The 55,797-nt window shown below is 70.6% G+C and carries 50 protein-coding genes, 1 tRNA gene and 2 pseudogenes (1 of these 53 only partly in view); 28 read left to right on the top strand and 25 right to left on the bottom strand.

Going from position 1 to position 55,797, the window contains the following annotated elements; all coding sequences use genetic code 11:
* A protein-coding gene (locus EXE52_RS12875) for a universal stress protein (protein ID WP_049929361.1) crosses the window boundary here: on the top strand, positions 1-384 show its 3' portion. It extends 159 nt beyond the left edge of the window; 384 of the gene's 543 nt are visible here — the last part of the coding sequence; the start codon falls outside the window, past its left edge; the stop codon is at positions 382-384.
* 44 nt (positions 385-428) lie between these two features.
* On the opposite strand, the gene EXE52_RS12870 is transcribed toward EXE52_RS12875, so the two are convergent.
* A complete protein-coding gene (locus EXE52_RS12870; RefSeq protein ID WP_086215570.1) occupies positions 429-1,418 on the bottom strand; it encodes a biotin--[acetyl-CoA-carboxylase] ligase in 990 nt (329 codons plus the stop codon).
* A 77-nt stretch (positions 1,419-1,495) separates the two neighbouring features.
* On the opposite strand from EXE52_RS12870, the gene EXE52_RS12865 reads away from it, so the two are divergent.
* Together EXE52_RS12865 and EXE52_RS12860 are read left to right on the top strand one after the other, a co-directional pair.
* Positions 1,496-1,879, top strand: coding sequence for a 2Fe-2S iron-sulfur cluster-binding protein (locus tag EXE52_RS12865; protein WP_049929359.1), 384 nt, complete (start codon positions 1,496-1,498; stop codon positions 1,877-1,879).
* Between the two features lie 138 nt (positions 1,880-2,017).
* The gene (locus EXE52_RS12860; protein ID WP_049929357.1) at positions 2,018-2,581 is read left to right on the top strand and encodes a hypothetical protein; all 564 of its coding nucleotides are present in this window, start codon (positions 2,018-2,020) and stop codon (positions 2,579-2,581) included.
* Between the two features lie 60 nt (positions 2,582-2,641).
* Here EXE52_RS12860 and EXE52_RS12855 read toward each other — a convergent pair whose 3' ends face one another.
* On the bottom strand, positions 2,642-3,577 hold the full coding sequence (locus EXE52_RS12855) for a DMT family transporter (protein WP_049929356.1): 936 nt from the start codon (positions 3,575-3,577) through the stop codon (positions 2,642-2,644).
* Between the two features lie 183 nt (positions 3,578-3,760).
* Between EXE52_RS12855 and EXE52_RS12850 the strand changes: the two genes are divergently transcribed.
* Positions 3,761-4,243, top strand: coding sequence for an Lrp/AsnC family transcriptional regulator (locus tag EXE52_RS12850; protein ID WP_049929354.1), 483 nt, complete (start codon positions 3,761-3,763; stop codon positions 4,241-4,243).
* Positions 4,244-4,250: 7 nt separating this feature from the next.
* Here EXE52_RS12850 and EXE52_RS12845 read toward each other — a convergent pair whose 3' ends face one another.
* The 3 genes from EXE52_RS12845 to EXE52_RS12835 all read right to left on the bottom strand — a co-directional run bounded on the left by EXE52_RS12845 (position 4,251) and on the right by EXE52_RS12835 (position 7,382).
* A complete protein-coding gene (locus EXE52_RS12845) occupies positions 4,251-4,775 on the bottom strand; it encodes a phosphate-starvation-inducible PsiE family protein (RefSeq protein WP_049929353.1) in 525 nt (174 codons plus the stop codon).
* A 78-nt stretch (positions 4,776-4,853) separates the two neighbouring features.
* Entirely contained in the window at positions 4,854-6,737 is a 1,884-nt protein-coding gene (gene gatE, locus EXE52_RS12840) for a Glu-tRNA(Gln) amidotransferase subunit GatE (RefSeq protein WP_049929352.1), read from the bottom strand.
* 560 nt (positions 6,738-7,297) lie between these two features.
* Positions 7,298-7,382, bottom strand: a tRNA-Leu gene (locus EXE52_RS12835).
* Between the two features lie 184 nt (positions 7,383-7,566).
* On the opposite strand from EXE52_RS12835, the gene EXE52_RS12830 reads away from it, so the two are divergent.
* Positions 7,567-8,127, top strand: a complete 561-nt coding sequence (locus EXE52_RS12830; protein WP_089307553.1) for a DUF420 domain-containing protein — start codon at positions 7,567-7,569, stop codon at positions 8,125-8,127.
* Between the two features lie 20 nt (positions 8,128-8,147).
* Here the strand turns inward: EXE52_RS12830 and EXE52_RS12825 are convergent, their stop codons facing one another.
* The 6 genes from EXE52_RS12825 to EXE52_RS12800 all read right to left on the bottom strand — a co-directional run bounded on the left by EXE52_RS12825 (position 8,148) and on the right by EXE52_RS12800 (position 16,551).
* Positions 8,148-8,852 (bottom strand): halocyanin domain-containing protein, encoded by a 705-nt coding sequence (locus tag EXE52_RS12825; protein ID WP_089307552.1) that lies wholly within the window; start codon positions 8,850-8,852, stop codon positions 8,148-8,150.
* A gap of 99 nt (positions 8,853-8,951) precedes the next feature.
* The gene (gene purF / locus EXE52_RS12820; RefSeq protein WP_049929348.1) at positions 8,952-10,451 is read right to left on the bottom strand and encodes an amidophosphoribosyltransferase; all 1,500 of its coding nucleotides are present in this window, start codon (positions 10,449-10,451) and stop codon (positions 8,952-8,954) included.
* A 115-nt stretch (positions 10,452-10,566) separates the two neighbouring features.
* On the bottom strand, positions 10,567-10,959 hold the full coding sequence (locus EXE52_RS12815) for a DUF5820 family protein (protein ID WP_089307551.1): 393 nt from the start codon (positions 10,957-10,959) through the stop codon (positions 10,567-10,569).
* Positions 10,960-11,034: 75 nt separating this feature from the next.
* A complete protein-coding gene (gene rqcH, locus EXE52_RS12810) occupies positions 11,035-13,221 on the bottom strand; it encodes a ribosome rescue protein RqcH (protein WP_089307550.1) in 2,187 nt (728 codons plus the stop codon).
* 74 nt (positions 13,222-13,295) lie between these two features.
* On the bottom strand, positions 13,296-14,624 hold the full coding sequence (locus EXE52_RS12805) for a S8 family serine peptidase (RefSeq protein WP_089307549.1): 1,329 nt from the start codon (positions 14,622-14,624) through the stop codon (positions 13,296-13,298).
* Positions 14,625-14,820: 196 nt separating this feature from the next.
* The gene (locus EXE52_RS12800) at positions 14,821-16,551 is read right to left on the bottom strand and encodes a tRNA uridine(34) 5-carboxymethylaminomethyl modification radical SAM/GNAT enzyme Elp3 (RefSeq protein ID WP_089307548.1); all 1,731 of its coding nucleotides are present in this window, start codon (positions 16,549-16,551) and stop codon (positions 14,821-14,823) included.
* 126 nt (positions 16,552-16,677) lie between these two features.
* On the opposite strand from EXE52_RS12800, the gene thiC reads away from it, so the two are divergent.
* The 4 genes from thiC (at position 16,678) to EXE52_RS12780 (ending at position 20,624) form a co-directional block, all read left to right on the top strand.
* A complete protein-coding gene (gene thiC / locus EXE52_RS12795; RefSeq protein WP_089307547.1) occupies positions 16,678-18,114 on the top strand; it encodes a phosphomethylpyrimidine synthase ThiC in 1,437 nt (478 codons plus the stop codon).
* A gap of 105 nt (positions 18,115-18,219) precedes the next feature.
* Positions 18,220-19,734 (top strand): DUF790 family protein, encoded by a 1,515-nt coding sequence (locus EXE52_RS12790; RefSeq protein WP_089307546.1) that lies wholly within the window; start codon positions 18,220-18,222, stop codon positions 19,732-19,734.
* Positions 19,735-19,818: 84 nt separating this feature from the next.
* The gene (locus tag EXE52_RS12785; RefSeq protein ID WP_049929340.1) at positions 19,819-20,352 is read left to right on the top strand and encodes a DoxX family protein; all 534 of its coding nucleotides are present in this window, start codon (positions 19,819-19,821) and stop codon (positions 20,350-20,352) included.
* Between the two features lie 14 nt (positions 20,353-20,366).
* Positions 20,367-20,624: a hypothetical protein gene (locus EXE52_RS12780; protein WP_233125157.1), complete on the top strand. Its 258-nt coding sequence runs from the start codon at positions 20,367-20,369 to the stop codon at positions 20,622-20,624.
* Between the two features lie 77 nt (positions 20,625-20,701).
* Here EXE52_RS12780 and EXE52_RS12775 read toward each other — a convergent pair whose 3' ends face one another.
* Together EXE52_RS12775 and EXE52_RS12770 are read right to left on the bottom strand one after the other, a co-directional pair.
* On the bottom strand, positions 20,702-21,253 hold the full coding sequence (locus EXE52_RS12775) for a hypothetical protein (protein ID WP_049929338.1): 552 nt from the start codon (positions 21,251-21,253) through the stop codon (positions 20,702-20,704).
* Positions 21,250-22,212, bottom strand: a complete 963-nt coding sequence (locus EXE52_RS12770) for an RsmB/NOP family class I SAM-dependent RNA methyltransferase (protein WP_049929337.1) — start codon at positions 22,210-22,212, stop codon at positions 21,250-21,252. Before EXE52_RS12770 ends, EXE52_RS12775 begins: the two co-directional genes overlap by 4 nt.
* Positions 22,213-22,309: 97 nt before the next feature.
* Here EXE52_RS12770 and EXE52_RS12765 point away from each other — a divergent pair, with 97 nt between their 5' ends.
* Complete coding sequence (locus tag EXE52_RS12765) at positions 22,310-23,050, top strand: proteasome assembly chaperone family protein (protein ID WP_086219131.1); 741 nt, start codon at positions 22,310-22,312, stop codon at positions 23,048-23,050.
* 6 nt (positions 23,051-23,056) lie between these two features.
* Here the strand turns inward: EXE52_RS12765 and EXE52_RS12760 are convergent, their stop codons facing one another.
* Positions 23,057-24,427, bottom strand: a complete 1,371-nt coding sequence (locus tag EXE52_RS12760; protein ID WP_049929335.1) for an isochorismate synthase MenF — start codon at positions 24,425-24,427, stop codon at positions 23,057-23,059.
* A gap of 106 nt (positions 24,428-24,533) precedes the next feature.
* Positions 24,534-25,148 (bottom strand): sulfite oxidase-like oxidoreductase, encoded by a 615-nt coding sequence (locus tag EXE52_RS12755; protein ID WP_049929334.1) that lies wholly within the window; start codon positions 25,146-25,148, stop codon positions 24,534-24,536.
* A gap of 254 nt (positions 25,149-25,402) precedes the next feature.
* On the opposite strand from EXE52_RS12755, the gene EXE52_RS12750 reads away from it, so the two are divergent.
* From EXE52_RS12750 to EXE52_RS12740, 3 genes are all read left to right on the top strand, one after another.
* Positions 25,403-25,618, top strand: a complete 216-nt coding sequence (locus EXE52_RS12750; protein WP_049929331.1) for a cell surface protein — start codon at positions 25,403-25,405, stop codon at positions 25,616-25,618.
* A 94-nt stretch (positions 25,619-25,712) separates the two neighbouring features.
* Entirely contained in the window at positions 25,713-25,991 is a 279-nt protein-coding gene (locus tag EXE52_RS12745) for a UPF0058 family protein (RefSeq protein ID WP_008442749.1), read from the top strand.
* A gap of 104 nt (positions 25,992-26,095) precedes the next feature.
* On the top strand, positions 26,096-28,015 hold the full coding sequence (locus EXE52_RS12740) for a rhomboid family intramembrane serine protease (protein WP_089307545.1): 1,920 nt from the start codon (positions 26,096-26,098) through the stop codon (positions 28,013-28,015).
* Between the two features lie 37 nt (positions 28,016-28,052).
* Here EXE52_RS12740 and EXE52_RS12735 read toward each other — a convergent pair whose 3' ends face one another.
* Positions 28,053-28,676, bottom strand: a complete 624-nt coding sequence (locus EXE52_RS12735) for an METTL5 family protein (protein ID WP_049929329.1) — start codon at positions 28,674-28,676, stop codon at positions 28,053-28,055.
* Between the two features lie 3 nt (positions 28,677-28,679).
* Positions 28,680-29,078 (bottom strand): hypothetical protein, encoded by a 399-nt coding sequence (locus tag EXE52_RS12730; protein ID WP_086219128.1) that lies wholly within the window; start codon positions 29,076-29,078, stop codon positions 28,680-28,682.
* A gap of 335 nt (positions 29,079-29,413) precedes the next feature.
* Between EXE52_RS12730 and EXE52_RS12725 the strand changes: the two genes are divergently transcribed.
* The 4 genes from EXE52_RS12725 (at position 29,414) to EXE52_RS12710 (ending at position 34,292) form a co-directional block, all read left to right on the top strand.
* Complete coding sequence (locus tag EXE52_RS12725; RefSeq protein WP_006113981.1) at positions 29,414-30,367, top strand: transcription initiation factor IIB family protein; 954 nt, start codon at positions 29,414-29,416, stop codon at positions 30,365-30,367.
* Between the two features lie 96 nt (positions 30,368-30,463).
* Positions 30,464-30,898, top strand: a complete 435-nt coding sequence (locus EXE52_RS12720; RefSeq protein ID WP_049930070.1) for a universal stress protein — start codon at positions 30,464-30,466, stop codon at positions 30,896-30,898.
* A 33-nt stretch (positions 30,899-30,931) separates the two neighbouring features.
* Entirely contained in the window at positions 30,932-33,082 is a 2,151-nt protein-coding gene (locus EXE52_RS12715) for an AMP-binding protein (RefSeq protein WP_089307544.1), read from the top strand.
* Between the two features lie 61 nt (positions 33,083-33,143).
* The gene (locus EXE52_RS12710) at positions 33,144-34,292 is read left to right on the top strand and encodes an acyl-CoA dehydrogenase family protein (protein WP_049929326.1); all 1,149 of its coding nucleotides are present in this window, start codon (positions 33,144-33,146) and stop codon (positions 34,290-34,292) included.
* Between the two features lie 7 nt (positions 34,293-34,299).
* On the opposite strand, the gene EXE52_RS12705 is transcribed toward EXE52_RS12710, so the two are convergent.
* Complete coding sequence (locus EXE52_RS12705; protein WP_049929325.1) at positions 34,300-34,974, bottom strand: MBL fold metallo-hydrolase; 675 nt, start codon at positions 34,972-34,974, stop codon at positions 34,300-34,302.
* 147 nt (positions 34,975-35,121) lie between these two features.
* On the opposite strand from EXE52_RS12705, the gene EXE52_RS12700 reads away from it, so the two are divergent.
* Both EXE52_RS12700 and EXE52_RS12695 read left to right on the top strand, forming a co-directional pair.
* Positions 35,122-36,978 carry a DNA mismatch repair protein gene (locus EXE52_RS12700; RefSeq protein ID WP_089307543.1) on the top strand — a complete coding sequence of 619 codons (1,857 nt, stop codon included), beginning with the start codon at positions 35,122-35,124 and terminating at the stop codon, positions 36,976-36,978.
* The gene (locus tag EXE52_RS12695) at positions 36,971-37,426 is read left to right on the top strand and encodes a hypothetical protein (RefSeq protein WP_049929323.1); all 456 of its coding nucleotides are present in this window, start codon (positions 36,971-36,973) and stop codon (positions 37,424-37,426) included. Before EXE52_RS12700 ends, EXE52_RS12695 begins: the two co-directional genes overlap by 8 nt.
* Before the next feature lie 28 nt (positions 37,427-37,454).
* On the opposite strand, the gene EXE52_RS12690 is transcribed toward EXE52_RS12695, so the two are convergent.
* Positions 37,455-42,167 carry a glycoside hydrolase family 15 protein gene (locus tag EXE52_RS12690; RefSeq protein WP_199239150.1) on the bottom strand — a complete coding sequence of 1,571 codons (4,713 nt, stop codon included), beginning with the start codon at positions 42,165-42,167 and terminating at the stop codon, positions 37,455-37,457.
* 127 nt (positions 42,168-42,294) lie between these two features.
* Between EXE52_RS12690 and malA the strand changes: the two genes are divergently transcribed.
* The 3 genes from malA to EXE52_RS12675 all read left to right on the top strand — a co-directional run bounded on the left by malA (position 42,295) and on the right by EXE52_RS12675 (position 47,072).
* The gene (malA, locus tag EXE52_RS12685; RefSeq protein ID WP_089307542.1) at positions 42,295-44,424 is read left to right on the top strand and encodes an alpha-amylase MalA; all 2,130 of its coding nucleotides are present in this window, start codon (positions 42,295-42,297) and stop codon (positions 44,422-44,424) included.
* Between the two features lie 124 nt (positions 44,425-44,548).
* On the top strand, positions 44,549-46,039 hold the full coding sequence (gene malQ / locus EXE52_RS12680) for a 4-alpha-glucanotransferase (protein WP_049929320.1): 1,491 nt from the start codon (positions 44,549-44,551) through the stop codon (positions 46,037-46,039).
* A 4-nt stretch (positions 46,040-46,043) separates the two neighbouring features.
* The gene (locus tag EXE52_RS12675; RefSeq protein ID WP_089307541.1) at positions 46,044-47,072 is read left to right on the top strand and encodes a sodium:calcium antiporter; all 1,029 of its coding nucleotides are present in this window, start codon (positions 46,044-46,046) and stop codon (positions 47,070-47,072) included.
* A gap of 60 nt (positions 47,073-47,132) precedes the next feature.
* Here EXE52_RS12675 and EXE52_RS12670 read toward each other — a convergent pair whose 3' ends face one another.
* Positions 47,133-47,345, bottom strand: a complete 213-nt coding sequence (locus tag EXE52_RS12670; protein ID WP_049929318.1) for a PLDc N-terminal domain-containing protein — start codon at positions 47,343-47,345, stop codon at positions 47,133-47,135.
* 95 nt (positions 47,346-47,440) lie between these two features.
* Here EXE52_RS12670 and EXE52_RS12665 point away from each other — a divergent pair, with 95 nt between their 5' ends.
* The 5 genes from EXE52_RS12665 to EXE52_RS12645 all read left to right on the top strand — a co-directional run bounded on the left by EXE52_RS12665 (position 47,441) and on the right by EXE52_RS12645 (position 51,339).
* A complete protein-coding gene (locus EXE52_RS12665) occupies positions 47,441-47,773 on the top strand; it encodes a hypothetical protein (protein WP_049929317.1) in 333 nt (110 codons plus the stop codon).
* Positions 47,774-47,863: 90 nt separating this feature from the next.
* On the top strand, positions 47,864-49,177 hold the full coding sequence (locus tag EXE52_RS12660) for a Zn-dependent hydrolase (protein WP_089307540.1): 1,314 nt from the start codon (positions 47,864-47,866) through the stop codon (positions 49,175-49,177).
* A 357-nt stretch (positions 49,178-49,534) separates the two neighbouring features.
* Entirely contained in the window at positions 49,535-50,581 is a 1,047-nt protein-coding gene (locus tag EXE52_RS12655; RefSeq protein WP_089307539.1) for a transcription initiation factor IIB family protein, read from the top strand.
* A gap of 101 nt (positions 50,582-50,682) precedes the next feature.
* Entirely contained in the window at positions 50,683-50,862 is a 180-nt protein-coding gene (locus EXE52_RS12650) for a hypothetical protein (RefSeq protein WP_049929314.1), read from the top strand.
* Between the two features lie 243 nt (positions 50,863-51,105).
* The gene (locus tag EXE52_RS12645) at positions 51,106-51,339 is read left to right on the top strand and encodes a UPF0058 family protein (protein WP_004598519.1); all 234 of its coding nucleotides are present in this window, start codon (positions 51,106-51,108) and stop codon (positions 51,337-51,339) included.
* Between the two features lie 96 nt (positions 51,340-51,435).
* Here EXE52_RS12645 and EXE52_RS12640 read toward each other — a convergent pair whose 3' ends face one another.
* Together EXE52_RS12640 and EXE52_RS12635 are read right to left on the bottom strand one after the other, a co-directional pair.
* Positions 51,436-51,897: a DUF555 domain-containing protein gene (locus EXE52_RS12640; protein WP_089307538.1), complete on the bottom strand. Its 462-nt coding sequence runs from the start codon at positions 51,895-51,897 to the stop codon at positions 51,436-51,438.
* A gap of 65 nt (positions 51,898-51,962) precedes the next feature.
* Entirely contained in the window at positions 51,963-52,889 is a 927-nt protein-coding gene (locus tag EXE52_RS12635) for a DNA-3-methyladenine glycosylase (protein WP_049929312.1), read from the bottom strand.
* Between the two features lie 89 nt (positions 52,890-52,978).
* Between EXE52_RS12635 and EXE52_RS12630 the strand changes: the two genes are divergently transcribed.
* Positions 52,979-53,479, top strand: coding sequence for an SRPBCC family protein (locus tag EXE52_RS12630; protein ID WP_086216557.1), 501 nt, complete (start codon positions 52,979-52,981; stop codon positions 53,477-53,479).
* Positions 53,480-53,517: 38 nt separating this feature from the next.
* On the opposite strand, the gene EXE52_RS12625 is transcribed toward EXE52_RS12630, so the two are convergent.
* The 3 genes and pseudogenes from EXE52_RS12625 to EXE52_RS12615 form a co-directional block, all read right to left on the bottom strand.
* Complete coding sequence (locus EXE52_RS12625) at positions 53,518-55,095, bottom strand: HAMP domain-containing sensor histidine kinase (RefSeq protein WP_049929310.1); 1,578 nt, start codon at positions 55,093-55,095, stop codon at positions 53,518-53,520.
* Positions 55,096-55,158: 63 nt separating this feature from the next.
* Positions 55,159-55,671 (bottom strand): annotated as a pseudogene (locus EXE52_RS12620) (DMT family transporter); the annotation flags it as partial.
* Between the two features lie 5 nt (positions 55,672-55,676).
* Positions 55,677-55,797 (bottom strand): annotated as a pseudogene (locus EXE52_RS12615) (IS630 family transposase); the annotation flags it as partial.

Genomic DNA, 55,797 nt, shown 5'->3' with positions numbered 1-55,797 from the left:
ACGTGGGAGGGGGTGGGCGACCTGCTGTACGACGACGGCGAGGCGGCGCTCGAGACGGTGTGCGAACTCGCCGCCGACCGCGGCGTCGACGTCGAGACGTCCGTCGTCGACGGCTCGCCGAGCCGCGAGATCATCACCCACGCCGAACGGACGGGCTGCGACCTCGTCGTGATGGGGACCCACGGGCGCGGCGGGATCGACCGCCTCCTCCTCGGTAGCGTCGCCGAGAAGGTGGTCCGGGGGTCGTCGGTGCCGGTGTTGACCGTCCGGATCGGCGACGACGAGGACGCGGCGACCGCGGGCGAGACCGCGACCGCGGGCGAGACGGGCGCCGCCGGGGCCGACGCGGACGGGTCCGTCTCCGACGCGACGGAGACGGGGTAGCGAGCCGCGGCGCGTCGGCTGGGAGTCAGGCCGCGTCGCGGAGGTCAGGCCGCGTCGCGGAGGTGTTCGCAGTCGCCCGCGTGGACGCGCCGCCGGCCCTCGTCGGTGTCGACCACGAGCGCACCCGGCTCCGTCACGTCGACCGCGGTGCCCTCCACGACCCCCTCGGCGGTGTCGACCCGGACGCGCCGGCCGAGCGTGCTCGCCCGCTCGCGCCACGCGGGGAGGACCTCGTCGAGCGCGCCGGGCGAGGCGGTCAGTTCCGCGTAACGTTCGAGCAACGTCGCGGCGAACCGCCGCCGGTCGATCGGGCCGCCGCGCTCCGCCGACAGCGACGTCGCGCCCGCGGGCAGCGTCTCGGGGTCGAGGTTGGCGTTGACGCCGACGCCGACGACGAGCCAGCCGACCCGGTCGGCCTCCCCCTCCATCTCCGTCAAGATCCCCGCCAGCTTCGGGCCGCCGCGGCCGGGGGCGGCGGGATCTGGCACTTCGGAGCCGCTTCCGTCACCCCCGACGAGCACGTCGTTCGGCCACTTGATCCGCGCGTCCACGCCGGCCTCGCGGGCGGCGTCAGTCGTCGCCACCGCGGCCGCGAGGGTGAAGAGCGGCGCCCGCGCGGTCGGCACGTCCGGCCGGGTGAGGACCGACAGCCAGACCCCGCCGCTCGGCGCGACCCACTCCCGGTCGAGGCGGCCGCGGCTCCCGGTCTGTTCGTCGGCGACTACGGCGACGTCGGTCTCCCCTTCCGCCGCGAGCTCCCGGGCCCGCTCGTTCGTCGACGCGATCCGGTCGTGATACTCCACGGAGTAGGGTGCGTCGAGGCCGAACGCGATCCCCGGTCCGGAGTACCCCGGCTCGTCGGGGGCGACGTACCCCGCCGCGGTCGACTTGACCGCGAACCCGTCCTCGCGGAGCCCCTCGACCGCCTTCCAGACGGCCGCCCGGGAGACGCCGAGCGACTCGGCGAGGGCGGGCCCGGAGACGGGGCCGTCGTCGGCAGCGAGGGCGTCGAGCAGCGCGCGCCGCGTGTCCATGTCGCCCGTTCCGACGCCCGGGCCGAAAGCCGTTCCGGGTCCGGGACGCTTTGTGTGCGGCGCGCGAAGGGACGCCGATGACCGAGGACGAACCCGACGAGGACGCCGGCGGACGGTCAGGGAGCGGGTCCGAGACGGTCCCGCTCGTCGTCGTCGACGGCGACGACCGCGTCGAACTCGCCGTGGAGCGCGGTCGCAACCTCCGGCGGGTCATGCTCGACGCCGGCCTGTCGCCGTACGCGTCCGCGACGCGCCGGCTCAACTGCGGGGGGCGGGGGATCTGCGCCACCTGCGGCGTCCGCGTCCGAGAGGGGCCGCCGGCCGACCAGTGGCACGACCGCCTCGCCGACCGGTTCGGCTACCCGCGGCTCTCCTGTCAGATCGCGGTCGACCGCCCGATGACGGTCGCGCTCGTCGACAAGCGCGTGTGGGGCGGGCGGCGGTCGGGCGGCGACGGGTAGCGGCCGCGACCGCGCCGGGCCACACCGCGTTTCCGGTGAAACGGCGAACGGTAGCGCGTGGCACGCGACCGCGCGCGGAAAGCGTGACGACACCGCTCGCGGCACAAAAGCCAAGTCCGCGGGCCCGAACGGTCCGGTATGCAACCCTCCAAGGAGCGCGAGTCGTCCGACGACCCGATGGACGACCTCGACGACCTCCTCGACGACGACCTCGCGGGCGGCGAGGGAGAGTCAGAGGCCGACGCCGGCGGGGCCGCGAGCGCCGAGCCGACGGCGGGGAGCGAGGCCGGCTCCGGGGACGCCGGCCGGGTCGGCGTCTCGGGGCGGTGGTTCTCGGCGAAGGCGTTCGGTCTCGCGCTCGTCGCGGTCGCGGTCGGCGTGTTCGTCGGCGGCCTGATCCCGCTCATCGGCGGGACGGTCGGGACCGCGGGCGGCGTGTTCGTCGCCGCGTTCCTGCTCGGCCTTGTGCTGTCGGCGCGCCGCTACGTCGAGACCGGGACCGCCGGCGCCGCCGCGGGCGCCGCGAGCGCGGTGACAAGCGTCCTCGGCGTCGGCTTCCTCCCGATCGGGATCGACTACCTCTCGCAGTGGGGGCTCCCGCTCGTCGCGGTCGGCGGGGGCGTCGGGCTGGTGCTCGCGCTGCTCGGCCACTACTTCGGCCGCGACCTCCGCGCGGGGCTGAGCCGAGACGTGGAGGGGTGAGTCGCCGAAATCCGCGAGGGGTGAACGACCGGAACCCGCGAGAGGCGTCTCCGTGAGCCGCTACTCTCGCAACCGGTCGACGCCGACGTAGTCGGCGATCTCGCGGCGCTCTAAGACGAGGAAGCCGGCGAGGATCGCGACGAACCCGATCAGCGCCTCGGCGTCGACGAGGTGACCGAGCAGGGCCCAGCTACCGACCGCGGCGACGACGGGCTCGGCGTAGCCGACGAGGTGGAGCTGCGACGGGCCGACCGCGTCGAGCAGCGCGAAGTACAGGAGGAACGCGACCACGCCGGAGAGCAGCGTCAGATACGCGAGCGAGGCGATCGCCGTCTGGTTCCAGGCGATCGCGGCGGGCGACTCGCCGATCGCGGCGGCCGCGACGAGCAGCTGCCCGGCTCCGATCACCATCGCCCAGCCCTGAAGCGCGGCGATCGGGAGGTCGGTGCGGAGCGGGCGCAGCAGGACGGCGCCCAGAGAGAAGGCGGCCGCGCCGGCGAACGCGAGCGCGACGCCGACGACCGCCGCGCTGCCCAGCCCGGCCGCGGCCGGGTCGGCGATCACGGCCACGCCGATGACGCCGAGCGCGAACCCGCCGATTTCGACGGGGCCGAGGCGTTCGTTCGGGAGGAGCGCGGCCGCGAAGACGGCAGTCAACACCGGCGAGAGGCTCACGACGACCGCGGCGACCGCGCCGGAGATCCGGATCTCGCCGAGGTAGAGGAACCCGTGATACGCCGCGATCACGAACGTGCCCGCGACGGCGACGCCGAGCCACTCGTCGCGGCCCCGCGGGATCCACCGGTCCGCGGCGACCGCGGCGTAGCCCAGCACGACCGCGCCGGCGACGACGTACCTGACGCCGGCGAACAACAGCGGCGGGAAGTAGTGGAGGCCGGCCTCGATCGCGACGAAGGACGTGCCCCAGAGCGTTGCGAGCAGCAGGAACGCGGCGACGACCGCTTCCGGAGTAGAGAGGAGGTTTCTGAGATTCACTGGTTATGAATTCGAAAGACGCAGACGTAGTTAAACTATTCTCTCGGATAGTGCGTTATTCGAAACGAAGAATCAGACATACGAATTAGATCCGATTCGAGCCCCGAACGGCGCCGACATCTTGGAGTATCCTCCAACCCTGTCGGTCGACATATACAACCGGTCGGGGGTCGATCCGGGGGTATGGACGAGCGCGACGTGCGGCTGTTGAAGGCGATATCCGATCTCGGTACCGGGAGCCCGGAGCGGCTCCACGAGGAGACCGGGATTCCGGTGTCGACGATCCACTACCGACTGAACAACCTCCGGGAGGACGGCGTCATCGAGAACGACCTGTACGACCTCGACCACGAGGCGCTCGGGCTCGGCGTCACCGTCATCGTCGAGGTGCTCGCGAGCTACGAGGGCCCGTACGAGGAGTTCGCGGACGAGCTGCTGGCGGTGGAGGGCGTCACGGAGGCGTTCTTCACGATGGGCGAGACGGACTTCGTCGTCCTCGCGCGACTCTCCTCGTCGGACACCGTCGAGCGGCTCATCAGCGACTTCGAGGCGATCCCCGAGGTCGAGCGCACGAACTCGACGTTCACCATCGCGGCGCTGCGCGACGAGCCGCGCGCGCCGGCGACGTACGACCTCGACACGTTGATCGAGGAGCTGACCGAGTGACGGCGGCTCACTCGGGCGTCAGCGAGGCGCCGACAGAGCGCTCGACGTACAACAGCAGCACGAGCCCGAGCATTACGGTCCCGTAGGAGACGGCGGCGAACAGCGCGTCCTGCGTCGAGGGGTACTCGGTGGTGCGGAAGATGATCACCTTCCGGACCATCGCGATGACACCGGTGTAGATCACCAGCCTGACGATCCGCCTGGTGTCGCTCTGTTCGATGTACGCGACGACCGTCTGGTACACCTCGACGATGATGAGCAGCAGGAGGCCCGTCTCGATGAAGCCGATGACCACTTCCGGGTTCGTGATCTCTCCCGTCGGGACGGACTCAACGATCTGGATCGCGAGGTCGACGACGCCGATACCGAACAGGAGCGCGAACAGCGCCGCGGCGGCGAGTTCGACGGCGTGAACGAAGCGGTTCGTCACCTCCGAGACGCGGCCGCTGACCGTCTGCGTCTCGGCCGGGTCGGGCGCGCGGTCCGACGCGGACGAATCGTCCGACTGGTCGACCACAGGCGAGTCTGCCATCAGATGACCCTCAATTCCGATAACGGACTCGCGCCACGTAAAGAGGGGGCCTAACCGGTGTGGGACGCGCGGAACGCGTTACGAGCGCTTGCCGATCTCCTCGCGAAGCACGTCGGAGACGACCTCCCCGTCGGCCTTCCCGCGGAGCGCGCCCATCGCCTCGCCCATCAGCCCGGAGAACGCCCCCATCCCCTCGGCCTCGATCTGGTCCGCATTGCGCTCGACGACCTCGACGACCGCCTCGCGGACCTCCGCCTCGCTCACGCCCGAGAGGCCCGCCGCCTCGACGGCCTCGCTCGCCGTCAGATCGGGGTCCTCGGCGAGCGTCGTCAGCACCTCGGGGACGCCCTCCTTCGCGAGGTCGCCCGACTCGACGAGGTCGAACAGCGCGAGGAAGTGGTCGTCGGTGAGGTGCTCGACGGGCGCGCCGTCGCGCCGGATCTCCGTCGTCGTCGACTCCAGCGTCGTCGCAGCGAAGGTGGGGTCGACGCCGCGGTCGACCGCCGCCTCGAACAGCGGGAACCGCTGGCCGAACGCGACCTGCTCGGCGAGCCCGGCGTCGAGGCCGAACTCGTCGGCGTACCGTTCGGCCTTCTCGTCGAGGAGTTCCGGCGTCTCCACGTCCGAGGGGTCCGGTTCCACCGGCGGCACGTCCGTCTCGGGGTACATCCGCGCGGCGCCCGGGAGCGGGCGGAGGTAGCGGGTCGTGCCGTCGTCGTTCGCGCCGCGGGTCTCCTCGGGGACGCCCTCCATCGCGGCCTCGGCGCGCTCCGCGGCCGCCTCGATCGCGAGGTCGGCGGTCTCCGGGTCGGCCGCGACGATGGCGACCGCGTCCGCCTCGCCCGCGCCGACCGCATCGCGTAGCGCGTCGACCTCCGCCTCGGTGACGCCGTACGCCGGCAGTTCGTCGGTGTGGAAGATGCCGCCCGCGCCGTGGCGCTTCGCGTGGTCCGACAGCTCCGTGCCGAGCCGGCGGTCGGGCTGGAGTTCGCGGCCAACGAGGCCGTCGAACCCGAACAGCGGGACCGCGGTGACCTTCCCGCCAGAGTCGAGCGCGCCGCGGATGACGCCCGACTCGGTGTCGGCGAAGACGTCGGTCGCGTCCGTCACGTCGCCGACGCTCGCGTCGCGTTCGCGGAGTTCGTCGCGGATTTCGAGCAGCTCCGCCTGTCGGCCCACCTCGCCGCGGACGATGTCCTCGATCCCTTGGAGGTCCTGAACGCCCTTCACCTCGACGCGCGCGCCGTCGGCGATGGAGACGTTCACGTCCTGCCGGATGGTGCCGAGCCCGCGCTTGACCGCACCCGTCGAGCGAAGCAGCATCCCGATGCGCTCGGCGGCCTGCCGCGCGCCCTCCGGGCTGCGGATGTCCGGGCCCGTCCCGATCTCGACGAGGGGGACGCCGAGCCGGTCGAGCGAGTAGACGACGCCGTCGTCCGTCTCTTCGACGCGCTTCGCGGACTCCTCTTCGAGCATGAGGTCGACGACCGACACCGACCCGGACTCCGTCTCGATCTCGCCGTCCTGCCCGAGGAGGATCGAGCGCTGGAAGCCGGAGGTGTTCGAGCCGTCGATGACGAGCTTCCGCATGACGTGCGCCTGGTCGACGACCGAGAGGTCGAGCAGGTCGGCGATCTGGAGCGCCACGGAGAGCGCCTCGCCGTCGACGCGGCGGGGCGGTTCGTCGTCCTCCTCGACGAGGCAGGTCGTGTCGTACGCGAGGTAGGTGAACTCGCGGTCGACGCGGCTCTCTTCCATCGCGGCGTCGTCCAGCTCGCCCAGTTCGCTCTTCGTCGGGTGGAGCTGTCGGGTGATCGACCGGTCGGACTCGTCGGGGTCGCGCTCGACGGTCGGGGAGTCGCAGAACAGCTTGGTCTCGGTGTCGAGCTGCTGGTGGATCTCCAGCCCGGCGACGAGCCCCAGTTCCTCGTAGTCGTACTCGGGGGTCGCGTCCGTACTCATTACGCCACACTCCGACGGCGCGCGACTAAAAGGGTGGCAGTTCGCGCGGGCGAGGCGACAATCAGCAACAAACAGCCGATGCGGTGGCGCGTGCCTGCGATCGACCGCCCCCGGCGGCCGCGAAGCCAGCACGCGCGAGGGAGTCGGTGGTCCTCCGCTTCGCTCCGGACCACCGACAGGGCGAGAGCCCCGCTCTCGCTTACAACCGGGCGTCGTCCGGTGACGAGGCTGGGGAGGCGTGAGGCGCGGTGCTGTGCTGGGCGGGACTCAAAAGGGCAGTCGCGAGGGCGGCGCAGGCGACGTAAACACCGTAGTGAGTGAGCGCAGCGAGCGAACGAGGAGCGCAGCGAGCGTGCGCCGCCCTCGCGACTGGGGCTTTGGAGGTGGTCGCCGCCGGTCCACGAGTAACGATTTATAACCGAGCGGCCGGGGCTGTGGGGCAGTTCGCGACCGCAGCATTCGGATCGTAGTCGTCACTTCTCACGTAGCATCGAAAGGAATTGTGCGTGGGTGCTGTCGTAGAGACAACACCGGCATCGGTGGGGGTGTGCCCCGAGCGATGCGTGGGACCGGATTTGAACCGGCGGACCTCTACAGGACAGCGCCCTCAACGCTGCGCCGTTGGCCTGGCTTGGCTACCCACGCTCGCGGTGTTCTGTCGCGTCTCCACGTACCCTGTCCCCAATTAAAAGCCCTTCCATTCGAGGGAGCCGTGCCGGGGTTTCGCAGACCGGCGGGCGGCGCGCCGCCGTCCCGATCCGGCGACCGCGACCGGAACGCGTCGACCGCAACCGGCACGCGTTTGGGGGTCGCGTCCCTCCGTCCTGGCATGTCCGACTGGGCCCGCGAGAACGTCTCCGTGTTGACCGCCGTCGCCTCCGGCGTCGCGCTCGCGCTCGTCTTCGGCGCGGTGGGCGGCGTGATCCCGAGTTCGCTGCTCCCGCGCGCGAGCGACGCCGTCCTCGCCGCGATCCCGCACTTCAACGCCGCCGTCTCCGCGACGGCGATCGCAACGATCCTGCTCGGCTGGCGGGCGATCTCCCGCGGGAACGTGACGCGTCATCGGAACTTCATGGTGACCTCGTTCGCGCTGTTCGCCGCGTTCCTCGGGGCGTACCTCTACCGACTGATCCACGTCGGCAGCACCGAGTTCCCCGGGCCGGAGCTCGTCTACTCGTACGTGTACCTCCCCTTCCTCGCGATCCACATCCTGCTCGCGATCGTCTGCGTCCCCTTCGTCTTCCACGCGCTGTTCCTCGCGGCGACGCGCCCGTACGCGGACCTCTATCAGACGCGGCACTCGCAGGTCGGGTTCGTCGGCGCCGTCCTCTGGCTGATCTCCTTCACGATGGGGATCGGCGTGTACCTGCTGCTGTACCACATCTACTGAGGAAAGACGCGAGAAGAGGACTACGCGTTCCGCTCTGCCTTCTTGTGTGCCGCGTAGAACAGCGGGACGAGCAGCGCGCCGGCGAAGCCGAACCCGAGCGCCAGCGTTCCGATGTCGCTCGCGGAGAGACCGCCGTCGGACCCGCCCGAGTCGCCGCTCCCGGAGCCACCGTCGCCGCCGTCGCCACCAGAGCCACCGCCGCTGCCGGAGCCGCCCTCGGCCTGCGGGTCGACGGGGTCGTCGTCGACGGACCCGACCGCCACGACGCCCTTCATTCCGACCGCCCGGTGGGGTTCACAGAGGTAATTGAACGTGTCGCCGTCGCTCGCGTCCTCGAAGGTGTACTCGAAGGTCGTGCCCTCCTCCGAGACGGGCGAGCCGCTGTCGAACGTGCCATCGTCCGCGACGACGTTGTGACCGCCGCCCTGTCCGGTCCACTCCCAGACGACGGTCGCGCCCGGGTCGATGAGGATGGCGGCGGGGCCGAAGCGGAGCCCGTTCTCGCCCGCGCCGACCGAGACGGTGACCTCGTCCTGCCCGCGGTAGTCGTGAGTACCGTCGTAGTTGCTGACGCCCTCGAGCCACCCGTCGTACTGGGCGGCGGCGGTCCCGCTTCCGGCCGCGACCCCCGCCGCGACCGCCGCTCCGGCGGCCCCGGCGCGGAAGAATCCGCGGCGGCTCATCGACGCGGCGTCGCCCTCGGCGGCGTCGGTGTTCCCTGTCATGCTCGCACCTCTGACCGTGATCGTATTTAAGCCCCCGATACGTTCCGAGCGGGCGGCCCGGCGGCGAACGTGTGCGGGGCCGGCGCCGAGTCGGAAGGGTCAGTCGTCCGCCGGCGTCGGGTCCGATACCGGCGCGTCGACATCACGGTCGGTCGCCTCGCCCTCGACATCGAAGGGGTACTCGCCGGTGACACAGCCGAGACAGAGGTCCGCGCGGCTCTCGCCGAGCGCCTCCGCGACCGCGTCGATGGAGAGGTACGAGAGCGAGTCGGCGCCCACCTCCTCGCGGATCTCCTCGGTCGAGGCGTCGGCGGCGATGAGTTCGTCGCGCGTGGCCATGTCGATGCCGAAGTAGCAGGGGGCGAGGATCGGCGGCGCGCCGATCCGGAGGTGGACCTCCTCGGCGCCGGCCTCGCGGACCAGCTCGACGAGCTGCGTCGATGTCGTCCCGCGGACGATGGAGTCGTCGATGATGGTGACCGACTTCCCCTCCACAGTCGACCGAATCGGGTTCAGCTTCAGCCGGACGGCGCGCTCGCGCTCGTCCTGCGTCGGCATGATGAACGTCCGGCCCACGTACCGGTTCTTCATCAGCCCCTCGGCGAACTCCACGCCGCCGTCGTCCGCCGGCCGCGGTTCGCCGGCGGCCGTGGTCTCGCCCGCCGCGTCCGCGTAGCCGGAGGCGAAGGCGCGCCCGGAGTCGGGGACGGGCATCACCACGTCGGACTCGACGCCGGACTCCTCCCAGAGCTTCCGGCCGAGCTTCCGGCGCACCTCGTACACGAGGCTCTCGTCGATGACGGAGTCGGGGCGCGCGAAGTAGACGTGTTCGAAGAAACAGTGGGCGGTCGCGTCGCGCTCGACCAACTGATACGTGTCGTAGCCGGTGCCGTCGGGGTCGAGGACGACGAGCTCGCCGGGTCGGACGTCGCGGATCAGCTCCCCGTCGAGCGTGTCGATGGCGGCCGACTCGCTGGCGAGGACGTAGCCGCCGTCGATCTTCCCGAGACACAGCGGGCGGTTGCCAAGCGGGTCGCGGACGCCCAGCACGGTGTCGTCGTGGGTGATCGCCAGCGAGTAGGAGCCGTGGATGCGGTTCATCGTGTGTTTGACCGCCCGCACGAGGTCCTCTTCGAGGAGGTTCCGCGCGAGGTCGTGGGCGATCACCTCGGTGTCGCCGTCGGAGGTGAACGCGTGGCCCGCGGCCGCGAGCTCCTCGCGCACTTCGTCGGCGTTGACGAGGTTCCCGTTGTGGGAGAGCCCGAGCGAGCCGGACTTGAACGACACCGAGAAGGGCTGCGCACAGCTCTTGTCAAGGCTCCCGGCGGTCGGGTAGCGGACGTGGCCGATGCCCGTGCCGCCCGACAGCGACGCGAGGTCCCCCTCCTCGAAGGCGTCGCCGACGAGGCCGCGCTCGACGTGGCTGTGCTGCTGGAACCCGTCGTGCGTGACGATGCCGGCCGACTCCTGGCCGCGGTGTTGGAGCGCGTACAGCGCGTAGTACAGCGGTCGCGCGGCCTCCCGGTCCTCGAGCGAGACGCCGACGACGCCGCACTTCTCTCGCGGTTCGTCGCCGCCGTAGTCCCCACCGGCGTTCATGTACGCGAGGGTGAGGCGGGCGGCGATAAAAATCCTCGTGTTCGTGGCGTATCGCTCCGCTAATCGTGCGATGATATACGCGATCGTGGATAAAGCTCGGCTCGCCGGCGCGTCGTTACGCCTCCTCTTCAGCACCGACGAACTCGTCGAGGCGCGCGAAGTACGCCTCGCGGGGCACCTGATACGCGTCCCGGTAATCAATCTCGCCCGCGACGAACCGTTCCGCGACATCGACCGCGCCGGCCGCACCCGCCTCGCGGCTCTCGTGCGTCTCCGCGACCGCCTCGATTTCGGGCTCCAAGAAGAGGACGACGTGCCACTCGTCAGTCGCGTACTGGCCCGAGCCGGGCCGCGCGTTGCGGGAGCCGTTCGTCAGGTAGATCGTCGGGAGACACTCGTCCGGGAGGTCGCCGCTCCCGAAGACGTCGGGGCGGTAGACGAGGATCGCCCGGCCGCTGGGCTCCTCGTTCCACACCCGCCACCCCTCCGGCAGCGATTCGAAGGTCATAGCCTCGCCTCGGTCGCGGAGGCTTGAAAACGTCGCGCTCGGGGAGAAGAATCGTTCCGCGGTCGACGGGGGGCCTCAGTCGACGATGTCCGACCCGCCTGGCGGGAGGAACTCCTGTAGCTGGTCCGCGCTCGCGACCTTCCGCACGAACGACTGGTCCGCGAACCGCTCTTTCAGATTCCGGTACGCCATCATCGCGGCGTCGTTCTGCGCGTACATCCCCGGTTCGAAGGTGAGGTGCGCGGCCGCGCGGTCGACGACGGCCGACGGCGGGCCGCCGATGGCGCGGGTGACCGGCTCGCACTGGACGCCGACGGCGATCCGGCAGGGGACGTCCTCAAAGTACGTCCGGTCGCCGCGGATCACGAAGCTCCCCTTCTCGATGTACTCGCCGCTCTCGGGGGTCTTCGACACCTGGTCGGGGTCGACCATGTACGCGTCGCCCGCGCCGCGGCCATCCTTCCAGTCAGACGAGTAGGAGACGGCGAACTGCGCGGCCTCCCGCAGGGTCTCCTCCGAGAAGTCGACCGGATCGGCCGACTCCGACGGGCCCGAGGCCTTGAGGATCGTCACCGGCCCCCCGTGCGCCTGCGTGTGGAAGAACCGATCGTGTTTACCCATGTACTTCTTCACCAACTCCTCGTTCTGGTCGGCGTTGCGCCCGCCGATGACGAGGTAGCCGGTCGAGGTGCGGAACCAGCGGAACCGCTCGAACCAGTCGTCCGGGCTGCGGATCGGGATCGAAGAGCGGGAGAGCCAGTCGGTCTCGTACGCCTCGTCGTCGTCCTCGTCGTCGCCCTCTTCCTCGCCGCCGTCGTCGGCCGCCTGCTGTTCCTCCCACTCCGCCTTCCGTTCCTTGACCGCCTCCAGCTCCTCGCGGGTGGACTCGATCGCCGCCATCGCCCCCTCCTTCTTCTCCTCGACGCGTTTCGCCTCCCGGTAGAGGCGGTCGGCGTTGACCTCGACGCCCTCGCTCGCGTCGACCTCGACGCGGACGGGGTCGCCGTCATCGTCCTCGAGTTCCACCGTTACCGTCCCCTCGCCGCCGTCGACGTCGACGACGGCCTCCGCGGCCGGAATCCCCCGCTCCGCGCCGGCGTCGAGCGTCTCCGCGATCTCGTCCCACGGCACCTCGTTCTCGCGGGCCTCCCGCACCGTCGAGATCACCTCGTCGACGAGGTCGTAGTTCGCGTACAGCAGCTCCGCGCGCTCGCGCTCCGCCTGCGCCTGTTCCTCGAACCCCTCGATCGCGCCGCGCTGCTGTTCGATGATCCGCTCCTGTTTGGCGATCTCCTCCTCGAAGTCCGGGCGGGAGGCGCTCGCGTCGGCGGGGGCCTCGCCGTCGCCGGTCTCCTCGCTCCCCAGCCGGTGGAAGTACTCGTCGACGGCGGCGTTGAAGGAGTCGAACCCCACGCTCGGCAGGTCCTCGTGCTCCGCGAGCGGGAAGGGGGTCACGTCGACCACGCGGGGGTCGGCGTCACCGGCGCCGCCGTCGCTCCCGTCGCCGTCGATCGATTCCTCGTACACTCGGGGGTCGATGTCGCCCGAGCGGAGCCGTTCGTCGATCCGGGAGAGGGCGTCGTGGAGCGCCCCGAGTTGGTCGTCCGTCGCCTCCTCGATGGGCGTCTCCTTCGGCACGCCGGCGCGGGTGCACACCTCCTCGGCGTAGAGGCCGCCGAGGTTCAACTGCGTGGCGAGGGTGCGCACCACGTCGCTGTCCGACTCGCGCATGTGCCGGTCGAACCCGCCGCGGCTCACGTCAAGGGGGTTGAGCCGCGAGGCAGGGTACTCGTACTGCGAGCCGGGCGCCACCGTCCGGGACTTCAGCCGGACCGTCGACAGCGCCCCGATCACCTCGCCCGTCTCGTCGAGCGCGGCGACGTTGCCCTGCCCGAACAGCTCGGCGACGAGCGTCGTGTTCTGGTCCTCGCGCTCAAACTCGAAGGTGAGGATGCGGTCGAACTCGTACTGCTCGACGCCCGCGAAGTCCGCGCCGGACAGCCGGTTCCGGAGCATCTTCGCGAAGTTCGGCGGGCGGCCCGGCGCGTCCGCGACGTGGTCTGGGTCGGCGGCGTGCGCGCGTTTGATCTCTCCGACCTCGATCATGAGCTCAACGCGGCCGCGGTCGAAGTCGCGCAGCTTCAGCCGGAGCAGGTCGTCGTCGTAGAGGTACGCCTTGTCGACCTTCGCGCCCTCGTACCGATTCAGCTCGGTGACGAGGGCCGCGAGGTCGATGCTCGACAGCTCCCGCTTCTGGTCCATACCTGATAGAGACCGCCGGGGCGGAAAAAGGCGTGTCGTTGTGGGATTCAGCGCGACGGTCGGCTCCCCACGCGTCAGTTACCGTTGCCTTTCCCCTTGCCGCTGGCGAGGCGCTCGACGGTGTTGAGCGCGTTGATGATCCCGGCACCGAACTCCGAGTCGCTCTTGCCGTTCGCCCCCTCGGCGCCCTTCTGGATCGCCTGCTCGATCCGGCTCGCATTCGCGTTCGGTTCGAGTTCGCGGACGAGTGCAGCGAGGCCGGCGACCTGCGGGGCTGCCATGGAAGTGCCGGCCTTGTACCCGTACGCTCCCTGTTCGACGGGGATTGTCGACAGCACGAGGTTCGTCGGGAATGGCCACTCGACGGCGTCGGGGTCTTCGACCAGCGTCTTCTCCAGCGTTTCGTACCCACCGCCCGGCGCGGCGATGTCGATGTCGCTCGTGCCGAAGTTCGAGTAGAAGGAGAGCGTGTCCGCGGGCGAGGTCGCACTGACGGTGAACGCCGCCGGGACGCTGTTCGGCAGGGTGAAGCCGCTCCCCTGAAGGCTCCCCGAGTCGTTGCCGGCGCTCCCCGTGATCACGGTCCCACGCCGGACCGCGCTCTGGAACACGGTCTGGACCTCCGCCTTGAGCTTGTTTAGCTCCGATCCCGGCTGCTGAACGCCCGGGATTCCGAGGCTGAAGTTCGCCGCGTCGGCGCCGATCTCTGCCGCGTAGTCGATGCCAGCGAGGATGTCACCGAACGTCGCGCCGCCCTCTGCGGGGAACACGCGAACCGGGATCAGCTCCGTGTCCGGGGCGGTACCGACGACGCCGGATTCGCCCGTGGCGCCGACGGTTCCGGCGACGTGCGTGCCGTGAGATCCAGAGTCGTCGGGCCCGATCTCCGGTACGTCGTCGTCGGCGACGAAGGCTTGGCCGAGCTCCTCGTTGACGTTTCCGAGGTCCGGGTGGTTCAGGTCAATCCCGGTGTCGACGATCGCGACGCGCGTTCCCTCCCCGGTCGCGTACTCGTGGGCCTCGAAGACGTCGGTGATCTCCTTGTCCCACTGGAGGTCGGACAGCGCGGCGCCCTCGCTCGGCGGGGTCTCGTCGGCCGCCTCGGTGTTGACTTCCGGCTCGTCGAGTTCGAGCTTCAGGTCCGGATTCGCCGCTTTGACGCCCTTGACCGACTCGATGTCGGCGGCTGCGTCGCTCGGACCGACCGCGACCAGCACGTCACCGTCGGCGAGCTCGTGACGGACCTCGAACCCCGCGTCCGTGACGGCGTCGGCGACGCCGTTCCCGTTCGCACCGACGATATACTGCGTCTGTCCGTCCGCGGCCGACGCAGTTCCTGTGATCGTCGCCGTCGCGGCGAGCCCGGCAACCCCCTTCACGAAAGTTCGTCGTTCGAAATTCATGTGAGTAGTCCTCGTGTGACGAGGTACCGATATTGTATCCTGATAGAGTATAAATGTTCATCAATGAATGACTCTGTACTAATCTAAATCCAAGTAAACAGAAAGGCGGTGGTCGCCAGAAACGTCAGTCGACGACGGTACGCGACGGGGGAGCGACTCCCGACGGAAGCGGGCGTGGGTTCGGTCGGCCGAGGGCCTACAGCCGCTTCGACACGTACGGCCCGTCCTGCCGGTAGCCGAGCTTGTTGCGGTAGTACTCGCGGGCGCCGATGCCGGAGATGACCGCGACCTTGTCGTAGCCCGCGTCGCGAGAGAGCTCCTCGGCGCGTTCGAGCAGCTTCGTCCCGTACCCCTTATGCTGCCAGTCGCCGTCGCCGCCGATGCCGACCTCGGTGCCGTACACGTGGAGCTCGCGGATCAGCGCGGCGTCTTCGAGCTCCGGCCGGATCGGGTCGCTCTCGGTTCCCGGCGCGCCCGGCTGGTCGGGGGCGAACGAGGGGAACCGAAGCCGACAGAAGCCGACGAGCAGGTCGCGCACGGGGTCCTCGAAGGCGATGAAGTGTTCCGTGCCGCCGCCGGCCTCGTAGGTGGTGACCGAGAGTTCCACGTCGTCCGGGTCAGGGTCGGCGTCGTTGTGGCCGACTTCGCGGGCGCGGATGTCGCGCTGGACGATCCCCTTCTCCTCGGCGCGCTGGGCGGCGAGCTGTCGGAGGTTCGACTTCTGGACGCCCGCGTCGATGAAGTCGGCCGGGATGTCGCGCTGGACGCGCTGGAGCCGCGTGTACTTCGGGATCAGGTCCATCACGTCGGCGACGAGGTCGGCCGCCTCCTCGCTCGTGAGCGGGTCAAAGTCGTCGCGCCGCCACCGGTCGTACACCCGCGTCCCCTCGACGACGAGCGTGGGGTAGATCTTCAGGTAGTCGGGGCGCCAGTCGGGGTTCTCGAACAGCTGCCGGAAGTCCTCCAGACACATCTCGCGGGTCATCCCGGGCTGGCCCGGCATCATGTGGAAGCCGACTTTGAACGCGGCGTCGCGCAGGCGGCGATTGGCGTTCCGGCTCGCCTCGTTGCCGTGGCCGCGGTGCATCTCGCGGTTGATCCGCTCGTAGGTGGTCTGGACGCCGACCTCGACCTTCGTGCCGCCGAGGTCGAGCATCCGGTCGATCTGCTCCGGGTCGCACCAGTCGGGCTTCGTCTCGAAGGTGGTGCCGATGTTGCGGATCGGATTCGTCTCGTTCTCGGCGATCACGTCTTCGAGGTACTCGAACTCGGTCTCCTCGGGCGCGGGCGCGAACGACTCGCCCTCCGCGGGCTCCGGCTCCTTGTCGAGGTCGTAGTCGTTCATCGCCTGGAGCGCGCGCTTGACGAACCACTCCTGGTAGTCGTGCGAGCGCGCGGTCATCGTCCCGCCCATGAGGATGAGCTCCACCTTGTCGACAGGGTGGCCGATCTTGCGGAGCTGTTCGAGCCGGAGCGTGACCTGCCCGTACGGGTCGTAGTCGTTCTGCTCGCCGCGGGCCGCCGCGGGCTCGTGGCCCGTGTACGACTGCGCGGAGGAGAACTCTGAGGCCGGGCCGCCCGGGCAGTAGAGGCACTTCCCGTGCGGGCACAGTTCGGGGGAAGTCATGATCGCCACGGGGGAGACCCCGGACGCGGTCCGGACGGGCTTGCGCTGGACCACCTCGATCACGTCGTCGCGGTGCTCCGTCGGTGCGTGGTCGAGGATCTCGGTGTTCTTCGGCACCTTGGGGGAGCCGAACTCCGAGCAGGCGTCGAGCTTGGCGCGTTCGAGGTCGTCGCGCTCGATCTCGCCGTCGAGGATCCTGTCGACGAGGTGTTCGCAGGTGCGGACGAACGCCTCGGAGTCGGTGGGGTCCCCGGAAGCGGCGTCGTCGGACTCGGCGTCGCCCGCCGCGTCGGTACTCATTACTCTCCGATCCGCGAGTTTCGGGGTTAAGCGTGTCGCACCCGGGCGCCGACTCGGTGCGCCGAGCCGTTTACCACAGAATATATTAGTTAGTGGTATTACCGAGTGATTATGCCAGCGACACAGATGGAGCGGGCGCGACGCGGCGAGGTCACCTCCGCGATCGAACGCGCGGCGGCGCGCGAGAACCGCGATCCGGAGTTCGTTCGCGAGGCGGTCGCCGAGGGGCGCGCGGTGATTCCGAACAACCACGCGCACGGCGCGCTCGACCCGATGGTCATCGGCCGGGCGTTCGCCACGAAGGTCAACGCGAACATCGGGAACAGCGAGACGACGAGCGGCCGGGAGGAGGAGCTCGAAAAGCTCCACGCGGCGGTCCACTACGGCGCCGACACGGTGATGGACCTCTCGACGGGCAACGAGCTGGACGCGACCCGCGAGGCCAACGTCGCGCACTCGCCGGTGCCGGTCGGGACGGTCCCGATCTACGAGGCGGTCAAGCGGGCCGAGTCCGCCGAGGCGATCACCCGCGAGCTCCTGCTCGACGTCATCGAGAAACAGGCGCGGCAGGGCGTCGACTACATGACGGTCCACGCGGGGATACTGATGGAACACCTCCCGCTGACCGACGGCCGGAAGACGGGGATCGTCTCGCGAGGGGGGTCGATCCTCGCGCAGTGGATGGAGGAGAACGGGTCGCAGAACCCGCTGTACGCGAATTTCGAGGCGATATGTGAGATATTCGCCGAACACGACGTGACGGTCTCGCTCGGGGACGGCCTCCGGCCGGGCTGTGTGGCCGACGCGAGCGACGAGGCGCAGTTCGCCGAGCTCGACACCCTCGGAGACCTCACGCGGACCGCGTGGGACCACGGCGTCCAGGTAATGGTGGAGGGCCCCGGCCACGTCCCGCTGGACGATATCGCGGAGAACGTCGAGCGGCAGCAGGCGGTGTGCGACGGAGCGCCGTTCTACGTCCTCGGCCCGCTGGTGACGGACGTGGCGCCGGGGTACGACCACATCACGAGCGCGATCGGCGCGACCGAGGCCGCGCGGGCCGGCGCGGCCATGCTGTGCTATGTGACGCCGAAGGAGCACCTCGGACTGCCGGAGCCCGAGGACGTGCGGGACGGTCTCGCCGCGTATCGGATCGCGGCGCACGCGGCCGACGTGGCGAACGACCTCCCCGGCGCGCGCGACTGGGACGACGCGCTCTCTGAGGCGCGGTACGAGTTCGACTGGCGGCGCCAGTTCGACCTCGCGCTCGACCCCGAGCGCGCGCGGTCGTACCACGACCAGACGCTTCCGGGAGACAACTACAAGGAGGCCCGCTTCTGCTCGATGTGCGGCGCGGAGTTCTGCTCGATGCGGATCGATCAGGACGCCCGAGACGCGGACGGCGAGATGGCGTCGATAGCGGGATCAGAGGGGACGGACCTCGACGCGTCGCCGGCCGCGAGCGTGAACCTCCCGCCGGTCGGGACCCACGACACGAGCCGCGTGCCGGAGCGGATCGAGGTCGAGGGAGTGACGTTCACCCCGGAGACCACGGACGACGACTGATGCGGGCGGAGGGGCCGATGCGGGCGAGCCGCGGCCACAAGCGCGCGTCGGCGCGGGAGCGTCGAACCCGGCCGGTTTTAGGCCGCCACGCCCGTAGCCGCCGCCGTGCTACGGAAGGACCTCCTGCGCGTCTCCCGGGCGGGCGGCGGCTACCGCCCGCAGTTCACCGGGCGGGAACATCGGCCGCTCGCGGCGCGCGTCCTCGGGGCGTTCGAGTCGCACGTCGGCGAGCGCCGCGGCGACCTCGACGACGCGCTGGCGGACTTGGAGGCCGACGCGGCCGCGCGGAACGGCGACTTCAAGCTCGTCCGCGGGCTGGCGGCGCTCGTCGAGCGCGAGTGCGAGTTCGAGACGCGCGCGGCCGTCCCGCCGCGTCGCGTCCGGCGGGCCGCGTTCGAGGCCGCGGAGGCGGTCGGCGTCGCGAGCGAGGCGGAGCGAGAGACCGCGGTCGACCGCGCGGCCGACGCGCTTGGGATCGACTCGAGGGACGTGTCGGCGTCGCTGTACGCCGACCGCGACGTGAATCGGGTACTCGTCGACGCCGACGTGCGCTGGGACCCCGACACGCTGCTGGAGCAGTACGACCTCTCTCTGGCCCAGACTACGCTGTTCGACGCCACCGAGGTCAGAGTGCGGTCGAACGACCCGAAGCGGCTCGTCTCGGCGGTGAAGCGCCTGCGGCTGATGTACGAACTGGAGCAGACTCCCGAGGGCCGGGAGCTCGTCGTCACCGGGCCTGACGCGCTGTTCTCGCGCACCCGACGGTACGGGACCGCCTTCGCGAGACTGCTCCGGACCGCCGCGGAGTCCGCCGAGTGGTCGCTGGAGGCGACGATCGACGACCGCGGCCGCGAGCGAACGATGCGGCTCTCGGACGGCGACGTGACCGTGCCCGACGTGGAGCCGGTGGCGGAGCCCGACTTCGACAGCGGGGTCGAAGCGGACTTCGCCGGTCGGTTCCGCGGGCTCGACCTCGACTGGACCCTCGTCCGCGAGCCGGAACCCCTCGAAACCGGCGCGAGCGTCATGATCCCGGACTTCGCGTTCGACTACGATCACGCCGACTTCCGGCTGTTCTTCGAGGTGATGGGCTTCTGGACCCCAGAGTACGTCGAGAAGAAGCTCGGCCAACTCGCTGACGTGGAGGACGTGGACCTGCTCGTCGCGGTCGACGAGAGCCTTGGCGTCGGCGAGGAGGTAGCCGCACGCGACCACCGCGTCGTCACCTACTCGGGCGCGGTCCGCGTGAAGGACGTGGTCGACGTGCTCCGCGAGTACGAGGCCGAGTTCGTCGCGGACGCCGCCGCCGCCCTCCCGGACGCCTTCGAACCGGCGGACGACGTGCTCCCCCTGCGGGACCTCGCCGACCGACACGGCGTGAGCGAGGCGGCGGTGGAGGGCGGGCCGTTCCCCGCCCACGAGCTCGTCGGCCGCACGCTGGTCAGACCGGCGGTGTTGGAGCGAATCGACGACGATATCGACGACGGGGCGGCGCTGTCCACGGTGGAGGCGACGCTGGACGAGTACGGCGTCGACGACGCGAGCGCAACCCTCTCGACGCTCGGCTACCGAGTTGAGTGGGAGGGGCTCGGCGGCGGAACGGTGAGACGGAAGGAGTAGTCCGCGGTTCGCGAATTACTCGTCGGTGACATTGGAGATAGGTTTATATATCCTAACCGAACATTTTCGCAACCGAGGTTACGCATGGTCACGAACATCCAAACGCAGCTGCTGGGCAGAGACGTATCGTTCCCGGTCGAGGAGTCGCGCTTCGCCTACTGGCTCGTCGTCTTGCGTCTGATCGTCGGGTGGTGGTTCCTCCACGCGGGACTCGACAAGTTCCTCGCGTGGCCGTTCGACGCGAGCTGGTTCGTCGGCGGCGCGGCGGCGCAGACGAGCCTCGGCCCGGTGGTCACGCTGTTCTCCGACGGGATCCTGTTGTCGTTCACGAACATCATGGTCCCCTTGGGACAGACGCTGATCGGGTTGGGGCTGATCGTCGGCGCGCTGACGCGGCTGGCGGCGTTCTTCGGCGCGTTCCTGATGACGTTCTTCTACTTCATCAACGGCGAGACCGGCGGCTGGGCCCACGGCGTGATCACCGGCGACCTGCTCGGGCTGCTGATCTTCGCGATGATCGCCACGCTCGGGGCCGGGCGCGTGCTCGGCGTCGACGCCTACCTCGCGAAGACGTCGTTCGTCAGGGACCACCCGCGGCTGCGGTACTTAATCGGCTAACGAGGTGACGACGCATGAGCCAACTCACTACCATGGAACGAGTCGGACTGTACGGCGGCGGCGCGCTCATCCTGATCGGCACGGTCGGGATGGGGCTGCTCGAGATAATCGCGGGGGCGCCGCACCCGGTGTCGGGAGAGGGACAGGTCGTCCACGAGACGCTGATAAGCCTCAGCGTCCGGTCGTACACCATCCTGCTGGGGCTGCTGCTACTGGCGGCGTACGGAATCACCAACCTCGCCACCAAACCGCCGGAGGACACGTCGATCTGACCCGCACGACCCGCTGGAGCGCCGTCGAACCGCGGCGCTCCGACGACTAACTTTTTACCGAACGCCGGGAGGGCCGCTCACTCCACGACCGGCAGGTCCGCCCGGCTCCCCTTCGGGACCACGGAGCGCAGCTCGTCGTAGAGGTACAGCCCAACCCCGATCGGGACCGACTCGCCCGCGACCTCGTGGGTCGCGATCAGGTAGCCCCAGTCGCCGTCCCACTCGGGGAGGTCTTGGTCGTCACCCGCCGCGAACCGGGACGCCTGCGCCGGGTCCAGTTCGATCGCGTTCTTGGTCGCGAGGCGACCGAACCGCGAGACCGCCCGGCCGGTCGGCTTCCAGTGGTCCTGTCGCGTGCGCAGGAAGGTCATCCCGATCGCCTCGACCTCGCTGGGGTCGGTCGCCTCGCCGTTGAAGATCCAGATCTTCCCCGCGCCCTTCTCCCAGAAGGAGTACTCCGCGAACACCTCGGGGTCGATCCCGAACCGCTCCTCCCACCAGTCGAGGACCTCCGCGCGGCTCGCACGGCCCTCGACCTCGCGGTCCGCAGGGGTCGCGGGGAGCCGGTCGAACCGCTGGCCGTCGTTGGTGGGGGCGTCGCCCGCCTCTCCGCCGGTCTCGTCGCTCACGCGTCCACCACCCCGTCGGCGGCGGCCGCGCTATCGGTCTCATCGCCCGCCGCGCCGCCGACTCGAAGCTTCGCGCAGAAGAAGCCGCCCGTGTCGTTGCGGTGGGGGTAGATCCGCTGCGCGCGCGTCACCGACTCGTCGTACGTCTCCCCCTCCCACTCGGTCACGCCGGGGTCGGCGTCGAGCGGCAGGTCGAACTCGACCAGTTCGCAGTCCTCGTTCGCGAGGACGTGGTCGAGGACGGCCTCGTTCTCCTCGGGCGCGAACGTACACGTGGAGTAGACGACGACGCCGCCGGGGCGGGTCGCCTGGACGGCCCTCGCCAGGACGCCCTTCTGGATGCCGGCGACCGCGTGGACGTGGTCGAGCGTCCACTGGTCGAGGACGTCCGGGTTCTTCCGGCACGTACCCTCACAGGAGCAGGGCGCGTCGACCAACGCGCGGTCGAACTCGTCGAACGCCAGCGGCTTCGTCGAGAAGTTGCGGGCGTCCTGGTTCGTGACGATCGCGTTCGTGATCCCGAGGCGCTCGGCGTTGTGCCGGAGCGCGGAGAGGCGCCCGAGGTTGTTGTCGTTGGCGACGACGGTCCCCTCGTCGTCCATCGCGTCGGCGATCTGGGTGGTCTTGCTGCCGGGCGCCGCGCAGGCGTCCCAGACGCGCTCGCCGGGTCGCGGGTCGAGGGCGAGCGTCGGCAGCACGGACACCTCCTCCTGCCCGTGAGTCCAGCCGTGGACGTACGGCCAGTTGCCGCCGGGGTTGCCGTCTGGGAGCCGGAAGAGGCCGTCGTGCCAGTCGACGGGCTCGTAAGCGACGCCCGACTCGTCGAACGCCTCGCGGACGCGGGCCGGCGTCGCCGCGATCCCGTTCGTGCGCACGACCGAGGGGAGGGGCCGGTCGCACGCCGCCCGGAACGCGTCGACGTCGTCGACGAGCGACTCGTATCGGTCGAGCGGATTCATGGCCCCCCTTTCGCGTCGGGCCGTTAGACCGTTTCGGGACGCGCGAGGTGCCTCCCGCCGCCGCACCTTTAGGTCGACCCCGGGCGTACGGCCGCACATGGCACGTATCTCCGTCCTCGACGACGGCGTCTCGCTGGACGAGCCGACGCTGATAGAGGGGTTCCCCGGCGTCGGGCTCGTCGGGAAAATCGCGACGGACCACCTGATCGACGCCCACGGGATGACCCACTACGCGAACGTCCACTGCGACGGGCTCCCGCCGGTGACCGTCTACCGCGAGTCCGAGACGGCCGCGACGACCCCGGTCCGGCTGTACGCCGACTCCGAGCTGGATCTCGTCGCGCTGCGCAGCGACGTCCCCGTGAACCCGGGGGCGGCGACGGAGGTCGCGGCCTGCCTCGGCTCGTGGTTCGACGAGATCGACCTGTTCCCGGTGTTCCTCTCCGGCCTCGGCCGCGAGAAGGACGAGGAGCCCCCGGAGCTGTACGGGATCGCGACCGGGAACGGCGCCGAGGCGCTGGACCGCGCCGAGGTGTCGGAGCCGTCGGAGTCCGGGCTCGTCTCCGGGCCAACGGGCGCGATGCTGGCGGCCGCGCTGGAGGACGACCGCGACGCGGTCGGGCTCGTCGTCGAGTCCGACCCGCAGTTCCCCGACCCCGAGGCGGCGCGGGCGCTCATCGTCGACGGCATCGACCCGATCGCGGGGATCGAGACGCCGACCGACGGGCTCGTGGAGCAGGCGACGGAGATCCGGAACGCGAAGCGCCAGCTCGCAGAGCAGATGCGACAGGCGACCGAGGAAAGCACGCAGGCCGAGCCGCTGAAGATGTTCCAGTAGGCGGGGTCAATCCGCTGCGTCGCCCTCCAGCTCGTCGAGGATCGGCCGGTACTTCAGCTGGACCTCGTCCCACTCGCGGTCGGGGTCGGAGTCGGAGACGACGCCGACGCCGGCGAACAGCGTGGCTCGACGGCGGGTTCCGACCGCGGACCGGATCGCGACCGCGAACGCGCCGTTGCCGGCGGCGTCGATCCAGCCCACCGGCGCGGCGTACCAGCCGCGGTCGAACGGCTCCGTCTCGCGGATCGTCGCCAGCGCGCGGTCCGGCGGGAGCCCGCCGACCGCCGGGGTGGGGTGGAGCGCCTCGACGAGTTCGAGGACGTGTCGGTCCGCGTCGAGCTCGGCGGTGATCGGCGTGTGGAGGTGTTGGACGGTCGCGAGTCGTCGAACCCGACGCTCGCCCGCGGAGACCGACGCGGCGAACGGCTCAAGCTGGTCGCGGACCGTCTCCGCGACCAGCTCGTGCTCGTGGACGTTCTTCTCGTCGTCGAGGAGCTCGCGCGCGAGCCACTCGTCCTCGCTCGGCGTCTCGCCGCGGCCGGTCGTCCCGGCGAGCGCGTCGGTCTCGACGGTCCGCCCCCGCAGCGAGACGAGTCGCTCCGGCGTGGCGCCGAAGAAGGCGCTCTCCCCCGCGGCGGGCTCGAACCAGTAGCGGTGGCAGTCGGGGTACTTCTCGGCGAGGCGTTCGAGGGTGGCCGCCCGCGGGAAGTCGGCCGCGAGGTCGGCCTCCAGCGCCTGCGCCAACACCACCTTCTGAAGGTCGCCGTCGGCGATCCTGTCGACCGCGGCGCCGACGCTCTCGCGCCACGCGTCGCGGCTCGTCGTCCGGCGGCTCTCGCGGATCCCCGGGCGAGGGGGCCGGGAGCCGGCGGCCGCGGTCGGCGACCCGGCGTCGACGGCGTCGAGGGCGGCGAACCGGTCGACCTCGCGGGCGAGCCGGTCCTCGACGGCGTCGACGCCGGCGTCCGGCCCGACCGCGTTGACCGTGAGCCACGCGCCGTTGTCGGCGTAGGTCAGCTGGACCCGCGGCAGGACGAACCGGGCCTCCGGAAACGGCGCCCACGGCTCGCCGTCGCAGGCGCCCTCGTGGAAGGCGAACCCGCCGAACACGCGGGGGCGGGCCGCCTCGGTGCCGGCGTGGACGTCGCCGGACTCGAACAGCTCCGTCGCCGACTCGCGGATCGCCGCGAACCGGTCGCCCCCGGACGCGGTCAGCGTCGCGGCCTCGCCGCCGCCGATCACCAGCGCGTCGTCCGGCGCGCTCCACGTCGTGCGCGGGGTGGGAAGCGCCTCGAACGCCGCCGCGAACGCCGGCTCGACGACCTCGGTGGTCCGGCTGACCAGCGGCGACGACGACCGCGAACGCGCCTGTTCCATGCGTATCGAGTCGGGGACGTGGACCCTTTATCCTGACTATCGGGGCGGAGGACCGGGGGAACTCGGGCGACGACGCGGACGGGCCGAGCGCGACCCCGGGGGGCGCTCAGCTGTAGCGCTCCTCGTTCCAAGGGTTCGCCGTGTCGCTGTACCCCCGCTTCTCCCAGTAGCCGAGTTCGGGCTCGGTGAGGAACTCGACGCCCGAGACCCACTTCGCGCCCTTGTACGCGTACTTGTGCGGCGTGACGACGCGGATGGGGCCGCCGTGGTCGGCCGGGAGGTCGTCGCCGTCGTAGCCGTAGGTGAGCTGGACGCCCGGCTTCGTACACTCGTCGAGCGGGAGGTCGGTCGTGTACCCGTCGAGCGCGTGGAACATGACGTGTTCGGCGTCGTCGCGGACGCCGGCGCGCTCGGCGAGGTCGGCGAAGGAGACGCCCGTGAACTCGCAGTCGAACTTACTCCAGCCGGTCACGCAGTGGAAGTCTTGTCGCTGGGTGACCGACGGGAGGTCGCGGAACTCGTCGAGCGAGAGGGAGAGCGGCTCCTCGACTGCGCCCCACACCTCGAACTCGAACGTCTCCGGGTCCCACGAGGGCGTCCCGCTCTTCGAGAGGACCGGGAAGCCGTCCGTCTCGCGCTGGCCCGGAGGGAGTCTGTCGTCGCCGTACTCGCGGTAGAGGTCGGTGAGGTCCTCGGCCGCGTCGACGCCGGAATCGGTCATGAACCGCCGTTCGGCCCGGACCGACGTATGAATGTCGCTCTCAGAGGACGCGCTGGGGACCCGCGAGTGTCGCCCTCGAACGGCACGGACGCCCGGCGGCGAGACGCCGGTACCGCTCGGCGGGGGATTCGCACAAACCTAACCGACCTTCAGAAGATAAAAAATGAACTTTCGAGTCTCTGCTTTGAGTTTTCATATCTCCGGATCTGCGACGCCAATTTTATATACGCCATGCCACAAGACCCGGACAGCAAATGCCACAAGTGAAGATAACCGTGCCGGAGCATCTGGAGATGCAGATTGCCCAGATGGTCGAGGAAGGAGAGTTCCTCAACCGCGAGGAGGCGGTCGAGGAGCTGTTGTCGACCGGCATCAAGGCGTACAAGACGAGCGGCCCGCGAGACGACGACGACTCCAACGGGTTCGAGGACGAGGGGATGATGGGCCACGAAGACGAGTACGTCTTCTGACCGCGCGGCTCCCTCGGTCGAGGTCTCCGCGGCGCAGAACCGTGCGTACCCCCCTCAACAACGCTTAAAGGGCCTACGACCCGTATCCGTGGGTATGCACAAGGACGAGCTGCTTGAGCTTCACGAACAGATGGTGACGATCATGGAGCACTTCCGCGCGCAGGAGACGGTCGACGGGTCGCTGTTCGACCCCTACGACGAGCTCGAAGTCGACCCCTCCCACGTCCACAAATCGAAGAGCGAACACAAACACGCCGTGTTCGTCCTCGGTAACGCCTTAGCGAACGCGATGAGCGAAGACGAGTTCTCGCCCGCCGGCCGCGTCGGCAAGCGGATGGAGGAGCTGGCCGACGACGCCGAGAACAAGATCTGACCCGTCGGACGCTTTCGCCCGCCCGCTCGACCTCGCATTACGCCCGACCCCGTACCGCGTTCGACCCCCGTTATTGATGTGTGCGCGGCCCCGTCGAACCTGACATGGTCGCGGACGCGCTGGCGTCGGACGCCGTCCACCTCGCCGCCGGCGGCGTCGCCGTCGCCGTCGCGCTCGCCGCGGTGTTCCTCGCGGATCGACGAGGGGCCGACTGGACGCGGACGCTCCGCTCGCGGCTCCTGCTCGGTGTCCCGTGGGGGACGCTCCTCGTTGTCGCCGGCGTGATCGGAGTGTACCTGTTCGTCCAGTCCGGAATCGACGACCCGAACCGACCGGTCGTGATCCCGTTCCGGTCGTGGTCGTACTTCTACCCGGAGGGGCTCGTCTGGTCCAGCTTCGCGCACGCGGGCCGCGGACACATCACCGGGAACCTCCTCTCCGCGCTCGTCGCGGGGAGCCTCGCGGAGTACGCGTACGGCCACTTCCCCGAGGGACGCGAGGTCGGCGACCGGGAGCGGGCCGCCGTCCGGTCCCGCCGACTCCCGGATCGCCTGCGAGGTCTCCCGGGTCGAGTCCGTGAGATGCCGAGTCGGGCCCGACGGCTACCGAGCCGGATCCGCGCCGTCGAATCCCCCGGCGAGAACCCCTACGTCCGTGCGTTCCTGATCGTCCCCGGCGCGGCGGTCGCGTTCGGCCTCGTCTCCGCGCTGTTCGCGTTGGGGCCCGTGATCGGCTTCTCCGTCGTCGTGTTCGCGTACTGGGGGTTCGCGCTCGTCACGCGTCCCGTCGCCGCGGTCGTCGCCACGACGGGAACGGCGCTCGTCGGTGTCGTCTACGACGCCCTCCGGACGCCGGTGGCGTTCGCCGAGGCGTCCCCATCCTACGGCGCCCCGGGGTGGGCGAACGTCGCGATCCAAGGGCATGCGCTCGGGCTCATCGGCGGCGCCCTCGTCGCCGTCGTACTCCTGCGGCGGCGGCGGACTCGAGGGGGGGACGACGGAAAACGCAGCGAGGACCGCGACGCGGGCGCGACCCCCGGTCGGTGGCGGTTCCATCCGAATACCGCGCCGGACCACGACGGGTCGCGCGCGGACGCGTCGGAGCGCACCGCGCTCGTCGTCTTCGGGGCGCTCCTGCTGTTCGGCGCCTCGCGTCGGCTGTGGGCGGTGTACTGGTACCTCGGCAACGAGCGGTACGAGCTGTACCGCGCGGTCGGCGTTGGGCTGCTCGCCCTGCTGGCCGCGATCGTCGCCGTCGCGGCCGCCTCGCGCGACGACCCGCTCTGGCCGTCCCGAGCGGTGCCGAAGCCCGAGACGCTCCGAGACGGGATCCGGTCGTCGACGCCGGCGGCGGTCGGACTGGTCCTGCTCACGGCGGCGCTGGCGGCCGTCGCGGGGCCGGCCGTCGTGCCGAACCTCGTCACGGTCGAGGACGGCGACCTCCCGGGCGACCCGATCGAGGTCGAGGGGTATCAGGTGACCTACGCGGAGAACGTCGAGGACCGACTCGTGGGCGTCGTCGACGTGGAAGCGTTCGGGCGCTCGACGTCGGTCAACACGTCGGGGGTGATCGTCAGCGACCCCGACCGCGAGATATGGACGACCGCCGTCTCGAAGGGGAACCTCGCGTTCTGGGGGTACCGCGCGGTCGACGTGGGGGGCACCGGCTGGCGGGAGACCGTCTGGGTTCAGCGGGTCGGCTGGGTCGCTGCGAACGGCGGTCCGGCGTACCGGGTCGACGCGGTCAGGAACGAGACGAGACGGACGCTGTTCACGAGCGACCCCGCCCGGGCTGAGCCCCGGATCGACGGGCGGAACGTCGTCATCGCGGCCACGCCCGACGGGTTCGAACTGACGGTTGCCGGCGGCAGCGGGAACAACGTCACGGCGCCGCTCCCGGCCGCGAACGAGACCGAGACCGTCCGCGGGATCACGTTCGTTCGCGAGGGCAACGCCGTGTTCGCGCAGCGCGGCGAGACGCGAGTGCGGATCGCACAGCGGGAGCGGTACGAGGGACGGCGGTAGCCCGCGCCGGCGGGCCGGGAAGAGAGCGTCCGGCCCCCTACGACCACTCGATCCGGTACACTTCGGTGTCGATGTCGCGCGCCTCGTCGGTGTGGTGATCAAACTGTGCGTCGATCCGGAACTCGGCCGCGAACGCGTGCGTCACCTCGCCGCCCTCGTCGGCGGCGAACGCCTCGACGAACTTCCGGCTACCGGCGTTGTGGACCGAGTAAGAGACTTCGGCGAGGTCGCTCGCGACCGCGAGGAACTCCCGATCGGCGTTGCGGTTTCCGTCCTGTGCGCCGAACGGCGGGTTCATGACGACGGTCGCGGGCTCGGAGACCGCGAGCGGCGGGCGGGTCGCGTCGCCACGAACCCAGTGGACCGGCGCGCTGGCGGCGACGCGGCGCTCGTTCCCTCGGGCGGTCGCGAGCGCGCCCCCGTCGAGTTCGAGGCCGACGACGCGGGCGGGGCCGCGAAGCGCCGCCGCCAGCGCGAGCATCCCCGTGCCGGCGCCGAGGTCGAGCACGGTCCGCCCCTCGACGTCGCCGTGGAGGTCCGCCAGGTGGACGACGTGGGCGGCCAGCTCCGGCGGCGTCGGGTACTGTTCGAGGGCGGCGTCGGGGCGCTCGAAGCCGGCGACGACGCCGAGCTTGGTCGCGAGCGAGCGCTTCGTCGCCATCGGTCAGGCGCCGCCGGCGTCCGCGCCCACCCGGACGAGTTCGACGCCCTCGCGGTCGGCCCGCTCGGCGAGCGCTGCGAGCGCCGTGCGGGCCTCTTCGCGAACTTCGCCGGTGACGCTGACCTCGATCCGGCCGGCGCCGAGGAACGCCGCGGCGCGGAGGAGCCCGCGCAGTCGGTCGACCTCGCGCTGTCGCTCGAGGGTGCTCTCGGCGTCGAACTCGGCTTCGGCGGCGACCGCGGCGGGCTGGTAGCCGCGGGCCGCGAGCCCCCGCTTGAGGTCGCGGAGGTGCTCGGGCGCGGTGCTGTCGAGGTCCGCCGCGTCGATGACGACGGGATCGACGTCGGCCGGGCGACAGCCGCGAAGCGTGCGTTCGACGCCGGGCGGGGAAGTCGTACTCATACACGCCTATTGGTATAGGTTATACAAAAATCTTCTTGAATGTTTAGGAGTAATAAGCTTGGGCACCGGGGGTAAGACCGACGGAGCTGGCGAGAGGTGGGCGTCAAACGACGCCCGAGGCTCGACCGGGGCTCCGTCCACGGTCACGTTTCGTGCGTCTCGGTGCGGGTGGCCGGGCGACGGTAGGGCAGCCAACGATGTGTATTCTGTTCGCTAATCTGCTATTAATCCCTCTCTAACGTCCGAAAACGCGATTTTACGTCGGTTCGAGAACCGTCAGGATCGATGATAGGGGTGGACAAGGCTTAAATGCGCGACTGACCAGAAACCTTTTAATGGAACGTCCGAGTCGCCAGCGGCAACAGGAGCGGGACACGGAGCAGGAAACGGACGAATCGACGGTCTCCTGTCCGGAGTGTGACTCGGAGAACATCGTCACCGACGCCGATCAAGAGCTCGTCTGCGAGGACTGCGGGCTCGTCTTGGACGAGCGGAACATCGACCGCGGGCCGGAGTGGCGCGCGTTCAACCACAACGAGCGGCAGTCGAAGTCCCGGGTCGGCGCGCCGATCACGGAGACGATGCACGATAAGGGGCTGACGACGACGATCGACTGGAAAGACAAGGACGCGTACGGGCGGTCGCTCTCCTCCGAGAAGCGCTCGCAGATGCACCGACTGCGGAAGTGGCAGGAGCGGATCCGGACCAAGGACGCGGGCGAGCGCAACCTCCAGTTCGCGCTCTCTGAGATCGACCGCATGGCGAGCGCGCTCGGCGTTCCCCGGTCGGTACGGGAGGTCGCTTCCGTCATCTATCGACGCGCGCTCAACGAGGACCTCATCCGCGGCCGCTCCATCGAGGGCGTCTCCACCGCCGCCCTCTACGCCGCCTGCCGGCAGGAGGGGATTCCCCGGAGCCTCGACGAGGTCGCAGACGTGTCGCGGGTTCCGCAGAAGGAGATCGGCCGGACGTACCGCTACATCTCCCAGGAGCTCGGCCTAGAGCTGAAGCCGGTCGATCCCAAACAGTTCGTCCCCCGGTTCGCGTCCGCGCTCCAGCTCTCCGAGGAGGTCCAGTCGAAGGCGACCGAGATCATCGATGTCTCAGCCGAGCAGGGGCTGCTCTCCGGGAAGTCCCCCACCGGTTTCGCGGCCGCCGCCATCTACGCCGCGTCGCTGCTCTGTAACGAGAAGAAGACCCAGCGCGAGGTCGCCGACGTGGCGCAGGTCACCGAGGTCACCATCCGAAATCGGTACCAAGAGCAGATCGAAGCGATGGGCTTCCGTTAGGCGGTCGGCCGGTCGAGACCCCGGAGTTCGTCCCGTCTCGGGATCTGGACAGTTGGATCGGGTTTTTAATCGCTACCCGCTGTAGCGGGGAGTGTGATGTACTCGGATGTCCTCGTTCCGACCGACGGCAGCCCGGCGTCGGACGCCGCGATCGAACACGCGATCGACCTCGCAGACCGGTACGACGCTCGCCTCCACGCGCTGTACGTCGTCGACGGCGCGGCGTACTCCAGCCTGGAAGCGGGCGCGGAGATCGTCGTCGAGGCGCTCGAATCGGAGGGCGAGGAGGCGACGGGACGCGTGGCGGACGCCGCCGCGGACGCGGGCGTGGAGTGCGTCACCACCGTCGCGTCCGGCACCGCCTACCAGTCGATCCACGACTACGTCGACGAGAACGACATCGACGTGGTGGTGATGGGGACCCACGGCCGGAAGGGGCTCGACCGTTACCTGCTCGGGAGCGTCACCGAGCGGGTCGTCCGCACCTCGGACGTTCCGGTGTTGACCGTGCGACAGCCGGCGGATGAGTAGCCGCACGGCCTCGGGCGAACGGGGGTGACACCGATGCGCGACTGGCTCTCTCACCGCGTGGTCTCGTCGCCGGACGGGACCGCCCTCGTCCGCGCCGAGGACGGCGAGGCGTGGAGCTACACAGACCTCGACCGGCTCGTCGCCGAGACGGCGGGGCGACTCGTCGCGCACGGACTGGGCGAGGGCGACCGGGTCGGCGTGCTCACGCCCCCGTACGTGGGCACCGTCGGCCTCGTCCACGCGACGATGCGGATCGGCGCCACGTTCGTCCCGCTCGGCGAGGAGCTGACCGCCCGCGAGATCGCCGCGCGGATCGACCGGACCGACCTCGACGCCGTCGTCTGCGCCGAGCCGACCGAATCGACCGCGACCGCCGCGGTGTCCGAGATCGAGGGCGTCCCCGTTTACTCCGTGGACGACCCGGCGGACGCGGACGTAACTGGGATCCACGACGTCGATCCGGCGTCGCTCGATCCCCCGGAGTGGTCGTTCGAGGACCCGCTCTGCGTGCTGTTCACCTCGGGGACCACCGGCGAACCCAAGCCTGTCCCGCTGACCGCGGGCAACGTGTACAGCTCCGCGGTCGCCTCCGCGTTCCGCCTCGGGGTCGAGGCCGACGACCGCTGGCTGGTGTCGCTGTCGCTCCACCACATGGGCGGGCTCGCGCCGGTGTACCGGTCGGTGCTGTACGGGACGACCCTCGTGTTACGCGAGGGGTTCGACGCGGGCGGCACCGCCGACGACATCGACGCCTACGACGTGACCGGCGTCTCGCTCGTCCCGACGATGCTCCGGCGGATGCTCAACCGGCGGGGGACGCTGTCGGACTCGCTTCGGGTGGTCCTGCTCGGGGGCGCGCCAGCGCCGGCGGAGCTGTTGGAACGGTGCCGCGACTACTCGATCCCCGTTTACCCGACGTACGGAATGACGGAGGCCGCGTCGCAGATCACGACCGCGACGCCCCGACAGACCAGAGACCGGATCGGCACGGTGGGAAAACCCCTGTTCGGCACCGACGTGACCGTCGTCGACGGCGGCGACCCGGTCGACCCCGGCGAGACCGGCGAGATCGTCGTCAGCGGGCCGACGATCACTCCGGGGTACCTCGTCGAGGACGGCGGCGACCCGGACGCGGTCGACGGTGCGGGCGCGTCAACCACCGATGCGGTCGAGGGGGGCGACGCGTCCTCCACCGGGTCGGTCGGCGTGAACGGGATCGAAACAGCGGACCTCGACCGCTCCGATTTCGGCCCGTACGGACTCCGAACCGGCGACGTCGGGCGGTTCGACGAGGACGGCTACCTCCACGTGCTCAACCGCGTCGACGACCGGATCATCAGCGGCGGCGAGAACGTCGAACCCGGGGAGGTCGCGGACGTGCTCCGGGAGTACGACGACGTCGACGACGTGGCGGTGGTCGGGCTCGACGACGAGGTGTGGGGCGAGCGCGTCGCCGCGCTCGTCGCCGTCGGCGACCAGTTCCGGTCGGCGGCCGCCGACCCGGCCGTCGACGACGCGGTCCCAGAGATCGATCCCTCGGTGACCGACGGGGAAGGCGACGGCGCGGACGGGGGCGACGCGGAGAGCGAGGCCGCGATGTCGGCCACCGGGGCCGGATCCGTCGGTCCCGCGCCGATCGACGAGGCGGCGTTCGTCGAGTTCGCCCGCGAGCGGCTGGCGCGGTTCAAGATCCCCAAGACGATCGCGTACACTGCGGAGCTGCCGCGGACGGTCTCGGGGACGGTCGACAGGGAGGCGACGCGCGCGCTCCTCCGCGAACACGGGACGGACCCGCGCGGGAACCCCGACCTCGAGACCGCGGGGTTCGAGCCAGCCGACCCCGCGGAACCGCCCGCGGAGTCGGACGCGGCGGGGAACGAGTCGGACGCCGCGGAGCCTGACTCGGACGACCGGCCAGCGGGGGGCGGCGAGGCGGACGACGCTGCGGGAGGAGCGAACGACGCGGGCGCGCTCGAAGGCGGCACGGTGGCCGACGGAGAGCCTTCGTCGGATGCGACCGAGGGAGACGAGGTCGCGGCCGGATCGGAGGGAGTCACGCGACGCGACGCGGAGGTGGGCGGCGACGAGGACGGCGACGTGGAGACAAGCGGCGACGAGGACGGCGACGCGAGGGCGGGCGCTGACGGAGAACGCAGCGACACGGACGCGGTCGACGACGCGTGAACTCGCCCGGAGTTCTTCGTTGTTCCACGAAGGTTTTGTCCACGGGGTCCACAGGGTCGGTATGGAGTTGCTCGACGACAGCATCGTGCCGGAGCGCGCGCGAGACGTCAAACAGGAGGCCCGCGAGTTCGCCGACGAGTACATCGCACCGAACGCCGAGTCGTACTACGACACCGGCGAGTACCCGTGGGAGGTGCTCGAAGCCGGGATGGACGCCGGGCTCGTCGCGCAGGACATCGGCGAGGAGTACGGCGGGAAAGGGTTCGACCTCGCGCAGGTGCTCGCCATCGCGGAGGAGTTCTACCGCGCGGACGCGGGCATCGCGCTCACCCTCCAGCTCGCCAGCTTCGGCGCGGAGATGGTCGAGGACTACGGCACGGAGGAGCAGAAGGAGAAGTACCTCCGGCCGGTGGCCGAGAACGAACAGCTCTCGGGGCTCGCGGTGTCGGAGCCGCAGACCGGCTCCGACCTGGCGGGCATGACGACGAAGGCCGAGAAGGTCGAGGGAGGCTACGAGCTCACCGGCGAGAAGTACTGGGTCGGCAACGCGGTCGAGGCCGACTGGCTCACCGTCTACGCCAAGACCGGCGAGAGCGACGACCGTTACTCGAACTACACACTGTTCATCGTCGAGACGGACTCCGACGGCTACGAGGCCGAGCACATCCCCGAGAAGATGGGGATGCGCGCGTCGAAGCAGGGCCACATCGTCTTCGAGGACTGCTTCGTCCCCGAGGAGAACGTCGTCGGCAGCGAGGGCGGCGGGTTCTACGCCCTCGCGGACTTCTTCAACCACGGCCGCGTCATCGTCGGGGGCCACGGACTGGGCCTCGCGGCCGCGGCCATCGAGGAGGCCGAGGCGTTCATCGACGAGCGCGAGGCGTTCGGCCGCACCATCGACGACTTCCAGGCCGTCCAGCACACGGTCTCGGACATGCGGATCGGCTTCGAGTCGGCGCGCGCGCTCAACTGGCGCGCCTGCGAGAAGGTCGCGAACAGCGAGGACGCCGGCTACTGGGCCGCGCTGGCGAAGACCAAGTCCACCGAGGTCGCCACCGACTGCGCCGAGAAGGGGATGAAGCTCCACGGCGGCCGGTCGAACCTCACCGAGCGCCGGATCGCCCGCGTCTACCGCGACGTGCGCATCCCGGTGATCTACGAGGGCGCCAACGACATCCAGCGCAACCTCATCTACCGGCAGTCGCGCTAGGCGGCGTTCAGAGCGTCGCCGCCAGCCGGCGCAGCGCCTCGTCACCCCCCGAGGCGAGCGGGTCGCCGTGTCCGACACAGGCGACGTCGAACGCGGGGGCGCGCTCCGCGAGCGACCGGACGCTCGCCGCGACCGCGCCCGTGTCGTAGCTTATCACCCAGCCGGACTCCGTCAACTCGCCGTCGGACTCCGAGACGAGGTCGCCGAGCAGCGCGACGCCCAGTTCCTCGCTGACGTAGGCGACGTGGCCGGGCGTGTGGCCCGGCGTGTGGTACGCCGTGAACGAGCCGATCGCGTCGCCGTCGCGGACGCCGACGATTTCGAGTTCCGGGAGATCGGTGACGAGTCCGCCGAGCCGCTGTATCAGCCCTTTATGATTCCCGAGCGGGGGGGTCCGATAGCCCCGCAGCAGTTGCGCGTCGAAGCCGTAGGCGTGGACCGGCGCGTCGAGCTCCGGCGTCAGCGCCGCCAGCGTCCCGACGTGATCGAGGTCGTAGTGGGTGAGGAGGACGCGCCCGATCGCCGAGAGATCGACGCCGGCGTCGCCGAGGCCCTCTCGGATCGCGCCCTCGTCCCACGGCGTCCCGGCGTCGACAAGCGTCGGCACGTCGTCGAAGACGAGGTACGCGTTGACTCCGCCGCAGTCGAGTCGCCAGACGCCGTCCGCGATCTCCGTGGCCATGGCCGCGAGTAGGAGTCAGCGCGGTATGAACGCTGCCGTGGCGGAACCGACGGCGAGGGGACGGAACTCGCGCCGACGTTCTCGCGGGGTCGCCGTCGGCGACGCGAGCGACGAAAGCGCCAAGATGCCGGGGCCACACCACGGGGTATGCGACTCCAGGACTACTGGGGGATCGGGCCGAAGACGAGCGAGCGGCTCGCCGAGGCCCTCGGGACCGAGCGGGCGGTCGAGGCGATCGAGTCGGCCGATGTCCGCGCGCTCGTCGACGCCGGGCTCCACCGCGGCCGCGCGACCCGCATCCTCCGCCGGGCGAACGGGGAGGCCGGGATGGACGTGCTCGCGACTGGCGACGCGCGCTCGGTGTACGACGACCTCCTCGGGCTCGCGGCCGACGCGGCGCTGACCGCGCACGCGGCGGACCGCATTCGGGTGTTGACCCCGCTCCTCGACCGCGACGCCGTCGAGGCACGATTAGACCGGGTCGTCGCCGCCCGCGACGCGTGGACCGACCTCGACGAGGCGGACCGGGAGGCGGTCGCGGACGCGTTCGACGCGTACGACGAGGCCGCCGGCTCCGACCTGGCCGCGGTCGAGACCGCCGTCGCGCTCCGCGAGGCGGGGTTGACGGCGGGACCGTTCGCCGACATCGGCGCGCTGGACGGGGACCGCCTGCGCGACGCGGCCGACGCGCTCGCCGACGTTCGGGGGTCGATCGACCCCGCCGGCGGGCTCGACGGTGACGATATCGAGATCGCGGCGGGCGCGGACGCGGAGCTGGACCGGCTCCGCGAGCAGCTGTCCGCGGCGCGCGACCTCGCCGACTCCGCGTTCGACGTGCTGGAATCGGTCCGCGACGGGAGCCTCCGCGACTTCGAGGCGCTGGAGGCGGCGACGATCGACCACGTCGCGAGCGAGACGGGCGTCGAGCCCGCGACGGTCCGGGCCGCGTCGCCCGACGAGGCGCTCGACGCCGCCGACTTCGTCTCCGGGACGCTGCGGGACCTCGTCGTCGAACTCGAAGCGGCCGTCGAGGAGCGTGAGGCCGCCGTCGCGGCCGACATCCGCGAGCGGCTGGGCGACGAGTCCGCGGGGAGAGACGACGCGACCGCCGCCGGCGGCGACGGAGCGGACGACGGCGGCGACACCGCCGTCGCCCGCGCCGCGTCCGCCGTGTCGGACGCCGCCTTCCTGCTGTCGCTCGGGCGGTTCGCGGCGGAGAACGGGCACGTCCGCCCGACGCTCGTCGACGACGGCATCGCCGTGCGCGGCGCGCGGAACCCGTTCCTCGGGGGCGACGTCCAGCCGGTCTCGTACGGCGTCGGCTCGCACTCGCTCGCTGACGCGTCGGGCGTCGCAAGCGCCGACGCGCCGCCGACCGGCGACCGCGTGAGCGTCCTCACCGGGGCGAACTCCGGCGGGAAGACGACCCTCCTCGAAACGCTGTGCGCGGTGGCGCTGCTCGCATCGATGGGGCTGCCCGTGCCCGCCGACGCGGCCGAGGTCGGGACGTTCGACCGGATCGTCTTCCACCGCCGACACGCGTCGTTCAACGCCGGCGTGCTGGAGTCGACGTTGAAGTCGGTCGTGCCGCCGCTGGTCGCGGACGGCCGGACGCTCATGCTCGTCGACGAGTTCGAGGCGATCACGGAGCCGGGCCGGGCCGCCGACCTGCTGAACGGGCTGGTGACGCTCACCGTCGACCGCGGCGCGCTCGGCGTCTACGTCACGCACCTCGCCGAGGACCTGAGTCCGCTGCCCGAGGCCGCACGGATCGACGGCATCTTCGCGGAGGGGCTGACGAACGACCTGGAGCTCCGCGTCGACTACCAGCCGCGGTTCGAGACGGTCGGGAAGTCCACGCCGGAGTTCATCGTCTCGCGGCTGGTCGCGAACGCGGGCGACCGCGGCGTCCGCGCCGGCTTCGAGCACCTCGCGGGCGCGGTCGGCGAAGAGGCCGTCCAGCGAACGCTCTCGGACGCCGAGTGGGCGGCGAACGATGACTGAAGAGTCGGCGGACGACGCGGCCGGTCCCGACCGGATCCGGTCGATCGCGGTTCACCGCGAGGACGTGGCGAACGCGCTCGAGGCCACGCTCCGGAGCGACCGCGAGGTCGTCCTCCGCGCGACGCCGCCGTTCTCCGGGCGGATGCGCGCACGGCTCCACGCGCTCGACGCCGGCGGGAATGGAGGCCATAACGGGAACGGTGGTTCCGACGACGCACCCGCGCCGCTCCACATTGACCCCAGGGACCTCGTCGCGGACGTGCCCCCGTACCCCGAAGTCGACGACACGGCCGCCGAACTCCCTGACGCCGACCTCGAAACGCGTCGCGAGCGACACGCCGAGAGCGTCGAGGCGTGGCGCGAGACCGTGCGCGAGCGCGTCGGTTCGACGGTCGAGATCGAGGTCGACGGCGGGGTCCGCAGCGTCGACGTGAACGCGCTCGGGTAAGCCGAGCCGGAGACCGGGACCGCCCGACCTAGAGCCGAAGCCGTTCCACCGACGTGCCGGCCGCCTCGAACGCCTCGTCCGTCGCGGCCGCGACCACGACGGTGCCCGCATCGGTCGCGGCGTCGAGGTCGACCTCAAAGGCACCGTCGTCGTCGGGCGTCACGAGCCGCGAGGTCTTTCGGGTGTGGACGGCGACGGACTCGGCGTCCGTCTCGCCCGCGACGACGACCGCGTCCTCGACGAACTCGGCCGTGGCGGTCAGGTCGGGGCCTGCGGGGCGGTCGCGCTCGACGTACCGATCCCGGACGACCGCCGGCGTCTCGACCGGTTCGTCCGCGTCGACGCCGTGCGCCAACCGGACGAAGCCGGCCATCGACCACGCGAGGGGGGTCGCCCCCCCGGTGCCCTCGCCGAACTCCCAGCCGTACTTCGTCGGGTGTTCGCGGTCCCACACCTGCTCGGGGAGCATCAGCCCGGAGTTGCCGAACCCGGCCATCGTCTCGAGCAGGGCCTCGGGTTCGAGCGCATCCTCGTCGGTCCCGCCGAAGGCGTCGGGGCCGTCGGCGCGGGCGCGCAGCTCGTACTCGCCGCGCTCGCCGGTGAAGATCGGCCAGAGACGCCCGCGGCCGTCGCCGGTCCCGGCCCACGGCGCGCCGGGGTCACCGACCGCGATCTCGCCGTACGCGTCGCCGACGTAGCGGTACCAGGCGGCGCCGTGCGGCGTGTCCACCCGGATCGAGTCGTCGACGACCGAGACGGAGTTGCGGACGACCGGGTCGTCGGCGGGCTTGATCCCCAGCCGGACGAGTTCGAGGAAGCCGCCGTCGATTATCTCCCGCTCGTCGTACGTCGGCCCGTCGTTGGCGATGGTGCGCGGTCGGCCGGAGTCGGGGTTCCCGTCGGCCGTGATCCGGATGTAGTACGGGGTCCGATCGTGGCGGTCGGTCCCCGTCGAGGTCGCGCACCACTCCTCGACGCGCGCGGTCCAGTCGTCGGCGAGCGCGAGCCACGCCAGCGCGTCCGCACGGAGGGAGTCGGGCGTTTCGGCGCCGTCGCCGTCCGCCTCCTCGCGCCGGTCGGCCTCGGCGAGCGCGAGCGCCGCGCCGCAGACGAGGCCCGCTATCTCGGCCGCGATGCTCGACGGCGAGTAGCCGGCCTCCTCCTCCCAGCGCTCCTGTGCCGTCTCGGGACCGTTCTCGGCGATGTAATCGAGCGAGCGGGCGACCTGGTCGTACGTGTAGCCGGCGTCGTCGAGCGTCACGCCGCGCTCGTACAGCTGCCACGCCATCACCGAGGGGAAGCCGATGTTGTCCATCTGCTCGCCGCCCCACCGGGTCCGGCCGTCGATGTAGGTGTTCTGCGGGAGGAATCCGTCGTCGTCCTGCTGGGTGTTGTAGAGGTAGGCCAAGGCGTCCGCGCCGCGTTCGAGCTCGTCCATCTCGATCAGGGCCGTGAACACCTGATAGAGGTCGCGCGACCAGACGAAGTTGTAGCCGTAGCCGCGGTTCTCGGCGGCGTACTCGGTCTCGCCCCACGGCACCGACGGGCTGGCGATCCCCGCGCCGTCGTGGGCCTTGTCCTCGACGGCCGCCAGCGTCATCAGCGCGAACCGATACTGCGCCGCGAGGCCGGGGTCGCCGGCGACCGAGTCGGGAAGCTCACGGTCGGCGAGCCACGCGCGCCACGTCTGCGCGTACGCCGCCGCGGCGTCGTCGAACCCGCGAGCGAGCGCGCCCTCCGCCTCGCCGAGCGCGCCCGCCGTGTCCGAGTCCTCGGCGAACCCGAGCGCGACCGTGTCTCGCAGCGACTCGCCGCTGCCGACGAGACCGGCGAGCACGACGTTGCCGACCGCCTCGGGCGATTCCTCGACGCGCTCGCCGTCGCCGAACAGCGCGTCGGTGGCGTCGCCGTCGGCCGCGAGCGCGCTCGCCCAGTCGAACCCGTCGCCGCTCGCCAGCGCGAGCGCGGGGGCGAACGGCTCGCCCTCGTCGTCGACGAGCTTCCCGGGGTCGCGGTCCGGGTCGTCCTTGCGCGCGAGGAGGTGCGCCCCCGCGTCGCCCGCGACCCGCTCGGCGCGGTCGTCGGTGCCGACGTTCGCGATGGTGGCGTCGACGAGAGCGTACACGTCGTACTCGCGGGACCCCTCGAACCGGACGTCGGCGAGGATCGCGGTGCCGTCGGTGTCGACCGCGTACTCGACGGTGAGCGTCCAGCCGTGGCCGTGGCCGTCGCCGGTCTCGCGGATCGTCTGGACGTACGCCAGCGCGTCGTCGGCCGCCGGCTCGGTCGTCCGCTCGATCGTCTCCGTCGCCGAGACGTGGCCCGTCTCGGCGAAGGTCCGTATCGCGTACTCGGAGTCGGGGTCGGCCACGAGGAAGTCGAACGTCCGGACGTTCATCACGTCGATCCGGGGGAACCGCGCCTCGGTGAGGGCCCCCTCGGTGAGAGTGAACCACACCGGGACCGGATCGTCGGCGTCGTAGTCGGCGGGCGTACCGACGCCGAACTTGCGGCCCGTGGTCCAGTGCGGCGCCGCCTCCGGGCCGGTCTCGCGGTCGTGCGGGACCGGGAGTTCGCCGCGGCTCGCCAGCGTCACCGTGGCGTCGATGCGGAGCGCGTGGGACCACGCGATCGGCGTCGCGCTGTCGAGGTCCCCGTCGTCGAACACCTGCTCCGCGAACAGCCCGGCCTCGTTGACGAAGGGACCGTCCGGCTCGCAGAGGGCGTAGAGGTCGCGCGCGTCGGCGAACAGCGGCTCCGCGGTCCCGCCGCGGTCCTCGACGACGCCCGCGAGCGTCGCCGCCGCGGTCGCGCCCCACAGCGTCGCGATCGACCACACCTTCGCGGCGCCCTGCTCGGCGGTGCGCCAGTCGTCGCCGGTGAACCGCACGAGCCCCTCCACGGCGGACGTCTCGCGCCGGAGCGCGTCGATCGACTGCCGGACGTGGGTGTTGACGCGGTCGAGGAAGCGGTCGAACTCGCTCGCCGCGACAGTGTCGACCGAGCCGGAGCCGTCGGTGGCCGCGGCGTCGTCGGGCGCGTCGTCGTCGGCCGCCGGCGTCTCGTCGAGCAGGGCGGCGTACTCGGCAGCCGCGGTCGCGAGCGCGAAGGTGCTGGCGTCGGCGCGGCTGTCTTGGTCCTCCTCGCTCGCGCGCTGGAGGAACCGCTCCGTGTCGGGGTTCCAGCGCGCGTTGAGCCCGGAGAGCGCGGTGTCAGCGGCGTCGGCCGCGTCGGCCCGGAGTGCCTCGTCGACCGGCGCGCGCGCCACCGCGGCGAACGCCCGGAGGTACTCGGCGCCGGTGTGGGTGAACCGGCCGAGCGCGTTCTCCCAGCAGTTCTGACAGCGGCGGGGGAGCCCGTCGTCCTCGGTCGTCTCGAAGAGGAAGTCGACGGCGTCGGCGATCGTCTCGTCGATCCGGTCGCGCCACTCTTCGGGGAGGTCGGCCTCGCGGCGGAGGGTCGCGAGGAACGCGACGACCGTGGCGGGCTGGTCGAGCTGATCGTTCGGGCCGGGGGTCGCGTTCGCGCCCTCGATCCGGGCGTTCGCCCAGCCGGGGGCCACCTTCCCGGAGTCAGCCCACACGCGGTGGGGCCACGAGCCGTCGGCGTCCTGCGTCCGACAGAAGAAGCTCGCGGCCGCGAGCAGCTCCTCGTCGGCGTCGAGGCCGAGCTCCTCGCTCGCGTCGAGCAGCGCGGTCGAGACGGTCGCCTCGTCGCGGAACCACGTGTAGCCGTAGCCGCCGGAGGTGGAGTAAAACGGGTCGAACTCGGGGGCGGCGATCCGGCCCCCGGACTCCGCGGTGAGCAGGTCGAGCGCGCGGAGGTCGCCCGCGATCACCGACCGTCGCGGGGCGTCGGCGGGCACGTCCGGTCCGCGCCCGTCCGCGGCCTCGCGGAGGTCGTCCGCGTCGGGGTACGCGGTGGCGATGTTCGAGACCGTCTCGATGCGGCGCTGGCGGTCGACCCCGTCGGTGAGCGCGTCCTTCGCGTCGTCACCGGTGTCGCGGGCGGCCCGGCGGTCGACGACCGCTCGCCCGGCGAGCGTGACGCGCTCCGTGCGGCCGTCGCGCTCGAAGGGGGCGCGGACGACCACGTCGGGAGTGAGCCGCGAGTCCTCTCGTCGGTCGATCTCGCCGCGGTGCGGGAAGCCGTCGTCGGCCTCGCCGAGCAGCTCCGGAATCGTCCGCAGGCGCTGGCCGTGGGCGTTCGAGAGCCCGGTCGAGGCGGTGAGGAAGTCGTGCTCGGTGCGGTGGTACACCTCGACGACGCCGCCGTCCTCGGGGCCGGCCCCGTCGTGGACCATGTTACCGACGCGACCCTCGACCATGTCCGGCGAGAACGCGTAGGCGGCGACGACCTCGGCGTCGGCGGGCGGTGATCCCCGGAGTTCGACGTGCGTGAGGTGCGTGTCGCTCACGACGAGGTCGAACTGGTGGATGGTGTAGCGGCCGGCGTCGTACTCCGTCTCGACGAGCGGCGTGTCGCCGTCGTAGTGCTGGCGGGTCGTCTCGAGGTCGTCGAACCAGCGGACCCCGCGCCCGGCGGTGATCCCCATCCGCAGGCGGTCGGCCCCGCCGACCTCGGAGAGGGAGTACGAACAGTCGTGGACGGTCCCGTCCGGTCCGACGTGGACCAGTCGGCCGTCGTCGCCGGTGAACGCGCCGGCGGTCATCGAGTGTTCCGCCGGGTAGCGCTCCCCGCGCCGACGTTCGTGCTCCGTAAGGGCGGTACGCAGTCGCATACCCGCTCTGCGACTGCCGGAGTAAAAGCCTTGACGACCGCGGCCGGTATCCGAACGGACGCTGCGCGACGCAGATCTCACCGAAACAAGAGCAACACCGAAGGCCCCGGGCGTTAATTGGCGTCACATGCACCACCCCGGACCCCCGCGCTTCCTCGCGACCGGCGAGCAGACCGAACTGGCTCCGCGAGACCCGAACCCCGACGCGACGTACGCCTGGCGCGTCGCCGACGCCCCGCCCGGCAGCGAGGCGACCGTCGGCGACGACGCCGTAACGGCGTTCACGCCCGACGTTCCGGGCCGTTACCTGCTCGGGCTCGACGCGCCGGACGGCGACCACCTGCTCACGGTCCGCGCGTTCCCCGCGAGCTACGAGGGCGTCGACGTCGCCGGCGGCAGCGGGACCGCGATACGGGACCGCGACGCGGACGACGCGCCGGTGGACTACGCCGCGCGGGAGCGGCACGAGGGCGTGGGTCGGCCGCGGGTCAGGGTGGACGCGAGCGTCGCGTTCGGCGACGACGCCGAGTCGACCGGCGGCGAGACCGGAGGGGAGGAGACGCGCTCGGGCGCCGGAGAGGCGGTGTTCACCGCGACGCCGACGCCGAACCCGGAGTCCGCGTTCGACGCCGACGACCTCTCGGTGACCTTCGTCGTCGACGACCGGGACGTCGAGACCGCGGTGGCCGACGGCCGCACGAGCCCGCGAGACGCGCTCCGGGTGAGCGACGGCGGCCGCGAACTCCGCGTCCCCCTCGACGCGGTTCCTGACCGCCTCCGCGTTCACGCCGTCGCGGTCGCGCGGGACTCGGGAGAGGATCCGCGCGTGAGCGTCGCCGACGCGGCCGCGGTCGAGCGCGCCGGGGACGGTCCGCCGGGAGCGACCGACGCCGGCGGCGAGGCCGTGCTGACCCCTGACGCGCCCGACTTCGAGACGCTCCGACTCAACGACCCGCCGGCGTGGACTCGCAGCGCCTCCGTCTACGAGGTGTTCGTCCGCACCTTCGCGGACGCCGACGAGGGCGCGGCGTTCGACGCCATCGCGGAGCGGATCCCCCGGATCGCGGAGCTCGGCGCCGACACGCTCTGGCTCACGCCGGTCCTCGGGCACGACGGGAAGCCACACGGCTACAACATCGTCGACTTCTTCGACACCGCCGACGACCTCGGCGAGCGCGAGGACTTCGAAGCGCTCGTCGAGACGGCCCACGACCACGGGATGCGCGTGCTGTTCGACTTCGTCGCCAACCACACGGCCCGCGACCACGAGTGGTTCCGCGACGCCTACCAGAATCCGGAGTCGCCGTACCGCGACCGCTACGAGTGGCACGAGTCCGGCGAGCCGGGGACCTACTTCGACTGGGAGCTTATCGCGAACCTGAACCACGCGAACCTCGACGTGCGGCGGTTCCTCCTCGACGTGATCGACGAGTGGGCCCCGCTGGTCGACGGGTTCCGCTGCGACATGGCGTGGGCGGTCCCGGACTCGTTCTGGCGCGAACTCCGCGACCGCGTGAAGGACATCGACCGCGAGTTCCTCCTGATGGACGAGACGATCCCGTACATCCCCGGCTTCCACGAGGGGATGTTCGACGTCCACTTCGACGCGACGCTGTACTTCCAGCTCCGCCAGGTCGGTCGCGGCGCGGAACCCGCTTCGAGCGTCCTCGACGCGGTCGACCAGCGCGCGGAGATCGGGTTCCCCGACCACGCCGAGTTCCTCCAGTACATCGAGAACCACGACGAGACGCGCTACCGCGTCGAGTGCGGCGACGCCGCCGCGGCGGCCGCGGGCGCGGCGATCATGACGCTGCCCGGCGTCCCGATGGTGTACGCCGGCCAGGAGATCGGTCAGCGCGGCCGGCGCGACGCGATCGCGTGGGACCACGCGCGCGAGGAGGTCCGCGACCGCTACGAGCGACTGCTCGCGACCCGACGGGACCACCCGGCGCTCGGGCCGGAGGGCGACGTGTCGCGCGTCGGCTACCACGTCGCGAGCGGCGACCTCTCCGAGCGGCCGATCGTCGCGAGCGGCGACGTCCACCCGGACGACGTGGTCGCGTTCCGCCGGCACGACGGCGACGAGGACCTGATCGTCGTTCTCAACTTCGCGCCCGCGGACGCGAGCGTCGCGATCGATGTCGCTCACGGCGAGCGCGACCTGGTCACGGGCGAGCGGTGCGTGGTCGAAGACGGCGAGGGCACCAAGCGGGTCCGCGTCGACGACGTGGCGGTGGTGCCGGTCGCAGAGGAGTGAACGGCGGGCCGGAGAGTGGCCGTCCGGTCGCGGACGAGTGAGCGGCCAGTCGTGACGATCTCCGCCGCCGCGACGCGATCCCCGGACGCAACGTTTGAAGTCAGTGGGGGGCGCAGGGTGGCCTATGCGATTCGACCGCTCCGACGGCGTCTTCTGTCACGTCACCTCGCTACCGGGGGCGTACGGGATCGGCGACCTCGGCGAGGGCGCGCGCGACTTCCTCTCGTTCCTCGGCGACGCCGACGTCGACCACTGGCAGATCTGTCCGATCGGGCCGACGCTCTCCGTGGCCGGGGAGTCGCCGTACCAGTCGCCGTCCGCGTTCGCCGGCAACCCGCTGTTCGTCGACCCCGAGGGGCTCGTCGACGACGGCTGGCTCGACGAGGGGGACCTGCGGCCGGTCCCCGACTTCCCGACCGACCGCGTCGACTACGACGCGGTCCGCGAGTACAAGCTCCCGCTGTTGCGGACCGCGTTCGAGCAGTTCGAGGAGCGGGCGACCGAGGAGGACCGCGCCGCGCTGGGCGCGTTTCGCGAGCGCGAGCCGTGGCTGGCCGACTACGCGCTGTTCAGGGCGCTCTCCGACGCCCGCCCTGAGGACGTGTGGACGGAGTGGCCCGCGCCGCTGCGCACGCGAGACCCGGACGCGCTGGCCGAGGCGCGCGAGGAACACGCCGCGGAGGTCCGGTTCCGCGCGTTCGTCCAGTGGACGTTCGACCGCCAGTGGCACGACCTGCGCGCGGTCGCCGCCGATGAGGGCGTATCGATCGTCGGCGACGTGCCCATCTACGTCGCGCTCGACTCCGCCGACGTGTGGGCGAGCCCGGAGGCGTTCCGGCTCGACGAGGGGAACCGTCCGACTGCGGTCGCGGGCGTGCCGCCGAACGCCGGCGATTCCGGCCAACGGTGGGGGAACCCGCTGTACGACTGGGAGCGGCTCGCCGAGTCGGGGTACGACTGGTGGCTCGACCGGTTCCGTCGGCTGTTCGACCTCGCGGACGTGGCGCGGCTCGACCACTTCCTCGGCTTCGTGAAGTACTGGGCGATCCCCGCCGACAGCGACGACCCCGCGGACGGCGAGTGGCGCGACGGGCCGGGCCGCGACCTGTTCGAGGCCGTCGAGCGCGAGCTCGGCGCGGCTCCGTTCATCGCCGAGGACCTCGGCTTCGAGGACCCGGCGATGGACGAGCTGATGGCCGAGTTCGGCTTCCCGGGGATGCGCGTCCCGCAGTACGCCGACTGGTGCGCGGAGGGGAACGAGTACCAGCCGATGCACTACGGCGAGGGGGTCGTCGGCTACACCTCGACGCACGACACCGACACGTGGGCCGGCTACTTCGAGGACCTCCCCGCCGAGCAGCGCGACTGCTTCCGGTACAACGTCGGGAGCGACCCCGACGAGCCGCCCGAGTGGGCGATCATCGACGAGGTGTGGAGTTCGGACGCGATCCTCGCCGTGGCGACGATTCAGGACCTGCTCGGGCTCGGCAGCGAGTCCCGGTTCAACGAGCCCGGGACGCTGGACGGCAACTGGGAGTGGCGCGTCGCCCGCGACGACCTCGACGACGCGATCGCGGACCGGCTGTGGGAGCTGGCCGGGAAGCACGTGCGCTAGCGCCGTGACGGGCGCCCTCCCCGACTCGCCACTCGTCCACGTCCTCGTGATCGCCGCGGCGACCGCGTTCATCTGGCTCGGGAGCGGCTGGTTGGAGGAGGCCGCCGAGACGCTGTCCGGGTACTACGGGCTCCCGGAGGTGGTTCAAGGGTCGATCGTCGTCGCGGTCGGATCGAGCTTCCCGGAGCTCGTGAGCGTGCTGGTCACCGCTCTCACCGGCGTCTTCGACATGGGCGTGGGCGCGCTCGTCGGGTCGGCCATCTTCAACGTTCTCGTGATTCCCGCGGCCGCCGGACTCGGAGGCGAGGACGAGCTGGAAGCCAACCGGGCGATCGTGTACAAGGAGGCGCAGTTCTACATGCTGGCGGTCTCCGCGCTGGTCGTGACGTTCGCGCTCGCGGTCATCTACTTCCCGGTGTCGACGGACCCGATCGTCGGGACGTTGCCGCGCTCGCTCGCGGTCATCCCGCTCGCGCTGTACGGTCTCTACCTCTTCATCCAGTATCAGGACGTCGACGACGCGGCGATAGACCGCGTGCGCGAGGGGATCGACATTCGGCGCGAGTGGGCGAAGCTCGGCGGCGGGCTCGCGGTCATCGTCGTCACCGTCGAGCGGCTCGTGGCGTCGGTGGAGTCGCTCGGCGTCACTTTCGGAGTCCCGGAGTTCCTCGCCGGCGTCACGGTCGTCGCGGCAGCGACGAGCCTCCCGGACACGCTGGTCAGCGTCCGGACGGCGCGCGAGAACCGGGGGACGACGAGCCTCGGAAACGTCCTCGGATCGAACACGTTCGACCTGCTCGTCGCTATCCCGCTCGGCGTGCTGATCGTCGGCGAGGTCGCCGTCAACTTCTCGACGGCGGTGCCGATGCTCGGCGTGTTGACGGTCGCGACCGTCCTGCTGTTCGTGACGCTCCGGACGAGCCTCGCGCTCAACGAGCGCGAGTCGTACGCGCTGCTCGCGGCCTACGGGCTGTTCGTCGCGTGGGTCGTCGCCGAGAGCGTCGGCGTGACGAGCGTGCTCAAGGGCGTGTGAGTCCTCCGGCGGGATCGGCGCCGGGAACCACTCGTCGGCCCCGGTGCGTGAGACGGCGGCTCAGTAGGAGTCCCGCCCGATGATGAGGTACAGCAGGATCCCGAGAAGCGGCGCGAAGAACACGACGAGCGCCCACAGGATCGGCGGGTGCTCGCTGCGGCTCTGCGCGTCAGAGTACGTCCACACGATCATCGCGAGGTGGACGACGAGGAACCCGAGACTGACTAAGAGGGCGATACCGGCCGCCGCGCCTTGGAGGAGCAACGGGGACATGCCGGCTGACACCACGACGCCGCGCGCAAAGTGTCTTCGGGATCGGAAGGCGCTCCCGGCGAAACGGCTATGAGTGACGGATGTGAACGGTACGCATGGTCGGTGTCGTGCGCGCAGCGGGTGCCACGACCGAGCTCTGCTGCGGCCTCGCGCTGCTCGCGCTGTCGCGGACCGACACCGAGGGGGTTCCGGCGGCACCGTTCGCGACCGGCTTCGCGGTCGGCTACCTCTACCGTCACGCGCGGGCGACCGCGGGCTGTCGGCGGTTCCGCGGCGGCCCGGCACGAAGCCTCGGGATCGCGCTGGCGTGGGCGGCGCTCGGCGTCGCCGCCGAGCGGTCGATCGACGGGAAGGCGGCGAGCCGCGCGTTCGCGGCCGGACTCGGGCTGGGCTCGGCCGGCTACTGGCTCGCGCGGCGCGGGGAGTGAAGGCCACTCGGGAGGTGACCGCCCAGACACCCGCCTCGACGCGACCGCCGGAGCCCGAACCGTTTTGATCGCGGAGCGCCCGGCTCAGGTATGACGCTCCCAGTCGACGCGGACCGGCTCCGCGCGGACATCGAGGCGAATGCGGCGTTCGGCCGCGTCGAAACGGGCGATCCGGACGCGCACGCGCGAACGAATCGCACTGGATCCGAGGCGAACCGTCGCGCCAGGGACCGGCTGGTCGAACGGCTTCGAGCCGCCGGTCTCGACGTCGCGGTCGACGCGGTCGGAAACGTCCTCGGGACGTGGGTCCCGGCGAGCGCCGATCCCGAGGCGGCTCCGGTCGTTTCGGGGAGCCACCTCGACAGCGTGCCGGAGGGCGGGATCTTCGACGGCCCGCTCGGGGTGTACGCCGCGTTGGAGGCGGTCCGCGCGATGCGCGACGCAGGGGCCGAGCCGGACCGACCGGTCGCCGTCGTCAGCTTCACCGAGGAGGAGGGAGGCAGCTTCGGCAACGGGCTCCTCGGTTCGTCGGTCGCGACCAGCGAGACGGCGCTCGACGACGCGCTCGCGCTGTCGAACGCTGGCGGAGAGACGCTCGGCGAGGCGCTCGACCGGATCGGCTACCGCGGGGGCGACGCCGTCGACGCCGCCACGCCGACCGACGACGACGGCGACCCGACAACGCTCGATCCCGCGTCGTGGGCGGCGTTCTACGAGCTCCACATCGAGCAGGACACGACGCTGGAGGAAGCGGGCGCGGCGGTCGGTGTCGTGACGACGATCACCGGGATCACCCATTGCGAGGCAGCGATCGAAGGCGAGGCGAACCACGCGGGCGCGACCCCGATGGACGAGCGGACCGACGCGCTCGCGGCCGCGAGCGAGTTCGTGTTGGACGTCGAAGCCGCCGCGAACGAGGTCGTGGCGTCCTCGTCGCCCTCGGCGGTGGGCACCGTCGGGTCGCTGTCGGTCGCGCCGAACGCGACGAACGTGGTTCCCGGCCGCGTCGAGGCCGGCGTGGATATCCGCGACGTCGAGGCCGGATCCATGGAGGCGATCGTCGAGGCCGCGCGCGACTCGCTCGCGCGGCTGGAGCGCGAGCGGGGCGTCGAGACCGCGTTCGAGCGACCGTTCGACGTTGCGCCCACGCCGATGAGCGACCGGCTCCGCGGGGCCGCACACGGCGCCGCCGACGCCGCCGGGCGGGAGGCGATCGACCTCCACTCGGGCGCGGCGCACGACACGATGCGGGTCGCGCGCGTCACGGACGCGTCGCTGCTGTTCGCTCCGTCCCGCGACGGGATTTCGCACAACCCCCGAGAGTGGACCGACTGGGACGACTGCGCCGCGGCGACCGAGGTGCTGGCGGGCGCGCTCGCGCGCGCCGCGGTCGACGAGCGGTGACGGTCGACGGTGCGAGCGAGGTCGGCGCTGTACCCGGTGGCCTCTCAGGCACACGGACCTCGGGTGGGGCGCCGACCGGCCCCTTGAGTCGAGGACCGGCCTCGCTGCGTGGGGGCGGTCACTGAGAGTGAAGTATAAATACGGTCGCACGACTCCGCTCCGGGACATCACCGATCGCGGATAGGACGAGGTCGAGGTCACATATCCGCGTACACCGACGTATGAAGCCGCTTCCGGTCGCAACGCCGCGCTCAATTATAGATACATTTATATACTTTCGCGACTAACTATACGTTAACGAGCTGGCGATTCGCGGACCTCGCTGTATTTTCGTCGGGGGATCGTCGGAGCACACCCATGACAGAGACACATACCTACAGCGACGGCGGCACGGAACGGGAAGGACGGGCGGACTCCGCGGACGCGTCCGCGGGCGGCGAGCGCACGCGAACGAGGGCGTCGGAGTCGGCGGCCGTCGCGGAGCCGACGGAGAGCGAGCGCGAGCGCACCACGACCTGCCCCGAGTGCGGCGGTCGGCTCGCGACCGACACGGAGCACGGCGAGACGGTGTGTGACGACTGCGGGCTCGTCGTCGAGGCGGACTCGGTCGACCGCGGGCCGGAGTGGCGCGCGTTCAACTCGAACGAGCGGGACAGCAAGTCGCGGGTCGGCGCTCCGACGACGAACATGATGCACGACAAGGGGCTCTCGACGAACATCGGCTGGCAGGATAAGGACGCCTACGGCAAGTCGCTCTCGGGCCGACAGCGACGCCGCATGCAACGGCTGCGGACGTGGAACGAGCGGTTCCGCACCCGCGACTCCAAGGAGCGCAACCTCAAGCAGGCGCTCGGCGAGATCGACCGCATGGCCAGCGCCCTCGGCCTCCCCGACAACGTCCGCGAGACCGCGAGCGTCATCTACCGCCGCGCGCTCGACGAGGACCTGCTTCCCGGCCGCTCCATCGAGGGCGTCTCGACGGCCTCGCTGTACGCCGCAGCCCGGCAGGCGGGGAACCCGCGGAGCCTCGACGAGTTCACGACGGTCTCCCGCGTCGAGAAGATGGAGCTCACGCGGACGTACCGGTACGTCATCCGTGAGCTCGGACTGCGCGTCCAGCCGGCGGACCCGACGAGCTACGTCCCGCGGTTCGTCTCGCGGCTCGGCCTCTCGGAGGAGACGGAGCGGCGCGCACGCGAACTGCTCGACGACGCCGCGAACGCCGGGATCACGAGCGGTAAGTCGCCGGTCGGACTGGCCGCCGCCGCCGTCTACGCCGCCGCGCTCCTGTCGAACGAGAAGGTGACGCAGAGTCAGGTCTCGGAGGTCGCCGACATCAGCGAGGTCACCATCCGGAATCGATACAAGGAGCTCCTCGACGCGAGCGGCGCCGCGAGCGCCTGAGGCGCCGTCAGGAACTCGGTTCGATGTCGGTCTCGTCGGGCTCGACACTCGACCCCCGATCGCCACCCACGTTTTTAACGCGGCCGACTGTACAGGGTGACATGGTTGATGCGTTCGTCAGACTCGTCTGTCCGGAGTGCGGCAAGGAGTGGCAGGACAACCCGGCCGAGCTTCAGGACCTGCGGTCTAACTTCAGTTGTCCGGCGTGTCACGCGACGCGGCGCCTGACCGAGTTCATGCGAACCGAGCGCGACCTCGAAGCCGTCAGACAGTTCCAGTAGCGCCGTGCCGGGTCGGGGGCTCGACCACCCCTGAGACCGGAGCCCCGACCGCACACGGTCGGCGTCTCGCGAACGACTTTTTGATCGTCGTCGACCTCGGGTAGCGGCGGATCGCGGGAAACGATCCTGAACGATCTATCGAGAACCCACTTCTCCGCGTTGCTACTCGCGAAATACGCGGATAGTGTGGTAACGTTACTCAAGATAATAATATAAACCTCCGGTAGCAAAGGACTGGTACTCATGAAGAAGCAGGAGCTCATCCATCTTCACGGTCTCCTCGCGGAGGTACGAAAACAGTGCGAGTTCTGGGACGACGACGTTGACCTCGAAGCCTACGAGGAACTGGGCGTGAAACCGACGTCGATCCACAAATCGAAGACCGACCACAAGGCGGCCGTTTTCAAGCTGACAGAGGGAATCACTGAGCCGATGGAGTCGTCCGAATCGGAGCCGCTGGCCCCGACGGCCGACTGAGACGTTTACCGCGTACCGCTCCTCGCCGACCGCACCAAACGCCGACCAGCGTCGCAGCCGCTCCCGTCGAGAGCCGGCAGCACGGAGGCGACCGGCTCAGAACTCCTCGTGCTCCTCGCCGCCGCTGAGTGCCGATCCGTCGCTGCGGCTCGACTCCTCGTCGCCCGACGCTGACTTCCCTGTCGCGGTCGACGCGTCGTCGGCGCGGTCGCTCTCTTCGGGACCGATCTCGGTAACAGTAAGGACCTTCAGCGGGATGTTGCGGAGTCGCTTCCCGATCTCCTTTCGCGCGACGTGGCTGGCGTGTTCGCCGCGGTCGACGTTGAACACGTCCATCCGGAGCTCCAAGGCGACGAGCGCCTCGTCGGCCGCGACGAACGCCGGATCGAGCGGTTCGCCGCTCGGCGACGTCCGGGTCCCGGTGTCGATCTCGACGTAGTTGAGGTCCGGGTTGAGCATCTCACCGGTCTTCGAGATGGCGATCCGGACCGCCTCGTCGGCGGTCTCCACGTCGTACACCGGGACCGCGGCCTCGACGACGACTCGACAGTCCCTCACGATTGTGCGTACCACGCGAACGAGTATCAAACTTCGGCCGCGCCGGACTCCGGGCGCCGCGCCGGTCACTCGCCGCCGGCGCGGAGGTAGTAGAACACGTACGTCTGGGCGTAGCCGGCGAACTCGCCCCCGAAGCGCTCGCGGATCGCGCGGGAGGTCGCGGCGTAGCTCCCGCGGTCGCAGTCGGGGTAATACTCCTCGATGGTGGTGCGGATCCACGTGTCCAACGGCACCGCCTCCAGGAATCCCAGCGAGAACAGCAGTACGCAGTCGGCGACCTTGTCACCGACGCCGACGAACCGCGTGAGCGACTCGCGGGCCTCTTCGTAGGGGAGATCGGCCGCTTCCGAGAGGTCGGCCTCGCCCGTCGCGACCATCTCCGCGGTCCGCTGGACGTACGGCGCGCGGTAGCCCAAGGAGAGATCACGGAGTTCGTCCTCCGTCCGCGCCGCCAGCTGCTCGGGCGTCGGGAACGCCCGATACGTCTCGTCGTCGAGTCGAACTGCGTCCCCGTACGTCTCTCGGAGCCGGCGCTGCATCCCGTGGATCCGGGCAACCCGCATCTGGGCCGAACAGATGAACGAGATCAGACACGGGAAGACCGGGTCGCGGGTCAGTCGCATTCCCTCGTAGGCGTCGTACGCGCGCTCCAGCAGGGGCAGATCTGGCGTGGCGTCGAGGATCGCGTTGAGGTCGTCGTCGAGCCGGAGCAGGTGCGTCAACAGCGGCTCAACGTCCGTCGACGCCTCCCAGCGGAGGGTGCCGTCGTGGACGCCTCCCTCCTGTCGGACCCGCACCGCGACGCGCTCGTCGGTCACCCCGGGGATCGGATCGACGACGGTCTCGTACCACGCGTCGCCGCCGTGCGCGTGAAGTTCGTCGTACGTGTCGCCGTCGGACCGGTTCCAGAGGTAACTCTGGCCGCTTTCGAGGGTCGCCTGAAGGTCGAACGGTCCAGCCAGATCGCCGACGTCGATCGCCCCGCGTTCCATCGTATTCGATCAGCGCGCGCGCAGGCATGCGAGTTTCGGTCGCGGCCCGCCGTGGACGGCTTTTTGTCCGACCGCACCATACCGGACGTATGCCGACGTACAGGCGGACGATTCGGGTGCCCGCTCCGGTCGAAGACGTGTGGGCGTTCCACTCCACGGTCGACGGACTGCGCGAACTCACCCCCGACTGGATGCGCCTCCGCATCGACGGCGTGGAGGGACCGGACGGCGAGTCCGATCCGGGGGTTCTCGTCGCCGGATCGGCGATCGAGATGTCGGTCCGACCGTTCGGAGCGGGCCCGCGTCAGCGGTGGACCTCGCGCATCGTCGAGCGCGACCCCGACGGGGAGACCCCGCCCGAGCGCTCCGCGCGGTTCGTCGACGAGATGGAGGACGGACCGTTCCGACGGTGGCAGCACACCCACGCGTTCTACGCCGACGGGGACGAGACCCTGCTCGTCGATACGGTCGCGTATCGACTGCCGCTCGGCCCGCTCGGCGACTTCGTCGGACCCGCGGCGAAAATCGGGTTCGAGGGCATGTTCCGAGACCGTCACCGGCGCACCGTCGACCGGTTCTCCGACGCATAACGGCGTCACGGAGCCGCCGCCGACACCGAGCGAATCCGCTACGCCGACGCGACCTGCGTCGCGCTCGCGCCGAACGTGAGCTCGAAGACCGCGCCGTCGTCGTTTCGGGCCTCGATGTCCCACTCGTGGGCCTCCACGATCCGGTCGACGATCGCCAGCCCGATCCCTGAGCTGTCGGCGGACGAGACGCCGGAGTCGAAGACCGTGTCGGCGAGTTCGACCGGTATCCCCGGACCGTCGTCCGCGACGTACATCCCGCGGCGGCCGTCCTCCGTGGTGAGCGGGCCGATCTCTATCGCCACATCCCGGCCCGCGTGATCGATCGCGTTCCGGAAGAGATTCTCCAGCGCCTGCCGGAGTCGTCCCGGGTCGGCCTCGACCTGACCGACCTCATCCGCGATAGTGAGCGTCGCCTCGGGCGACCGGACGGACGCCCACGCGTCTTTCGCGACGGCCTCGATCGGAACCGACTCCGTCTCGCCGATCGCCTCCCCGCGCCGCGCGAGCATGAGCAGATCGTCGATCAGCGTTTCCATGCGGTCGACCGCGCCGCTCATGGCATCGTATCGCGACGGCGTCAGCTCGTCCTCGGAGAGCGACAGGTACCCCGAGAGCACGTTTAGCGGATTCCGGAGATCGTGTGAGACGACCGCACTGAACTGCTCGAGCTGTTCCGCCTGTCGGCGGAGCGCCGCCCGACGGTCGTTGCGCGCGATCGTGTGCGCGACCAGATCCCCGAGAGTACGGTACAGGTCGACCTCGTCGTCGGTCCACGTCCGGTAGTCGTCGGACTCGAAAGCGACGATTCCGCTCAGCTCCCAGTCGACGACGAGCGGTACGTGAACCGTCGCCGGCGGACCCGCCTCGTCAGTGTCAGCGGTCGAGACGTCTTCACCGCGCGGAGGAGCCGCCCCCCGAGCGACGTTGCCGAACGTCGACAGCTGGTCGGGGTCTGGGAAGTCATCGAACCGCCTCGGGGCGGGGTCGAAGCCGTCGGGACACCAGCTGTACGCCGGCACGAACTGCCCGTCCTCCTCTCGGTAACAGATTATCCGGTCGAGCTCGGCGTGCTCGCCGACGTTCTCCATCGTCCACTCGATCTTCGTTCCGACCTCGTCGGTGCGGGTGCTCATCAGCGTCGTCCCGGCGTCGAGCAAGACCTCAGAGAGGCGAGCGACATCGTCGGTTCCGAGCTGGACGCGGTCGGGCTCTAACAGTCCCGCGAGGCGTTCGGCGAGCGACCGGACGGCGTCGCTCTCGTCGGGGGACAGCGCCCAGTCGTCGACGGTGACCACGTCGTCGACGCCGGCCGCCAGCAGGGCGCGGATCGTCTCCGTCGTCGCGTCCTCGACGAGCGCGATCACCGGCACGTTCGACGGGAGCGCCGCGAGCCGCTCCGTTACCGCGTCGTCGGCCGCCGCCGCGGCGGTGACGACGACACCGCAGGTGTCGTTCAGCGGGCCCTCGTCGTCACGTTCCTCACCCAGATCGGCCGGGGCGAACGTCCGAACCGTCGGTCCGTCGGGCCCCTTCCAAGCGGCGTCGACCGCGCGCGTTACGCGGTCGCTCGCGCGGGCATTGTCTCCTACAAACGCGACGACCGTTCGCCGGTCCATATCTTAATCAACCGGCCAGACGGTTTCAACGTTTACCCCAAAATATCGACGCTGAAAACGCTGTCACCGGTCAGCGGCCGCCGTGACGTATATCCCCAAGAGAACGACGCACCCGCCGACGACCGTCGCCGGCGTCGGAGTCTCCGACAGGAACGCGACGGCGAGCAGCGTCGCCCCGACCGGTTCGCCGAGCAGCGAGACGGAGACGACGCTCGACTCGAGGTGTGCGAGCGCCCAGTTGAGAACGGTGTGGCCGAGTAGTCCCGGACCGGCCGCGAGGCCGACGAACAGGAGCCATTCCCGAGGCGGGTATCCCGTAAGTGGATGTCCCGCCGCGAGGACGAACGAGAGCAAGACGAGCACGCAGACGCCGTACACGACCGTGACGTAGGGGACGAGCGAGATGCGTTGCCGCAGCGACCGCCCGGCCAACACGTAGCCCGCGGCGGCGACCGCCCCGGTCAACGCCAGCGCGTTTCCGTACAGCGGACGGGGGCCGACCGCCACGCCGCTGAGGAAGTCACCGAACGACATCGACACCATCCCGCCCACCGCGACGGCGATACCCGCCGCCATAATGATTAAGATAACATTCGAAAGTCAAGGAACTGTTCACACCACTTCTTTGCGAAGCTGACGCGTTTCGTTATTTTCTCAAAAGTTTCCTGAACGAGGTCTTTGAATTCCGCTTCGCTCTCAACG

Origin of the sequence: Halorubrum sp. CGM4_25_10-8A (genome assembly GCF_005435025.1) — an archaeon.
Lineage (GTDB): Archaea > Halobacteriota > Halobacteria > Halobacteriales > Haloferacaceae > Halorubrum > Halorubrum ezzemoulense.
This window is presented reverse-complemented; position numbering and strand designations above follow the sequence as displayed.

Excerpts from the sequence above, each read along its gene's own strand:
- EXE52_RS12870 (WP_086215570.1), bottom strand. The coding sequence starts at position 1,418 with ATGGACACGCGGCGCGCGCTGCTCGACGCCCTCGCTGCCGACGACGGC.
- EXE52_RS12865 (WP_049929359.1), top strand. The coding sequence starts at position 1,496 with ATGACCGAGGACGAACCCGACGAGGACGCCGGCGGACGGTCAGGGAGC.
- EXE52_RS12860 (WP_049929357.1), top strand. The coding sequence starts at position 2,018 with ATGCAACCCTCCAAGGAGCGCGAGTCGTCCGACGACCCGATGGACGAC.
- EXE52_RS12850 (WP_049929354.1), top strand. The coding sequence starts at position 3,761 with ATGGACGAGCGCGACGTGCGGCTGTTGAAGGCGATATCCGATCTCGGT.
- EXE52_RS12845 (WP_049929353.1), bottom strand. The coding sequence starts at position 4,775 with ATGGCAGACTCGCCTGTGGTCGACCAGTCGGACGATTCGTCCGCGTCG.
- gatE (WP_049929352.1), bottom strand. The coding sequence starts at position 6,737 with ATGAGTACGGACGCGACCCCCGAGTACGACTACGAGGAACTGGGGCTC.
- EXE52_RS12830 (WP_089307553.1), top strand. The coding sequence starts at position 7,567 with ATGTCCGACTGGGCCCGCGAGAACGTCTCCGTGTTGACCGCCGTCGCC.
- EXE52_RS12825 (WP_089307552.1), bottom strand. The coding sequence starts at position 8,852 with ATGACAGGGAACACCGACGCCGCCGAGGGCGACGCCGCGTCGATGAGC.
- purF (WP_049929348.1), bottom strand. The coding sequence starts at position 10,451 with ATGAACGCCGGTGGGGACTACGGCGGCGACGAACCGCGAGAGAAGTGC.
- EXE52_RS12815 (WP_089307551.1), bottom strand. The coding sequence starts at position 10,959 with ATGACCTTCGAATCGCTGCCGGAGGGGTGGCGGGTGTGGAACGAGGAG.
- rqcH (WP_089307550.1), bottom strand. The coding sequence starts at position 13,221 with ATGGACCAGAAGCGGGAGCTGTCGAGCATCGACCTCGCGGCCCTCGTC.
- EXE52_RS12805 (WP_089307549.1), bottom strand. The coding sequence starts at position 14,624 with ATGAATTTCGAACGACGAACTTTCGTGAAGGGGGTTGCCGGGCTCGCC.
- EXE52_RS12800 (WP_089307548.1), bottom strand. The coding sequence starts at position 16,551 with ATGAGTACCGACGCGGCGGGCGACGCCGAGTCCGACGACGCCGCTTCC.
- thiC (WP_089307547.1), top strand. The coding sequence starts at position 16,678 with ATGGAGCGGGCGCGACGCGGCGAGGTCACCTCCGCGATCGAACGCGCG.
- EXE52_RS12785 (WP_049929340.1), top strand. The coding sequence starts at position 19,819 with ATGGTCACGAACATCCAAACGCAGCTGCTGGGCAGAGACGTATCGTTC.
- EXE52_RS12780 (WP_233125157.1), top strand. The coding sequence starts at position 20,367 with ATGAGCCAACTCACTACCATGGAACGAGTCGGACTGTACGGCGGCGGC.
- EXE52_RS12770 (WP_049929337.1), bottom strand. The coding sequence starts at position 22,212 with ATGAATCCGCTCGACCGATACGAGTCGCTCGTCGACGACGTCGACGCG.
- EXE52_RS12765 (WP_086219131.1), top strand. The coding sequence starts at position 22,310 with ATGGCACGTATCTCCGTCCTCGACGACGGCGTCTCGCTGGACGAGCCG.
- EXE52_RS12760 (WP_049929335.1), bottom strand. The coding sequence starts at position 24,427 with ATGGAACAGGCGCGTTCGCGGTCGTCGTCGCCGCTGGTCAGCCGGACC.
- EXE52_RS12755 (WP_049929334.1), bottom strand. The coding sequence starts at position 25,148 with ATGACCGATTCCGGCGTCGACGCGGCCGAGGACCTCACCGACCTCTAC.
- EXE52_RS12750 (WP_049929331.1), top strand. The coding sequence starts at position 25,403 with ATGCCACAAGTGAAGATAACCGTGCCGGAGCATCTGGAGATGCAGATT.
- EXE52_RS12745 (WP_008442749.1), top strand. The coding sequence starts at position 25,713 with ATGCACAAGGACGAGCTGCTTGAGCTTCACGAACAGATGGTGACGATC.
- EXE52_RS12740 (WP_089307545.1), top strand. The coding sequence starts at position 26,096 with ATGGTCGCGGACGCGCTGGCGTCGGACGCCGTCCACCTCGCCGCCGGC.
- EXE52_RS12735 (WP_049929329.1), bottom strand. The coding sequence starts at position 28,676 with ATGGCGACGAAGCGCTCGCTCGCGACCAAGCTCGGCGTCGTCGCCGGC.
- EXE52_RS12730 (WP_086219128.1), bottom strand. The coding sequence starts at position 29,078 with ATGAGTACGACTTCCCCGCCCGGCGTCGAACGCACGCTTCGCGGCTGT.
- EXE52_RS12725 (WP_006113981.1), top strand. The coding sequence starts at position 29,414 with ATGGAACGTCCGAGTCGCCAGCGGCAACAGGAGCGGGACACGGAGCAG.
- EXE52_RS12720 (WP_049930070.1), top strand. The coding sequence starts at position 30,464 with ATGTACTCGGATGTCCTCGTTCCGACCGACGGCAGCCCGGCGTCGGAC.
- EXE52_RS12715 (WP_089307544.1), top strand. The coding sequence starts at position 30,932 with ATGCGCGACTGGCTCTCTCACCGCGTGGTCTCGTCGCCGGACGGGACC.
- EXE52_RS12710 (WP_049929326.1), top strand. The coding sequence starts at position 33,144 with ATGGAGTTGCTCGACGACAGCATCGTGCCGGAGCGCGCGCGAGACGTC.
- EXE52_RS12705 (WP_049929325.1), bottom strand. The coding sequence starts at position 34,974 with ATGGCCACGGAGATCGCGGACGGCGTCTGGCGACTCGACTGCGGCGGA.
- EXE52_RS12700 (WP_089307543.1), top strand. The coding sequence starts at position 35,122 with ATGCGACTCCAGGACTACTGGGGGATCGGGCCGAAGACGAGCGAGCGG.
- EXE52_RS12695 (WP_049929323.1), top strand. The coding sequence starts at position 36,971 with ATGACTGAAGAGTCGGCGGACGACGCGGCCGGTCCCGACCGGATCCGG.
- EXE52_RS12690 (WP_199239150.1), bottom strand. The coding sequence starts at position 42,167 with ATGCGACTGCGTACCGCCCTTACGGAGCACGAACGTCGGCGCGGGGAG.
- malA (WP_089307542.1), top strand. The coding sequence starts at position 42,295 with ATGCACCACCCCGGACCCCCGCGCTTCCTCGCGACCGGCGAGCAGACC.
- malQ (WP_049929320.1), top strand. The coding sequence starts at position 44,549 with ATGCGATTCGACCGCTCCGACGGCGTCTTCTGTCACGTCACCTCGCTA.
- EXE52_RS12670 (WP_049929318.1), bottom strand. The coding sequence starts at position 47,345 with ATGTCCCCGTTGCTCCTCCAAGGCGCGGCGGCCGGTATCGCCCTCTTA.
- EXE52_RS12665 (WP_049929317.1), top strand. The coding sequence starts at position 47,441 with ATGGTCGGTGTCGTGCGCGCAGCGGGTGCCACGACCGAGCTCTGCTGC.
- EXE52_RS12660 (WP_089307540.1), top strand. The coding sequence starts at position 47,864 with ATGACGCTCCCAGTCGACGCGGACCGGCTCCGCGCGGACATCGAGGCG.
- EXE52_RS12655 (WP_089307539.1), top strand. The coding sequence starts at position 49,535 with ATGACAGAGACACATACCTACAGCGACGGCGGCACGGAACGGGAAGGA.
- EXE52_RS12650 (WP_049929314.1), top strand. The coding sequence starts at position 50,683 with ATGGTTGATGCGTTCGTCAGACTCGTCTGTCCGGAGTGCGGCAAGGAG.
- EXE52_RS12645 (WP_004598519.1), top strand. The coding sequence starts at position 51,106 with ATGAAGAAGCAGGAGCTCATCCATCTTCACGGTCTCCTCGCGGAGGTA.
- EXE52_RS12635 (WP_049929312.1), bottom strand. The coding sequence starts at position 52,889 with ATGGAACGCGGGGCGATCGACGTCGGCGATCTGGCTGGACCGTTCGAC.
- EXE52_RS12630 (WP_086216557.1), top strand. The coding sequence starts at position 52,979 with ATGCCGACGTACAGGCGGACGATTCGGGTGCCCGCTCCGGTCGAAGAC.
- EXE52_RS12625 (WP_049929310.1), bottom strand. The coding sequence starts at position 55,095 with ATGGACCGGCGAACGGTCGTCGCGTTTGTAGGAGACAATGCCCGCGCG.